At 35.6% G+C, this 40,494-nt stretch carries 34 protein-coding genes and 2 pseudogenes; 9 read left to right on the top strand and 27 right to left on the bottom strand.

Annotation, left to right across the window (positions count from 1 at the left end; translation table 11 throughout):
• Positions 1–190: 190 nt before the first annotated feature.
• From dpaL to SPD89_RS15910, 3 genes are all read right to left on the bottom strand, one after another.
• Positions 191–1,408 carry a diaminopropionate ammonia-lyase gene (gene dpaL, locus SPD89_RS15920; protein WP_336262937.1) on the bottom strand — a complete coding sequence of 406 codons (1,218 nt, stop codon included), beginning with the start codon at positions 1,406–1,408 and terminating at the stop codon, positions 191–193.
• A 68-nt stretch (positions 1,409–1,476) separates the two neighbouring features.
• Positions 1,477–2,562: a M42 family metallopeptidase gene (locus SPD89_RS15915; RefSeq protein ID WP_336262936.1), complete on the bottom strand. Its 1,086-nt coding sequence runs from the start codon at positions 2,560–2,562 to the stop codon at positions 1,477–1,479.
• Positions 2,563–2,583: 21 nt separating this feature from the next.
• Complete coding sequence (locus tag SPD89_RS15910) at positions 2,584–3,069, bottom strand: dUTP diphosphatase (RefSeq protein ID WP_336262935.1); 486 nt, start codon at positions 3,067–3,069, stop codon at positions 2,584–2,586.
• A 214-nt stretch (positions 3,070–3,283) separates the two neighbouring features.
• Here SPD89_RS15910 and SPD89_RS15905 point away from each other — a divergent pair, with 214 nt between their 5' ends.
• Together SPD89_RS15905 and SPD89_RS15900 are read left to right on the top strand one after the other, a co-directional pair.
• Positions 3,284–4,756, top strand: a complete 1,473-nt coding sequence (locus tag SPD89_RS15905) for a BCCT family transporter (protein WP_336262934.1) — start codon at positions 3,284–3,286, stop codon at positions 4,754–4,756.
• Positions 4,757–4,788: 32 nt separating this feature from the next.
• Complete coding sequence (locus SPD89_RS15900; protein WP_336262933.1) at positions 4,789–5,559, top strand: SDR family NAD(P)-dependent oxidoreductase; 771 nt, start codon at positions 4,789–4,791, stop codon at positions 5,557–5,559.
• A gap of 58 nt (positions 5,560–5,617) precedes the next feature.
• Here the strand turns inward: SPD89_RS15900 and SPD89_RS15895 are convergent, their stop codons facing one another.
• The 10 genes from SPD89_RS15895 to SPD89_RS15850 form a co-directional block, all read right to left on the bottom strand.
• Positions 5,618–6,736, bottom strand: coding sequence for a hypothetical protein (locus SPD89_RS15895; protein WP_336262932.1), 1,119 nt, complete (start codon positions 6,734–6,736; stop codon positions 5,618–5,620).
• Positions 6,737–7,287: 551 nt separating this feature from the next.
• The gene (locus SPD89_RS15890; RefSeq protein WP_336262931.1) at positions 7,288–8,007 is read right to left on the bottom strand and encodes a 3-ketoacyl-ACP reductase; all 720 of its coding nucleotides are present in this window, start codon (positions 8,005–8,007) and stop codon (positions 7,288–7,290) included.
• A 1,052-nt stretch (positions 8,008–9,059) separates the two neighbouring features.
• Positions 9,060–9,572 (bottom strand): hypothetical protein, encoded by a 513-nt coding sequence (locus tag SPD89_RS15885; RefSeq protein ID WP_336262930.1) that lies wholly within the window; start codon positions 9,570–9,572, stop codon positions 9,060–9,062.
• A 578-nt stretch (positions 9,573–10,150) separates the two neighbouring features.
• Positions 10,151–11,014 carry an aminoglycoside phosphotransferase family protein gene (locus tag SPD89_RS15880; protein WP_336262929.1) on the bottom strand — a complete coding sequence of 288 codons (864 nt, stop codon included), beginning with the start codon at positions 11,012–11,014 and terminating at the stop codon, positions 10,151–10,153.
• Positions 11,015–11,468: 454 nt separating this feature from the next.
• The gene (locus SPD89_RS15875; RefSeq protein WP_336262928.1) at positions 11,469–12,230 is read right to left on the bottom strand and encodes an alpha/beta fold hydrolase; all 762 of its coding nucleotides are present in this window, start codon (positions 12,228–12,230) and stop codon (positions 11,469–11,471) included.
• A 64-nt stretch (positions 12,231–12,294) separates the two neighbouring features.
• Entirely contained in the window at positions 12,295–12,606 is a 312-nt protein-coding gene (locus SPD89_RS15870) for a hypothetical protein (protein ID WP_336262927.1), read from the bottom strand.
• A 61-nt stretch (positions 12,607–12,667) separates the two neighbouring features.
• The gene (locus tag SPD89_RS15865; protein ID WP_336262926.1) at positions 12,668–12,808 is read right to left on the bottom strand and encodes a hypothetical protein; all 141 of its coding nucleotides are present in this window, start codon (positions 12,806–12,808) and stop codon (positions 12,668–12,670) included.
• A gap of 288 nt (positions 12,809–13,096) precedes the next feature.
• Entirely contained in the window at positions 13,097–14,515 is a 1,419-nt protein-coding gene (locus tag SPD89_RS15860) for a DHA2 family efflux MFS transporter permease subunit (protein ID WP_336262925.1), read from the bottom strand.
• Positions 14,516–14,723: 208 nt separating this feature from the next.
• Positions 14,724–15,695 (bottom strand): D-alanyl-D-alanine carboxypeptidase family protein, encoded by a 972-nt coding sequence (locus tag SPD89_RS15855; protein WP_336262924.1) that lies wholly within the window; start codon positions 15,693–15,695, stop codon positions 14,724–14,726.
• Positions 15,696–15,713: 18 nt separating this feature from the next.
• Positions 15,714–16,280 (bottom strand): histidine phosphatase family protein, encoded by a 567-nt coding sequence (locus SPD89_RS15850; protein ID WP_336262923.1) that lies wholly within the window; start codon positions 16,278–16,280, stop codon positions 15,714–15,716.
• A 1,010-nt stretch (positions 16,281–17,290) separates the two neighbouring features.
• Between SPD89_RS15850 and SPD89_RS15845 the strand changes: the two genes are divergently transcribed.
• On the top strand, positions 17,291–18,316 hold the full coding sequence (locus SPD89_RS15845) for an EmtA family 23S rRNA (guanine(2470)) methyltransferase (RefSeq protein WP_336262922.1): 1,026 nt from the start codon (positions 17,291–17,293) through the stop codon (positions 18,314–18,316).
• Positions 18,317–18,623: 307 nt separating this feature from the next.
• Positions 18,624–18,806, top strand: a pseudogene (locus SPD89_RS15840) (VOC family protein); the annotation flags it as partial.
• A gap of 175 nt (positions 18,807–18,981) precedes the next feature.
• Here the strand turns inward: SPD89_RS15840 and SPD89_RS15835 are convergent.
• The 4 genes and pseudogenes from SPD89_RS15835 to SPD89_RS15820 all read right to left on the bottom strand — a co-directional run bounded on the left by SPD89_RS15835 (position 18,982) and on the right by SPD89_RS15820 (position 21,468).
• A complete protein-coding gene (locus SPD89_RS15835) occupies positions 18,982–19,761 on the bottom strand; it encodes an acetoin reductase (RefSeq protein WP_336262921.1) in 780 nt (259 codons plus the stop codon).
• A gap of 89 nt (positions 19,762–19,850) precedes the next feature.
• Positions 19,851–19,997, bottom strand: coding sequence for a hypothetical protein (locus SPD89_RS15830; RefSeq protein WP_336262920.1), 147 nt, complete (start codon positions 19,995–19,997; stop codon positions 19,851–19,853).
• 17 nt (positions 19,998–20,014) lie between these two features.
• Positions 20,015–20,615, bottom strand: a pseudogene (locus tag SPD89_RS15825) (FMN-binding negative transcriptional regulator).
• 277 nt (positions 20,616–20,892) lie between these two features.
• Complete coding sequence (locus tag SPD89_RS15820) at positions 20,893–21,468, bottom strand: GNAT family N-acetyltransferase (protein WP_336262919.1); 576 nt, start codon at positions 21,466–21,468, stop codon at positions 20,893–20,895.
• A gap of 235 nt (positions 21,469–21,703) precedes the next feature.
• Between SPD89_RS15820 and SPD89_RS15815 the strand changes: the two genes are divergently transcribed.
• Complete coding sequence (locus tag SPD89_RS15815) at positions 21,704–22,963, top strand: erythromycin esterase family protein (protein WP_336262918.1); 1,260 nt, start codon at positions 21,704–21,706, stop codon at positions 22,961–22,963.
• An 89-nt stretch (positions 22,964–23,052) separates the two neighbouring features.
• On the opposite strand, the gene SPD89_RS15810 is transcribed toward SPD89_RS15815, so the two are convergent.
• From SPD89_RS15810 to SPD89_RS15795, 4 genes are all read right to left on the bottom strand, one after another.
• The gene (locus SPD89_RS15810) at positions 23,053–23,349 is read right to left on the bottom strand and encodes a DUF3784 domain-containing protein (protein WP_336262938.1); all 297 of its coding nucleotides are present in this window, start codon (positions 23,347–23,349) and stop codon (positions 23,053–23,055) included.
• A gap of 1,366 nt (positions 23,350–24,715) precedes the next feature.
• On the bottom strand, positions 24,716–25,081 hold the full coding sequence (locus SPD89_RS15805) for an MmcQ/YjbR family DNA-binding protein (protein WP_336262917.1): 366 nt from the start codon (positions 25,079–25,081) through the stop codon (positions 24,716–24,718).
• Between the two features lie 489 nt (positions 25,082–25,570).
• Positions 25,571–26,515 (bottom strand): STM3941 family protein, encoded by a 945-nt coding sequence (locus SPD89_RS15800; protein WP_336262916.1) that lies wholly within the window; start codon positions 26,513–26,515, stop codon positions 25,571–25,573.
• A 622-nt stretch (positions 26,516–27,137) separates the two neighbouring features.
• The gene (locus SPD89_RS15795) at positions 27,138–28,334 is read right to left on the bottom strand and encodes a DUF4317 domain-containing protein (RefSeq protein WP_336262915.1); all 1,197 of its coding nucleotides are present in this window, start codon (positions 28,332–28,334) and stop codon (positions 27,138–27,140) included.
• A gap of 191 nt (positions 28,335–28,525) precedes the next feature.
• Here SPD89_RS15795 and SPD89_RS15790 point away from each other — a divergent pair, with 191 nt between their 5' ends.
• Positions 28,526–28,783, top strand: coding sequence for a DMT family transporter (locus SPD89_RS15790; protein ID WP_336262914.1), 258 nt, complete (start codon positions 28,526–28,528; stop codon positions 28,781–28,783).
• Between the two features lie 21 nt (positions 28,784–28,804).
• On the opposite strand, the gene SPD89_RS15785 is transcribed toward SPD89_RS15790, so the two are convergent.
• The 3 genes from SPD89_RS15785 to SPD89_RS15775 form a co-directional block, all read right to left on the bottom strand.
• Positions 28,805–29,170 (bottom strand): DoxX family protein, encoded by a 366-nt coding sequence (locus SPD89_RS15785; protein ID WP_336262913.1) that lies wholly within the window; start codon positions 29,168–29,170, stop codon positions 28,805–28,807.
• A gap of 331 nt (positions 29,171–29,501) precedes the next feature.
• Positions 29,502–30,965, bottom strand: coding sequence for a protein adenylyltransferase SelO (locus SPD89_RS15780; protein ID WP_336262912.1), 1,464 nt, complete (start codon positions 30,963–30,965; stop codon positions 29,502–29,504).
• Between the two features lie 449 nt (positions 30,966–31,414).
• Positions 31,415–33,754: a bifunctional metallophosphatase/5'-nucleotidase gene (locus tag SPD89_RS15775; RefSeq protein ID WP_336262911.1), complete on the bottom strand. Its 2,340-nt coding sequence runs from the start codon at positions 33,752–33,754 to the stop codon at positions 31,415–31,417.
• A 465-nt stretch (positions 33,755–34,219) separates the two neighbouring features.
• On the opposite strand from SPD89_RS15775, the gene SPD89_RS15770 reads away from it, so the two are divergent.
• Positions 34,220–34,372 carry a hypothetical protein gene (locus SPD89_RS15770; protein WP_336262910.1) on the top strand — a complete coding sequence of 51 codons (153 nt, stop codon included), beginning with the start codon at positions 34,220–34,222 and terminating at the stop codon, positions 34,370–34,372.
• A gap of 1,410 nt (positions 34,373–35,782) precedes the next feature.
• On the opposite strand, the gene SPD89_RS15765 is transcribed toward SPD89_RS15770, so the two are convergent.
• The gene (locus tag SPD89_RS15765) at positions 35,783–36,244 is read right to left on the bottom strand and encodes a hypothetical protein (RefSeq protein ID WP_336262909.1); all 462 of its coding nucleotides are present in this window, start codon (positions 36,242–36,244) and stop codon (positions 35,783–35,785) included.
• A gap of 142 nt (positions 36,245–36,386) precedes the next feature.
• Here SPD89_RS15765 and SPD89_RS15760 point away from each other — a divergent pair, with 142 nt between their 5' ends.
• Positions 36,387–37,826 carry a sodium/proline symporter gene (locus SPD89_RS15760; RefSeq protein ID WP_336262908.1) on the top strand — a complete coding sequence of 480 codons (1,440 nt, stop codon included), beginning with the start codon at positions 36,387–36,389 and terminating at the stop codon, positions 37,824–37,826.
• Positions 37,827–38,385: 559 nt separating this feature from the next.
• Here the strand turns inward: SPD89_RS15760 and SPD89_RS15755 are convergent.
• Complete coding sequence (locus SPD89_RS15755) at positions 38,386–38,814, bottom strand: VanZ family protein (protein WP_336262907.1); 429 nt, start codon at positions 38,812–38,814, stop codon at positions 38,386–38,388.
• Between the two features lie 432 nt (positions 38,815–39,246).
• Between SPD89_RS15755 and SPD89_RS15750 the strand changes: the two genes are divergently transcribed.
• A complete protein-coding gene (locus SPD89_RS15750; RefSeq protein WP_336262906.1) occupies positions 39,247–39,681 on the top strand; it encodes a universal stress protein in 435 nt (144 codons plus the stop codon).
• 168 nt (positions 39,682–39,849) lie between these two features.
• Here the strand turns inward: SPD89_RS15750 and SPD89_RS15745 are convergent, their stop codons facing one another.
• Complete coding sequence (locus tag SPD89_RS15745; protein ID WP_336262905.1) at positions 39,850–40,044, bottom strand: hypothetical protein; 195 nt, start codon at positions 40,042–40,044, stop codon at positions 39,850–39,852.
• Between the last annotated feature and the right edge of the window lie 450 nt (positions 40,045–40,494).

Below are 40,494 nucleotides of genomic sequence, written 5' to 3'. Positions count from 1 at the left end.
TTGGAAATCGACTCGACATCTTGGAAATCGACTCGACATCTTGGATGTCGAGTCATTCTTTCCAGTAATAATTAAATAGTTACGTCACAGTTTGCATCAACTATACACTAAGATCCAACCCTTAAAAATTCATTCTAATCTTCCTGTCCTATAATCATTCGTCTTTCAGGAAAATTTCAGCCTCAGCTTATTATAGTGAATATTTACCACCCCAGACAATGTCTCGGTAATGTATTTCGTCTGTATCTCCTTCTGTATTTATACATAAAACTCTTGATGATTCATCTAAACCAAGATCTTTCTTCACCTGTTTTATATCGTTTTTTTGTAAATAATAAAGCAGACCGGTTGCAACCGCAGCACCTGATTCTCCTGAGACAATTTTCGGATCATCTTGTAACGGATTACCTAGTACTCTCATTCCTAAGGCAGCAATTCGGTCACTTAGTGATACAGATGCGCTAGCATATTGGGACAAAATACGAAACGCTCTCGTATTAGGAGCACCACAACATAGACCTGCCATAATCGAATCGAGATCACCTGTAACGATCTCCATTGCACCTGTTTGATTAGAAAACGATCTGTAATAACAATTTGCCTGATGAGGTTCAACAACAATTATTTTTGGAGCATTCCCTCGATAAAATTGTGTAAAATAACCAGCTATCCCCGCCGCAAATGAACCTACTCCTGCTTGTAAGAAAATATGGGTTGGAGCATCTTCTTCCGTTTCTATTAATTCATCAATTATTTCTTTTGCGATTGTCGCATACCCTTGCATAATCCAGAGCGGGATTTCATCATACCCATCCCACGCTGTATCTTGAACCATGACCCAGCCATTTTCATTAGCTAGTTTTGCACATAATTGTACCGTTTCGTCGTAATTAACATCCGTTACTTTCGCCTCCGCACCTTCATTTTCGATGGCTTGTAGTCTCGTTTCGGCAGACCCTTTCGGTAAATATATAATAGCCTTCTGTCCTAATTCACGAGCTGCCCATGCAACACCTTTTCCATGATTTCCATCTGTTGCAGAAATAAACGTTAATTGTCCAACTTGCTTTTGCACTTCTTCAGATTTTAACTCTTGAAATGATAGTTCGGCTATATCTTTTCCTAGTTGTTTTGCTAGATACTTTCCAATCGCATACATCCCACCAAGAACTTTAAAAGCATTTAAATCGAACCGGTAAGATTCATCTTTTATTGTTAAGTCGGAAATATTTAAGTAGTCCGCTAATCTAGGCAGCGTAACTAATGGCGTTTTTGTATACGCTGGATGAGACTTTTGAAAACTAATTATTTTAGTAATTTCTTCATCCATGAAAAATTTAAGTTCTTCGTCATTATTCGCTGGTAAATATGATTTATTTATAGCTAAAGCTACCTGACTAGTTTCCATTTTTGATTTCCCCTCATTAAAAAACATCGCTCATTTAACTTTCATTAAACAGACGATGTTTAAACATTTTATGCTAAACGAATTTTCTCTAACTTTTTGTCATCCAATTTTTTAATAACCTCGACGATGAGCTTTACAGCATTTTCAAAATCATCCCGATGTAACATCGCCGCATGGGAGTGAATATAGCGAGTTGCGATTGTTATGGAAAGAGCTGGAACACCATCATGCGTTAAATGAATGGCTCCAGAATCTGTTCCGCCTCCTGGCATGGATGAGTATTGGAAAGGAATTTCCTTTTCTTCGGCTGTTTCGATAACGAGATCCCGTAATCCTTTATGAGAGATCATGGAGGCATCATAAAGAATAATTTGAGGGCCTTTTCCTAATTTACTGTCCGCATCTTTATCAGAAACACCTGGCGTATCTCCGGCAATTCCGACGTCTACACCAAAAGCGATGTCTGGCTTAATTAAATGAGCAGATGTTTTTGCTCCTCTGAGACCGACTTCTTCCTGGATTGTCCCCACTCCGTAAACGGTATTAGGGTGTTCTTCATTTTGCAGCTGTTTTAACACATCGATAGCAATCGCACAGCCAATTCGGTTGTCCCAAGCTTTTGCGAGTAACATTTTTTCATTCTTCATTTGCGTAAATTCAAAATAAGGAACGACTGAATCTCCAGGTCGAACACCGAATTTTTCCGCCTCCTCTTTACTTGAAGCGCCGATATCGATAAACATATCTTTAATTTCAATTGGTTTTTTTCTTTGTTCTGCCGTTAAAATATGTGGTGGTTTTGAACCAATGACGCCAGTAATATTCCCTTCTTTTGTCATGATCGTAACGCGTTGGGCGAGCATTACTTGATTCCACCAACCACCTATAGTTTGAAAATACAAAAATCCATTTTTATCAATTCGAGTAATCATAAAACCAACTTCATCGAGATGACCTGCCACCATTATTTTAGGTCCTTTTTCTTCTCCAACTTTTTTAGCAATTAAACTTCCTAAATGATCAGTAAAAACTTCATCAGCATATGGCTTTACGTATTTTTCCATGACGTCACGTGCTTCTTTTTCGTGGCCGGAAATTGCGTTTGCGTCTGTTAATTCTTTTAACATCGTTAAGGTTGGATCTAAATTTGACATATGTATAATATCCTCCTTCTATTAGTATCCTTTTTCTTGTCTTTCATAGTTTACTTCATTTTTCTTATGGTATGCTTCTTGAATTTCTATTTCGGAAAACCCTAATAAATTTGCTAACTGTAAATAATCCTTAAACATTTTTGAATAATTTTCTTCTGTCTGATCATTATAGAATTGGATGCAGCTTTTGAAAACATGGTTAAATTGTTTAGTTTCATTTGAATGTGTAATTGAGAATTCAATTTGAGAGAATTCATATCCTTTATATAAGCCAATAGATAATAGAAAATGAATATTATCCACGTATTCTTCTAAAATGACAGATGTATCCGATTTATCTTTCATACTCCAAAATTTAAAACATCTCGTTTCATTTGCTAACTCACCTAACTCTACCAATAAGGCTAAAAATCTTTCCTCAAAGAGATCTTGTCCATTTAGGTTATGGTTTTGTGCAATATAATTGTCCAAGTCTTGTTGCATAGAAAAAAGCGTCTTCCAATCCACCCGTAATTCCCCCTGTTCTTTCTTTATTGTAACATTAATTGAAACCAAATTATATTAAATTATCAGTTATTCCATTTAAGCGTAAAGTATTACTGTCAATATGTGAAAATTATACTTATACATAGCACGAATAATCTGTTAAATTCACAATTTACATGTTTTGTATCACTTTTCTAAAATTGTTCATACTAACACTACGGTATGGGGTGGTAGTGTGCATATTTCTAAAGTGTTCTGGTATGCGGTAGTAATTTGCGCCGCAATTGTCATATGGGGAGCGATCTTCCCCGACAATTTAAATGATATCACATCGGTTGCTACTGAGTTCATTTATGACCAGTTTGGCTGGTATTATATGGTTATTATTATGGCGATGATTATTCTTTGTATATTTTTAATGTTTTCTCGGTTCGGAAAAATTAAATTAGGTAAAGAAGTCGATGAACCAGATTTTAGCTATCTTGCTTGGTTTGCGATGCTTTTTAGTGCCGGAATGGGAATCGGACTGGTTTTTTTTACGACGGCGGAAACAATTTCTCATGCCTTTATTAACACGCCAAACGCAGAACCTGGCTCCGAGCAGGCGATCGTTGATGCTCTGCAATACACCGCGTTTCATTGGGGCTTTCATGGTTGGGGATTATACGCAATTGTGGCATTAATCCTCGCTTATTTTAAATTTCACATCGGTGCTCCTGGCTTAATTAGCGCAACATTAGAGCCATTATTTGGTGAAAAAATAATGCGCGGAACGACCGGAACAATTGTCGATACACTTGCCATCTTAGCGACTGTCGTTGGGGTTGCATCTACACTAGGGTTTGGGTCGGCTCAAATTAACAGTGGGTTGAATTTTTTATTCAATGTGCCAACAACATTTTGGATTCAGCTCATTATTTTAGTCATTGCTACTTCGTTATTTATCTTATCCGCTTGGTCTGGATTAGGGCGCGGAATCAAGTATTTAAGTTCCGTTAATATGTGGGTAGCAGCTGTACTTGTTTTAGCCTTATTTATCGTTGGTCCTTCCATGTATATTTTAAATATGTTTACAACAACGATCGGAAAATATGCTAGTAATTTTATCGAAATGAGCTTTGAATTAAGACCAGTGAATGCTGAAAAACGTCAGTGGATCAATGATTGGACAATCTTTTACTGGGCATGGTGGATCTCCTGGGCACCTTTTGTTGGCATGTTTATTGCTCGAGTTTCCAAAGGACGGACAATAAGAGAATTTATTGCAGGTGTATTACTTGCACCTACATTGGTCACAATGATCTTTTTTGCCGTCTTCGGTGTGTCAGCGATAAACATAGAACAAAATGGCATTGCTAAAATCTCAGAATTAGCAACGGAAACAACGACATTCGGGATGTTTGAGCATTACCCACTCGGTAACATCTTGTCATTTTTCACTATTTTTGTCATTGCCATATTTTTTATAACGTCTGCCGACTCAGCAACATTCGTCCTCGGCATGTTCAGTACGAAAGGACGACTTAACCCTGCCAACCCAGTAAAAATTGTTTGGGGTCTTGTGTTAGCCGGAATGGCCGCGATCGTATTGTATTCTGGTGGTATCCAAGGCTTTCAGAATATGCTGATCATCGCCGCACTTCCTTTTTCCGTGATCATCATTATGATGGCGATCGCCTTTTTAAAAACCGCAAAGAATGAAATTTAAAGGATAAAATAAATAAAGGAGTTGTCGTAAACGTGCAATTTAAAGACAAAGTAGTACTTATCACCGGTGCAGCAGGTGGAATTGGAATCGCAGCTGCAAAAGCATTTGCAAAAGAAGGTGCAAAGTTAGCATTAGTCGATTTAAATAATGAAGCAATTACTAAAGCAGCGGAATCCATCAACAGTAAAGAAATATTATTACTTACAGCAAATGTCGCCAAAGAAGAAGAAGTAGAAAATTACGTAAAGAAAACAAAGGAACAATACGGACGAATTGATGTATTTATTAATAACGCAGGCATCAATGGTGAATTTAAAAATATTACCGAACAAACAGTAGAAAACTTTCAACATGTGATGGACGTTAACGTGAAGGGTGTCTTTTTAGGATTAAAATATGTACTACAAGTGATGCAAAAACAAACAAGTGGCGCTGTTGTCAATACGGCATCCAATGGCGGTCTACTCGGTGCACCTGGGATGAGTCATTACGTCGCCTCTAAGCACGCGGTGATCGGACTTAATAAGTCAGCTGCCTTGGAAATGGCACCATACGGGGTTCGAGTAAATGCAGTTTGTCCATCTGGTGTCAATACGGAAATGATGCGTAGAATTGAGCGAAACGCGATGGGCGATCAAGCAGAAGTAGCCAGAAAACAATTTGAAGCATCTGTACCGATGAACCGTTACGCAACAGCTGAAGAAATCGCTGATTTAATGGTATTCTTATCATCCGAACAAGCTTCCTTCATTAGCGGATCGTATTACAGAATCGATGGTGGACAAGGAGCTACTTCCGTATAAGTTTTCATCATGAAAAATTACTCTCTACTCCATGTGAGAGAGAGTAATTTTTATTAGTTTATTTGTTAAGATATTTCTCCAATTTCTTTTCTGGTTTACCTAATTTTGGATGAACATTCGTTGCTTTAAACACTTCTTTATTCTCAAATACTCGTTCATCCTCCATCGCGGAATCAATAATTGCAAGAATATCTGCTGAATTAACTAAACTTTTATCCTGCTTCCAGAAATCAAGCTCATAAAAATAAGTACCATCTGTCCATTTGTAAATTTCATTATCTCGATCGTCTTCTTCGTAGATCGTAACTTTTACACCATTTTCAGTCTCTACGTCACCTATTGATGTATAGTAATCAGACATTGTTTCTTCTTTTTCCAAAATTGAATATCTAATTGTATCATACCCACCGATTAGATAAGTGACATCCAGCGACAATTTATCATCATACCCAAAATAAATAATTGACAACGCGCTAAGTTCCGAATAATCATTATTTAATTTAGGGAATTTAATTTTATCTATATCTATAGAAAATATACTATACAGAGGATCGTAAGCACCTTCTGCTTCTGTTTTTAATGTTTGACTAATCATTTCAACTAATTTTTCATTCGTTTCGTCGTTTTCCTTCGCTACTCCAATATTGTACACATTTCCCTTGTATTGACCCCACATATCATACGTTTGGTAAGAGTCACCCATCAAACCGTACATACCATCAATTTTATCATGATCCAATTTCTTTTTATTTTGGAACTCACTGTATCGGTCTTCAAGTACTTTTTCGTTAAAATTTATCATTCCTTTATAAAAAATCATTGGGACATTTTGGTTCCCTTCATAATAAGCAGAATAATTTAATATACCGTCTAAAGGGATATAGTCTAATTGCAAATCGATCACATTTTTTTCATTTTTTATAAAGCCCGGTTTTAACAATTCTCGTTGCTTTTCCATTAAATTTTCAATTGCTTCACGTTCATTCAAAAAATTTTCATCATCAATTAAATTGTTATTTCTTTCCATATCCGAATCATCGTCATTTTCTATCTCTTCTTCCGATACTTGTTTCGTAACTCGTTCACCATCTGCAAACTTATAGAGGATATCATCCATAAGCTGGCTGCACCCTGTCAAAACCATTATTGAAAAAATAATAATAAAGAACTTTCTCATGTTCATCTACTCCCTGTTTTTTTTCCAAAAAAGCCCCATACTATCATAGTAAATCAATGCGCCAACAATTTCTCAAGAGGATAAAGACGTAGGAATTTAGCACTTGTTTCACCTTTATATGCTTTAAAAAAGTTCAGTATCTTCAGACCTATTGTCACTGAACTAACTCTTTATTTGGAAATGATCGATCATTCCCATTCCTTAGCCTCTTCCACTTCTAATTGATTATCATCAAAACGAATCGTACCTTCTGCCTGCTTCTATCTCCTTTCCGGATGCAATGGTGTAGATCTGTTCAGCAAAAATTTTCATCTTTTTCAAGGCTGTAATAATAAACATCATATAAGCAAGACTACCACAAAGGTAGAAATATATAGATAAATGTTATGGTGAAATTATCCATTTATTTAGTTCAATATGTCTTCGTAAAATAAAAAAGTAATCGTTCCCCTAAATAATGCGAAACGATTACTTCTGATCACTCCTCAATGTCAATCTCACACTTTTGTGTTTATCAATCTCTACCTTCCCAACAAATCTATATGAGAAAATTAAGGATTTGTCGTCCAAAGTCCTGCAGATTTCACAAATACTCGTCTATTTAATTTCAGCTGTGCCACGATAAGTTCAGCTAAGTCCTCTGCCTGAAGTACGTTTTCCTCATCGCCTTTCACTAATCCCTGGTTAATTGCCAAGTCAGTCACTACCGTACTTGGCGTAAGTGCAGTAACACGAATATTAGATTTTCGCGCTTCCATTGCAAGTGATTCTGTTAGGCCTAATACGCCAAACTTTGATGCACTGTATGCACTCGTTACCGGACCGCCGCGCTCCCCTGCAGTTGATGAAATATTAATGATGTCTCCTGACTTTTGCTCAATCATCGTCGGTAATACCGCTCGTGTCACATAATACATGCCGAGTAAATTTACTTGAATAATTCTTTCCCACTCTTCAACATCAAGTTCAAGGAATCCACCAAACTTTGCAATTCCAGCATTATTGATTAAAATATCTACGGTTTTAAATTCAGAAATTAATTTTTCGATTGCAGCTGTAACCTCTTCATTTGATCCCACATCCGCAGTCACAATGGAAACATTTACACCTTTACTTTTGGCTTCGTCCGCTACCTTTTGTAAATCCGCCTCTGTTCGTGCAATCAGACCAAGCGAAACCCCTTCTTCTGCAAGTGCTAAAGCTGTTGCTCGTCCAATCCCTTTCCCTGCACCTGTAATGATTGCTTTTTTTCCTTCTAATGATATAGCCATTTTTAAACATCCCTTTCATATGTAATAGTTTTTTTGGTGGTATTCTAATTTTCAACTCAGAATTTACCCGTATGAAATCTTATTTTATCCGTAATACGCTGATAAATTTATACAAACCTTGCGAAAACATCCGCAAAAATCATTCTATCATAAAATTCTCTAAGATAAATAATTGAGGATTTATAGAAATTAGTGTTACTTTAAAAATAAATGTGGTAGACCGTTTTAAACAAGGGATGATAGTGAGCTCAGACAAAGTATAGCTACTGCTACCTTAATTGACAGAATAAATCCTATACTTAATTTATAGTCAAGCAAAAGACGCTAAACCTTCCTCGTTTATTGAAAACTGGGCATTGTATAAGATTCAGATAGCCCAATCATGTTATGGGTAAAACAATAGGTGCCGTCAAGAAAAAGACGCTAGAAACACATAGAACGAAAAGCTGTACTCTGGTAACAGTAGTATAGTCATATCTGCTTTATGCACTGGAGATGGTGGGGTAATGGGATACCCCAATCTTGAGGGATGTTCAAAACAGAAATGGATTAAAGAACGCTTATTCATTCAAAGAATCCCACTGGCGATAGCGAGTTGTCCGTTAACGGGTGGGAGTCTCAAATAAGTTCATCTTTCTTCTTCATCACTTGTCGAAGTCTTTCTTCTAACATATGAAACGAATAATAGTGGTCAGGTACATCCAGATAAGAAACAGCAAGAAAAATAAAAGTGCAAGAACCGAATCATTTTTTAAAATACTCTCAAGTAACTGATAACCGGCGCCATTATAGTTAGACAATTTTTCAATGATCGATAGACTGGATAAAATATAAAGCATTACCATTTCTCGCTACTTTATCAACCCGAACTGTCAAACTTGTATGAATTTAAGTCCGGATTTTTTACTACATTTCTTTCAACTCATTAGAAAACTTGGCTTTATGTTGAAAACTAAAATTGTGATTATGCGAGTCAAAAAAGGATTTATACTTATCTACTAAAAAAAGTAATCGCTACAATTAACGATTACTTTTTTGTCTTAGTGGATGGTTCATTCAACATCCGTTTCATAACGTTCATATTCAATATCAAATTCATCCGCTAGTTCTTCTATTGAGTTATGATATTTTTCCAAAGCCGTGTCATACCCAGAAAATGCTTCATCTAACTCCTCTTCTATCGTAAGATCATTCGTTTCGATCAATTTCAAGTAAATATGGAGTACATTAGTGTACGAATCTAATCCTTCTTTTAAAAACGCATAAGGTTCCTCTAGTTCTTCTATCGGTACATCAATATTTTCAACAATATCTACTGCTTTTTCTGCCTCCGGAATAACCTCATTTTTGATCCGGTCTACCATAACATCTTCTTCTATTTCAGGATCCATTAACAATTCATTAAATAAAAGTGCAGAATTTTCCTGATGCTGACTTGCTTCTTCCACGTCATCATTAATAAATTTTAAAATCGCATCTTGCTGTTTACCTGTGCCAATGCCTAATGCAGAACATCCGACTAAAAAAACGGATATGACACTGACTAGCACCATCTTGTAGTTCATTAAAATACCTCCAATAAAAATTTTACCATCAACGAAACATTATACGTTTCATTTATGAATGACGAAAGAGCCGAAACTCACATTTATTATGACCGACATGAGTCATTAGGAGTAGTATACGAGAAAAAAGTACAAGGTTCCATTTTATTTTTTACTGGAGATCAAAGATCTAATGGAGTGACGCATTACCCTTCTCAACCTTTTAGACGTCGACGAGGCAGAAATCAATTCTAGAGAAAAATAGGTAATGAATATCTGAGTTTATAATATAACAAAAAAATTCAGCTACAATTGTCATAAAACTAAAATATGCGCAATTTCAAGATTTAGCCCTTATTAGTACGTGTTCAAAGGAGGATAAAAAGAACCGAGAAGTTGGAGGCGACGTAGCTCCTGGCAGCGGAATGTATGCTTTTAAATACATGAGCAAAGATCTGGCACGCAGGAAAAGTGATCTTCTTTTCCAAGGAAACGCTTCTAGCACGCAGAAAAAGTGCTTTCCTTTTTCAAGGAGCGAAAAAGCAAGCATTCGTGCGAAATTCGCAGTGTCATTTTTAACGGACTTTTTGAACATGCACTTATAGTAACGCTTTTTTTAGGATTGAAAGATTTTCGTCAAGAAATGAAGCGTTTTTTTCAATTCCGCGACGTTTACACCAGCCAATACTATTAAAAGCATCTGTAAATTGATAAAATGGCAACACAACTTCTAAATCAATTAATGGCCTTATGGAGTTATAACCTTCTTGATAGGACTGATATAAGTTAAAATCGAAACTTAAAAAATCACGATACAGTTTGGTGAAATCGATTTCTGTTGAACCAAACCGTACACTCTCAAAATCTATCATTCCTGAGACTTTATCTTCATCAACAATTATATTTGCTGGACGAAAATCCATATGTATAAAGCTTGGGCCATCTGAAGGAGGTAGCTGTAGTTTCATATTTTCAAATTTTTCAATGGCCTGTCTATATAAATTTTCATCCAAAACTTCCTTTACATCCTCGGCAAAACTATAAAATTGACGTTCGACAAAATTAGACCATTCCGAAAATTCATTTTGTATGCCTGTTAACTTCATCGTAGTAGGTGGCTGAATTTGATGCATTGAGGCATGAAGGATCCCAACTTGAAACGCTACTGTTGGGATAGCCTTATTAGTTAGCGGCTTCCCTTTTAATTCAGATAATAAAAATGCACCGGGAGACACCTCGTCACCAGACCAATAATCCAACATTTTAGGAATGGAAACTCTATCTTTTAAGATTTCATAGGCTTCCAGCTCGCGCTGATATTTCAATTTTGTGTATGGTATTTTCAAATAAACATTTTTCCTGTTTCGTAATTTGCATTTATAAACTGTTGAACTATGGGAATCTTCAACCCCGTTAATTGATAACACATTCAATTCGAACTGTTGAATGACTCGATTTAACATCCAGCTCCTCCTTTTTCTTTAACCTATATTAAAATTTTTAATCCTTTCTTCAACACCTCTGACTTTACATATTATTTAAAAGTTCTATTTTTTTCACAATCAGTTACTCCACATCTAGCACATATCGGTATAAGATTCCTGTTAAGAAAAAGCGCCCTTTTCTAGAACGATTATAATCCATTCGTTTACAATGTCTTTATTGGCCTATCAAGATATCGTTTGAGTGATTCTTTCAATTCCGGGTATGATTCGATTTCCTGTGCTACTTTATTGTCTCTAAAAAACATATAAGAGGATGTTCAAAAAGTCCGGTAATAATGACACTGCGAATTTCGCACGAATGCTTGTTTCTGCGCCGCCTCGAACTTCTTGGTCCTTTTTGCTCCTTTTTGAACACGAACTATATTGGAATTTTTTCCTATTAAGGATAAGCACCCGTTTGTGGAAAAAATAATTATTCAAATTTCTCCATAAAATCCTTTATGACATTTATAAATCTCTCATAATTTGGAATCCAAAGCTGATGTCCTGAATCTTTAAATTCAACGATTTCAAGATTGCTTAACCGATCTTTATATTCCTTCAAAAATTTAGTTTTTAACATTGCATCTTCTTTTAACCCTCGAATAACTAATACCGGACACTTTATATGATCTAGTTGATTCGTTAAATCCGTTTCTTTTAGTTCTTGCTGAAGGGCAGGAATAAAATATTTTTTAGACTTTTCCACTACGGAGTTTGATAAAACTTTTTGTACCCAATCTTTTGGAAGCTGTGGCATACGGGGAGGATAGTCACATATAATTAACCCTTTTATTTTATCAGGTTGTTTTAATGCCGCATTTATTGCATATGGAACCCCCATAGAATAAGCCATCAAATAAAATTCACTTAAACCACAATTATTAATAACAGCTTCCACATCAGAAAAGTGGTCATCAAATGAATAGCCGGTTAATGGTACACTACTTTTCCCACATCCTCTTAAACTCATAGAGACGCATTTTCTTGGCTTAAATTCATTCATTTCATCCAGAAATTGTTCTGCAAATCCTAACATACCAGGTATATATACCAATGGAGATTTATGATTGATTTCAGATTCAGACATAGACTCTAAGTAATGAATAATAACTCCATTGTTATTGACCTGGTGATCAACAAATTTCACTAAACTCATCTCCCCTTGTCTGTCAGTATTTTTATCTTTCTTCAACCATTTGCGCTATTACAGCGCATAATTATTCTATTCTCGTGACCGTCGTTTGTGGAATCTGACATTATCCCCACCACATAGCTAAAACAAACAAAGACCACCACGAAACGAAGAAACCAATTACGACATTTGTCATCAATAAAACAATAAATACTTTTGGCTTTAAATTTTGCCTTGCCAATAGGATAATTTCTATTATGAGTGTAAGTAAAAATAAACTAACACTCGTCACAGTTACAATAATTAATGTTTTAAAGGGGGATTCATAAAATAAATGATCTTCAAAGTAATAAGCTATATCTTGACCGTATAAGCCTAAAAAGGCTGCAAGTAAGGTCATACTAAGTAGAATGATGGATAAAACTATTCGTTTCATAACAATAACTCTCCATTTCATTCACGACCTGGCTCTATTTCTCAAGTTTGGACGCTGAGCCTTATTCCAGATTAGCGCCTGTTTTTTCGAAAATATCCTCATTTCCAAGGAACTGCCTATCATATGCGATTAATTTATATTCTGGATTAGAATTCATTATTTCTTCTTCGATTTCCATCAATTTAATATCGTTTTTTACCAAAGTAAATACATTTATCCCCTCCCTTTACACCATCTGGCTGTTGTTTGAATAGACATTTAAAAATAATTTAAATAAAGTGTACCATAAATGTATTTTATAATCCGATTAAAATTTATGAAGAAAATCGATGAATTTACAATAAATCTAAATCGTACTTACATATTATCCAGTTGCCTTAATATGATATATTGACTTGCAACTACCTATTTTAAAAATTAATGTAAAAAAAGTTCAATTAAGAGCACAATTTGATATTTTGTACTCTTGATCTGAACTACTCATACATTTTCATGCCTGCTTTTTTAATGGCGCTGATGATTGTTTTGATTTTTTTATATAAAAAGATAATATCAATCCGAGAACCGAAATCACCCCTGCAACTATGAAGGAAACATTGACACCGTGGATTAGCCCTTCAACTCCTGCTTCCGGGATTGCACTTGTTGCCATAATCGTTACAAGCATCGCCGTTCCAACTGCCCCCGACACTTGGCGGAACGTATTGTTCATTGCTGATCCATGTGGAATTAAGTGAGGAGGCAACTCATTTAATCCTGCTGTCGTAACTGGCATCATCACCATCGCAATCGCCAACATCCTAAAAGCATTCATTACCGCTAAGAAAGGGAACGAGGTTTCCGTGGTCAAATTCGTAAACATAAATGTAGTAATCACTAATATGAAAAATCCAGAAATCGAAAGTCCTCTCGCTCCAAATCGATCAAAAAGGCGTCCAGTAATTGGGTTCATTAATCCCATTATAATCGCTCCTGGAAACAATACCAATCCCGAATCAAACGCTGTAAATCCGAGCATGTTTTGCATATATAAAGGCAGAATGACCGCTGTCCCGATCATTGACATAAACACTATCATTCCCAGCCCTGTCGTCAGGGAAAACATTTTGTATGAAAATACCCTAAATTCCAAAATAGGATGCTCCAATTTCAGTTGCCTTAAAATAAAAATAAAAAGCGAAATTGCACCTACGATAATGGAAATGACAAATTGTGCACTGACCCAGCCGACACTTCCGGCAATACTAAATCCATACAACAATCCACCAAATCCAAAAGTTGATAGAATGATTGACAAGATATCTACTTTTGGATTCGTTTGTTCCGTTACATTTTTCAGTAAAAAATAGGCCGCAACAATATTAATAATGGCAATTGGCAACACTACATAAAAAACGCTTCGCCACGGAAAATGATCGACAAGCCAACCGGATAAACTCGGACCAATCGCCGGCGCAAAAGCGATGACAAGTCCGAACATTCCCATCGCAGTTCCTCTTCGTTCAACTGGAAAAATTAAAAACATAATTGTTTGCATTAATGGCATCATAATCCCCGCTCCAGCCGCTTGGAAAATTCGTCCAATTAAAAGTAACGAAAAGCCGGGAGCAACCGCTGCGACAAGTGTACCAAAAGCAAATAAACTCATCGCCGTTAAAAACAGCTTTCTCGTCGTAAACCGTTCAATTAAAAAAGCCGTAACTGGAATCATAATCCCATTTACAAGCATAAAAATCGACTGCAGCCATTGCACTGTACTTTCATTTAAATTTAAATCTTCCATAATCGGTGGAAGTGCTGTACCTAAAAGCGTCTGATTTAAAATCGTAATAAACGCTCCTGATAGTAATACTAAAATTAAAGGAAGATTTTTTCTTATATAGTTTTCATGTGATTGATTTTCAACCAAAATATAACCCACTTTCCAGCAACTATGTATCGTTTTTGTACAATCATCCAATTAATTTTAACATACGCTAAATTATACAGAAAGAATAAGAGCATTTTAAAAAAGAAATAATCGTCCGTCATTAATGATTTTTTTCTTTTACCAAGCCAAAAATTCCAGCTGTATCAGAATTAGCCGTAATAACTTTAAAATGTGAAATCATTTTGTTCTACATTTGCTCTTCTACAGCTTCGTATAACATAATCGTTTCCAAAAAACGATCCTCGATCTCCTCGGTTCCGATAATTACCGAAATTACCCGTACGTCACCCATTTGAACTGTCCCTGTGAATCCATATCCGGCCTCTTCTGTAAAACCCGTTTTTAACCCGTCCACTCCGTCATACGTTACATCGACGTCTATAAAATCTACCTCTGTGCCTGTTAGCATCCAGTTCGAGTTAGTATACGTCTCTCCTTGAAAATCAAATTCTTTAAGCTTGGTCACCTCTAACAGATCAGGAAATCGATCGATAATATACTTGGTAAGTGTAGCCAAATCATTTGCCGACATCATATTTTTATCATCAAGTAAACCAGTTGAATGAAATCCTTGCAGATCATCATTCGTTAACCCGGTACTATTAACGAAATGCGTGTCCTCTAGTCCCAGTTCACGCGCCCTCTCGTTCATGAGCGCCACAAACTCTTTTTCACTTCCACTCATTGCTTCTGCTAATGCAATCGTGGCTCCGTTTGCAGACCGAATCGCCATCGCATGAAATAACTCTTCCATTGTATAGGTTTGATCCTGCTCTAAAAGAACCGAAGAAAACCCGGGATGATTGGAAATGGTATATGCATAATCACTGATTTTAGTAGTATCCTCCCAGCGAAGCACCTCTTCTTCAATTGCTTCTAAAATTAACAACTCTGTCATTATTTTTGACATGCTTGCAACAGCTAGAGATGTAGAACTATTTTTCTCAAAAACTACTTCACCCGTTACTGCATTGATCAAGATAGCTGCTTCTGCCTGAATATCCAAATCAGAAATCGGATCAACAACATACCTCTGGGGCATGTTTTTTCGCTCAAGCTGAAGTACCCTTTCCGGAGAGTGTATTTTATCTTCTTCAGATGCATTACTATTACACGCCGTCAATAATATTAGAATGATTAATAGTTTGATTCGCTTCATCATTTCCTCCAAACTCGTCTATAAATGAGTAATTTGATTATAATTTTTGATCATCCACTTATCTTGGTCATAATATATATTACTTATACAAGCATGGCTTAAACTCGTCTTCCCTGAACCGATATCGCCATTCGAGATGGTTGCAAGGATCGCATTAATCACTCCACCATGTGCAACAAGCAGCACCTTTCCACCAGGATACGTATCATGAAGTTTCTGAATGCCTCCCATCACACGAGTCGTCAAAGATTCTCGCGACTCCTGATTTGGGAATTCCCGATCCGGAAACATCGCTTCCCGTTCTTCTCTCGTCATCCCTTCTGCATCCCCATAGTCTCTCTCTTTAAAAGCAGCCATCTCGATAATCGGTAGTTGTAATTTCTTATTAATAATTAGTGAAGTCTCCTTAGCACGGGTGAGTGGACTAGAAATGATAACGTCCCAATTAGATTGAGCCAGGAACGTGGCACATTTTTCCGCTTGTTCCTTTCCCGTTGGATTCATTGGAATATCGGCTATTCCCTGCATCCGTCCCTCTCTATTCCAATCTGTCTCGCCATGCCTTATTATACAAATCGTAGTCATATGCAAACTCCTTTCTAATAAGGCAGATTTTTTTCTGTATTGATAGAGATTATAACACGTTATTCAGGTCACTTTCACTAAACGAATTACTGAAATCCCACTAAAACCTCACTAAAACTACTACCTACTTCAGTTTAAGAATGTAATCATAGACTAGTACATTTTTTGTTTATAATTATGGGAAATTAGATTTCTTTAATTGGAAATCACTTGCTGTTTCCATTTGTATGGCCCCGTAATCCTTACAAAAAAAGAACAATATAAGGAAACAACCAATTAAATATCTGGCTATTAATCGACGCCGATTTTTATGGCGAAATGCAATATCAGTTTTTGCAGTGTTAAATAACAACACTCTTATAGGATGTAGTTATTTTTTTAAAAAATTTTGGAATATATATTTATAAAAAGTGGGTATTCGGATTATCGTGTGGAAAAAACTAATAGTTAATTGTTGTATATACAACCATAAATCGGATAATTGTGTAGAAAATTATTTTTTCAACCTTATGATAAGTAACTAAACACTATACTCCACATTCTATTTCTGTACTTAACATGTATGGTTCATTTAAAATAATTGTATAAGTTAAATTCTATATCCCTTCAAAAAGCATGTTGGTTTGCGTTATCGAGAAGAAAAAGAAATACGATAAATTGTTGATTTTTTAAATCCGATGTTTTAAGATAATGGTAATATAAATGGGTGGAGGTATTCTAATCATGATGATGGCAGTGTTCTTGACAGTTATTCGATAATCACAAATTGAATAACAATGATACTTGAAAAAACCCCTTGATAGACGGGGTTAATTTGTCGTGTAGTTTTCAAGTATCAGCAGTCAATGAACTGAGGTCTATCATAATGCCGTTAAATAATACTGTCTAACACTCTCGTGTAAAACAGTTTATAGTTAAAGTTTACAAGAAGTCGTGATGAATCTTAAGGTAGTTCATTCACGGCTTTTTTGTGTTCTTAAAACGGCGTTCAAAAAATTGGAGGCGTTAGTATGACTCTTTATTTTGCGAGCGTATTGCCTGGATTAGAATACGTTTTATCAAATGAGATTAACAACAAGGTGAGTGATTCTGAAATAATTCAAATAAATAGAGGGAAGGTATTCTTTACCACAGCTGAGACTTTTACATGTTTAAGTTCTTTAAGATCGGCAGATAACTTGTTTCAACTGATTGATCAATTTCAAATTGGACCACATAAAAAGCATTTATTTCAGGTAAGTGAGCCAATTTCCCAGTTGGACTTGGATTTTATTGATAATAAACAGTTATTTTGGGTAAATGCAAGCCGTAAAGGAAAACAATCCTATAGTCGTTTTGAAGTAGCAAAAAAAGCAATGGAGGGTATTCATAAGCATTACCCCGACTGGAATATTGGAACGTCTCAAAATCATCAGCTAGAATTCAGACTCGACATGGAACATCATCATGTGATTTTTTCACTTCGGCTAACAGATGCTACGTTTCGTTTTCGCAATCAGAAACGACGGTTCTCTCGTGCATCATTACTTCCTACCGTAGCTCATGCGATGGTGTGGTTGTCAGATCCTAAATCAACAGATATTTTCGTAGACCCTTGTTGTGGTTCAGGCACAATTTTGTCTGAACGAGCCACATACCCCGCAAACCAGATACTTGGTGGAGACATATCTGGTGTAGTCACAAAGGTTGCTAAGAGTAATCTTGATGATTTGAAGGTGCAAATTAATGTTTGGGATGCACGGCAATTGCCTTTTTCTACTGGTTATGTCGATAAAATTGTAACGAATCTTCCATTTGGGAGACAGATTTCACCTGACGAGGATTTAGAATCGTTCAATCACCATATGATGAATGAAATATGTAGAGTCTTGAAGCCAAGTGGGAGAGCCGTTATTTTGTCTGAAAGCGCAAATCAATTGTTTTGGGAAGCAAAACGATTAGGCCTTTCTTGTCTGGAATCTTATCCTTTGAGTTTGAAGGGTTTGAATCCTACCTTGTTTGTGTTTGAAAAACAAGATGAACATAGAAAGAAGTAGCAGAAAGATTTATTCCATGTAGAAAAAGATGTTTTTCAAGTAGAGAATATAGTCAATCATATATTTCATGATAATATTTCGAAAGTTGTGTGCAAAATGGTCTTTAATATGGTTATCGTTTTAAAGGTAATCTCAGAAAGAGATTTATTATAAATACTGAAAGGAAGTTATCATGTTAACCAATATGCTTAACCTCTCAAATTTTAAAATTATCGATATGTAAAATAGTGATGATGATTACCGTTTTTTTGGTAGAGTCTGGAACTCCACCTCCTACCTACTAGCCAAAATATGATTCTGTTCCAAACCTGAATCCGAACAATGCGGCTGGTTGAAAGATAAATTCGGAATTTCCTGGAAAATTGTACCAAGAGAAATGGATGAGATGATGGCGAGTGGAACACAGGAGCAAATTAATCGTGTCAATCAAGCAGTTCTTAAAATGAAAAAACTTGATATTAAAGAGATGCGGAAAGCATACGAAGGATAAATGGCAGAAAAGTCTAGGTTCATCGATACTGTATAAAAATTATATTGATTTTTTTACATAACAATAAGTATATCCGATTCAGCTTGGATTTTGGCAAAATAGTCAAAGCCTAATTTCTCGATTAAAATTAGGCTTTAAGCTTTTTCGTGACACTCTACTACAGATATTCAAGTTTTTATCGGTATACCATACCACCGTCCGTGAGAATGTTTTGTCCAGTGATATAATCTGCATTCGGTGAAGCTAAAAAGGATACAAGATTAGCTACATCTTCTGGGGTTTGAGTACGACCAAGTGCGATTCCCTCGGCAAATTTTTCGAATGCTTCTCCTTTTTTCGTCCCCATAAATGTCATCATTTTTTCATCAATCCGTTCCCACATCGACGTTCCTACAATTCCAGGACAATACGAATTGACGGTAATTTTATGACTCGCGAGTTCTTTCGCTGCTGCATGTGTTAATCCTTTTACAGCAAATTTTGTTGCCGAATATGTGCTCAACATTTCAAAACCTTCATGTCCTGCGATACTACATGCATTAATAATTTTCCCGCCTTTTCCTTGTTCAATCATTTGTCTCGCTGCCGCCCGAATACCATAGATAACCCCTTTCACGTTAATTTCCATAATGAGATCCACTGCTTTTGGTGTAACTTCCGTAACCGGAGCTACCTCGCCTTCAATTCCGGCATTATTGATAAAAACATCTAAGCTACCAAATGTATCTACCGCATGTTTGACAAGGACATTTTGATCGTCAAGCCTGGAAACATCTCCAACAAATGAAGCAACTTCAAACCCATTATTTTTAAACTCTTGTTCTGCCCCACGCAACGTTTCTTCATTAATATCACTTAATACAATGGAAAAGCCATCATTTACTAAACGATTCGCTAATTCATTACCTATTCCTTGACCTGAACCTGTAATCACTGCAACTTTTTGTGTACTCATTCTCTCTACCTCCCTTTTGACACATATTCGTTATTATCATGTGTCATTTATATTTTTTATTAGGAAGTTTTTTACTTACGTTACAAAAATTATAGGCTAAAACGATCCAAAGATGTCTGTATTGATTTAGGAAGGGCTTGATAAAATAACCCTTTACATTTAATATCAGCTAATCCAGCAATAAAAAGAATAATACCGAAATATAAAACAGGTTTCTTCCTCTTTTTAAAATCCATGAATCAAATTCTCCTTATTATCTATTTTTCTTCATCACTTCTGCCAACTGGTGAGAATTAATCTCTTCTTCCTCATAAAGGTTATCAATGATATTTTGATAGTCTGCTTCCGTACGATTTTGGCTTAATTTATAAGTAGCTTCTACTTCTTTAACGTTTACTCTAAATCCAACAATGCCTTTTATTTGCTTTTTAGTCCCGGCAGATAAATTTTCCCATAAAGCTGCATTTTTGCGATTACGTTCCAATGTTTTAAGCAATCTGATAAGGTCATCTTCTAACTCTTGTTCGTTTAATAACCTTGACGATCCATACAGGTGAACAGATTGATAATTCCAAGTCGGTACATCTTCCTGTTTATACCATGAAAAAGAGATGTAAGCATGTGGCCCTTGGAACATAATGATTATTATCCTTCAAAGTTTTCCATTGCGGATTTGCATGCGCCATATGGCCAGTGATAAAGATATCATCACCTTCTGTATATAGCTGCAAAGGCAAATGGCTTGCGATCGGTTTACCATTTTTTGTTGTTACAATCGTTCCAAAAACATTTTTCTCAATAAAATCTATTATTTCCTGCTTATTTGTTTCTTGGTAACGTTTAGGGATATACATATGGGTGCTCTTTCTATATTACCAGTTCGTACAAAAATATAGGTTAAATATATTAAAAATATGGACAAAAGGATACGCTCCTGTAGCACTCAAAATGAAACACACTGCAAACGCTAAAATAAATTCAGTGTTCTGAATTTTTGCATGAATCGCTGAAACCCATAGCAAAGAATTCGCTGTATTATCCCAAGTACATGTTTAAGATGCCATGTGAATTTCCTGCTTTTAAATAAAAACAATCTCCTTGAAATTAAGAGATTGCCCTTTATCATTATCGTCATCTCCCCCCTAACATATCTTTTTTATCCGTCCCCTCATCAAACGTCAGCACCTCATCAACAGGTTCATACGCCTCCCCGTATATTTGTTCATCCTTATATGTATGAATTTCTTCATATATCTTTTTCATTTGCTCATAAATCTCTTCCTCAGACTCTTTTTTCGGCGACCAATACAAAATTTCAAGTGGTGCATTTTCTTTCGTTGCTAGCGACTGGGGCGTATACCCGATGGACTTCGCATGGGAAAATCCTTCCCGTTTATAGAAACGAAGCCTTTTTTCCGTATCCGAATCATCATAGTCTACAGGCTCCACCTCTAAAATAATCGGCTTGTTTTTCTCCTTCATCTTCTCAAGTAATTTACGCCCGATCCCTTTTCCCCTCGTTTCCAGAGACACCCACAAGTAATCAATAAAAATAAACGCATCAAATTCCGCATACATCATCACGTGTTCCGGACTCTCATCTTTATAATATACATCATCCTTCTCCTTCAACAACATCTCCATATGCTCTTTCGACTTCATTTCCTCCACCGGAAAATATTTACTCAATTTCTCATACCAATTCATCACAACCACTCCTTTATCTTTTGGTTTCCTACATGGAGTATTTGTCAAGTATATCAATTTATCCAAGTTAGCACATCTTTTTTTAAAAAAGATTCGCACGAACGTAGCATACATCCTCATAGTATTATTCACGATAATCACGTAAGACTTTATTCCGCCACTTTTATAAAATATTAATAAACTTTCATTTTTTATTTCATCCTCCTGTTAAAATACGTAGCAAGGAGGAAATAATATGAGTTTTTCAAGGCAAACTTTCGTTTTCAGTATAATGTTCTTTCTTTTTACTTTTATGTCAGCTTGCGGAAAAGGAACACTAGATGATGCAAATGACCTTATCTCACCAATTGATCAAATAACCATCCCTGACGATGTACAAGTCATCGGACTTGGTGAAGCAACACATGGAAACATTGAATTTCAGAAACTTAAAAAAGACGTATTTCAAGCATTGATGGAACATGCAAATGTCCGCGTTTTTGTACTTGAGGGCGACTTTGGAGGCGGGCAACAAATTAATGACTTTATTTTAAATGGAAATGGTTCAGCAAAAGATGCGGTAGAAGCGCTTGACTATGGGATCTACCGAACAAAAGAAATGATTGATCTTATCCAGTGGATGCATGATTATAATGAAACAGCAAATGAAGAGGAGAAGATTTATTTTTATGGAAATGATATGCAACGTTATGATTATAATAAAGCAGGCCTGTTAGACTATTATTCAATTGTAAATGAAGAGGCGGCAGAAAGTTTTTCCCTGAAATTAGAACATGTCACAAACGAATCTATGCATGATTTTACAGAAGACGAACTAAAGGAAATTGACAAAATAGTCGATTCCATTATTGCGGATTTACAAGCAAATGAAGATTCCTATGTCGAACATTCATCACAGGAAGAATTCATATTCGCCTTACAATACGCAGAAATTATGAAACAGCGGACAGACCTACTTATGAATGAAGATTCGTACGCTAGAATACGTGATAAATATTTAGCAGAAAATTTAGAATGGATTGTTGAGTTTGAAACGGCACGGGGACACAATAAACTATTTGTTTCCGCTCATAATGGGCATATTGAAAAAACCTCCGCGGCATTCGGTTACGAATCAATGGGAGATTATTTAGATGATATTTACGGTGAACGGTATTTTGCCATAGGAACCGACTTTTTGGAAAGTACTTTCCAAGCTTATAACAGTGGTAAAAATGAACGAAAAATTTACACAGTAAAAAACCGTAATAAATTAGTCCGTGCATTTGAGGACTTCGATCCCAATATATTTTACATAGACTTCAAAAAGGCAGATGAATCAGAAGACTTGCGAGAAATAATCACTTCTAAACAAAGAATGCCAAATATCGGCGACGACTTCCGCGCATGGTACAAATTTATAAAGTTTTTCTACACGATTAAAATGACACCAGATGAAGCATACGATGGAATTATTATCGTCAAAGAAGCAACACCGACTTCTGTCTTAAACTAAATGAATACGACTATTTTCCAAAAATGACCCCCTTTTTAAAAAGAGAGGGGTTTATTTCAGTTTTCCACTCTTGAATAATGAAGCTACAATCAATCATTACCTTTTTTAAATCGATTACCTGTATTAACATATATTAGAGTAAATACAATAATCCCTAAAAATAAAATAAGACCAACAAAAAATAGCCACTCTATATCATATGCTCCACTAAACACCCATAAAACCATACTCAATGATAATCCGAACATTACTTTTCCCATGAACTTACTTAAGGCAACGGCATCATATTTTTCTTTTTCTTCTACAGGCATTATATTAAATCCTGTGATTAATGAAGAACCTTTTCCAAAAGAAAAGTTAATTCCAAATAATACAAACAAGACAATAATAACAATTATACCAACAATTTTTCATCCCACCAATCGTCAATTTCTTTTTTGGTTCAAACGCTTTGCTTGCTTCAGAAATAATAGTTTCAATTATACAAAAATTAGGGTATACTATAAATAGATAGTCATAATCTAATTAAAGACCGTCCATGCTGTAACATGGAACGGTCTGGCGTAATAGCCCTTCAAGGGGGCGACTCGCGAATACAGATGAAAATAATCACCCAATCGCTTGTCAGGCTCAAGGGTGGTTATTTTCGTTCTGACAGAATAGCCACGATTAATGCTCCAAACGTGAGCATTATAATCATTGACTCAAAAACTGTCATAGGCATCACCTCCCTCCTTTGAAAAGGAAAGAAAGCGAGCCACCACCCATGAAAGCCCTATCACGCTTACTTTTAGTATAGCATAAATCTCCAATTCTTGAACCTTAGTACCAACTTCATATCCCCCTACTATAACTCTCGTTTCATAAATCAGTGTTTCAATCTTTACAACTTTTTCTTATACATTCCACCTCAAAAGAGACATTAAGGATTTTTAAAAAAATGTTGTTTAAATAAAAGCGAAATTAAGGTATACTATAAATAGATAATCATAATCTAATAAAGACCGCTCCATGCTAGTAACATGAAACGGTCCAGCGTAACAGCCCTTCAAGGGGCGACTCGCGAAAGAGTAAAAATAATCACCCTATTTGCTGGTCAGGCGCAAGGGTGGTTATTTTCGTTCTGACAGAATGGACACGATTAATACTCCAAACGTGAGCATTATAATCATTGACTCAAAAACTGTCATAGGCATCACCTCCCTCCCTTAGGAAAGAAAGCGAGCCACCACCCATGAAAGCCCTATCACACTTGCTTTAAGTATAACATAAAAACATTAGTTCGTTATTATGAAATGAAAGAAATTACATACTTAACAACGCCACAGGTACATTGGAAAAATTGACATAACAAGTACAAAAAACATATTAGGGAGCAAGTTGAATGACCTGTTACCGTCAAATGGGAGATATATAAATACCTGTCATAAGCGATATAAATCCGACAAAAAACATCTCTAGGTTTTTTATCCTTTTCTTTGAGTCCAATAAATACAGTTTTTATTAAAACATAGATTATATGGAGTATCGCAATTGCCGTAATAAGTTTAAAAATCGGATTATCATATAGGATTTACCACTTCTCGAAAAAGCTTTTCAGCTAAGCTACATACACTCTGAAAACGTTTGGATATAATCCAGACGTTTTATATTTTTTAACGGATACTAACCTGTTTAACAATTGCGCCCGATTCTGCAATACAGGGCGCAGTTCTTTATCCAAGATTGACGCCGTTTTTATAGAGGAGTAATTTACGATTTTTTGGTTAAATTAAAGCTTTGCTCAATTAGGTTATAAATTTCTTCTAAATTTGGATCGATACGTTTTAAAATAAGTATTATCCAATGTTCTTTATCCATATGATATGCAGGTAAAATATATCGTCCATTCCTAAAACTGCCGATTAATTCGGGAGGGCATTTTAGATTGAGTATATCTACTTTTTCATTTCCATCTAATCCTAATTGCTTTAGAAGAACATTCATGAGAAGACCATACCATTTTCCGTTAGACTTATGCCTCAAGACAGCATAATTCGGAAATTTTTTAAATGGATAATCAGGTACAGTGTCGTAATTTTCTTTGACGTGCTTAAATATATCCTCTCTTGTTAACATGTTAAATTGCCCCTTGTACATAGTTAATGTAATACAAGATTTCTTCGACAATCTTGGCCCTATTGTGGAATACTGCTTTCCATAAGTACACCCTTTGGACACATCATATCCAAAGGGGTAAAACGGTTCAACTTTTCTACGTCGAACCTTTTTATAAACGGTTACTTTATTTTAAAGCCACAGTAATTTTCCTTGCTTTGTTAAGTTACGGTATTTAACACAACACTTAATTGTTTCAATAAATTTAAATTTATTCGTTTCTGATTTAACTTTATGACTAGATTACAATTTTTTACGCTCACCTAGTGACATAAATTCCATTAGTCCGGAAGGTTTACCATCTAAGAATGATCGTAATATCCCAAATTCATTATTACGTAAACATGTAATATAAATATTTTGATATTTATAATTGATTACTTTAACCGTGGAATTACTTCATTTTCCAATTTCATCTATGGATAGTTAATTTTCAACCATCTAACCTTATTACCGCTTTATCCGAATTACGATAAAACGTATCAATAAGAATAATATTCCAATAGGAGCAATAAATAAACTAACATGGAATAAAAATAAGTCGAACATAAATGCTAATTGTTCAAAATAATAAGTAAAACCTTTTTGCTTATCTAGTCTATGTCTTAACTTAAACCCGAACAACCAATCGATTAACACTTTCGCAAAAGGATATAAAATGAAGCTTACTATAATATAAGATAAATAATTATCATTTTTACTAATAAGTAAATAGAAAAATATAAACGAGAGAGCAAATATGATAAAGCTGTACCGATAAGATTTTAAAAAGTATGAACGATTGATGGATCGATTGATCTGCGGGGGTGGATCATATTTTTCCATAAAGTCCGTTTCTTTACTTTGTTTTTGTGCAATTTCAATGATTGGAGCTTCGTTGTTTAATTTTTGTTGAATAATGAAATCTAACGTCTTTAGAAATGCAGATCTTTCTTGTTTTCGAATGGCTTTTGCGCTCATCGTAAATAAAGAAAATCCAGTTACTCGATTCATAAATAATCTCATTTTATTATGAAAGGACAATTGAGCAAAATATTCATCTTCGTCATATAAAACAATCTCAAAGATTTTTTGAAATGAAACTTCAGATACCTTTATGTAGTCAATATCCGTAAAATAAATTGTTACTTCACTTTTCGTAAACGGATCTAATTGAAGATATTCATTCGTTATCGTAATATAAGGATAAATTCGGATCATTTTCAATATATTCGCAACGCCTAAGAAACAAAATAAAATAATAATAAACAACGCCAAAGCCATAATTAGTATCGATTTTTCCATATATGCAATATACACTAATAAAGTGCCTAAAGCGACAAGTAGTAATGAAAAAATGCTTGCGAGAAAAAGCCTCCCTTTTGAATGATAAAACTCTATTTTATTTTCTATCAAATTAAAAACTCCTTACAATTAGAAAAACTATTTTGTCATTAATATACCTTTTATTCAATATAATGATGTCTTCTTCCATCTTATGAACTTACTATTCATAAAAAGAAAGGCCTAGTCAACATGGAAGTTCCGGCAGTTATTTTTGATATAAGGGGGATCTAGAGATCGATTTAAAAAATCACAGTTTAATTTTGAACTTTTAATACAAAATCCATGATCAAGCCTAATTAATCTTAAATAAAGGTAAAATATATGTTTAAATAAAAGGAAAATTAAGGTATACTATAAGTGGATAATCATAACCTAATTAGACCGTCCATGCGGTAACATGGAACGATCCAGCGTAATAGCCCTTCAAGGGGCGACTCGCTACTAGAGTAAAAATAATCACCCTATTCGCTTGTGGGCTCAAGGGTGGTTATTTTCGTTCTGACAGAATCGTCACGATTAATGCTCCAAACGTGAGCATAATAATCAGTGACCCAAAAACTGTCATAGGCATCACCTCCCCTCCTTATTACAAAAGTAAGGAAAGAAAGCGAGCCACCACCCATGAAAACCCTATCACGCTACTGTTAGTATAACTGAAAGGACAGGAAATTTTCATATATTTCCTTTTTTCTTATTTCACAGCTTCTTCTGTTTCTCTATCCCTTTCAAATAACGCCTCAGGAATCATTTCAAACCCTTCAATGACCGTGTTTTCTTCCACCTCAATCATCAAACAAAGTTTTCCGTCCACATTAACTTGACGCACATATTTCAAGTCTTGGGGGCTCACCTTAATATCCGCCACTTTCGTCTTGATATTAATCGATTTTGACGTATATTTCGGGAGAATATTACTCGCTTTTAGCTCATAAGTCTTGTCATCAATTACGGTTTCAAAAGCAGCTTCAACCTGCTCTCTTTCCACCTTTTCCACGCCACTTACTTTTAACACGTTTTCAACATCTTTATAGTCTAGTGTCGGAACTTCTTCCTCTTCATTTTCCTCTACCACTTGATGAATTTTTTCATATACATTCGACAGTGTCTCTGTATTCATCTGTTCACCGGCTACTTTTTTGACAATCTCTTCAAATACAATTTTATCCTCAGCAGCCGTCATCGTATCTTCTGCATTCAACACTTCCTCGATAAAATGATAATCCAGTTCATACGCTTTCCCCGCCGAATAAAGCACGTGGTTCACATCAGACGCATTATCGGTAAAACACGGAAATAAAAATCCAGATGTAGGAGCCTTTAAATTAATCACAGGATCAACGACAACATTGTACTTAAATTCTTTCTCAACATAATCAAACAGTAATTCATTTTTCGGATCTTGTGTTTTATTCATACTACATAAAATAAAAGAATGCGCATAAACGGTATCCCGTTCATGCTCATCTGACTCTTCACTTTGGCGCTTCATTGACCGTTGATATTCCCCCCGAATAAACGTCACCACCATATCCATTTCATACTGCTTGTCCTTCAGCATCTTTTCCACAAGCTCTAACATATGCTCTTTCCATTCCTCTTTATCACTTAATAGACCTTTATGAAGAATGAGCTGACTGCTATCTTCCACATCACGCTGGAACTTTAATTCAAATAATTTTTGATCCAACTGCCCGGAAAGAACTTTTTTAAAATTCTCCATAAATAACTCCTTCTGCTCTTCTTCCAACAGGTCGAACGGCATACTTTGCTGATGATAAATTTCACTTGATTCCTTCATGATATATACATTAAAAATTTCTCTAATCGTTAACAGATCATTATTTAGTTTCAGCTGTCTACGAAAATGAGCGATGTCTTTTTTATTCAATAGTATTCCACTCCTACAACCAATTCTATTAAACACATTCTCTCATTTTATCATAAATTCGAGTTGCTTCAATCAACTAATGGTCGGTTTCCAAAATATTAATTCAGCGAAAAATAAGTTATAATTTAGCAAGTTCGGCTTAAGCTTAGCGATTTCGGGAAAAATTCAGAACCTATTAGAGAAACGTTTCTATGAAAACAAATCGACAAAACTTGCAAATGAAAAACCAATGTCTATTCGTTGATATAATAAAATTGTTCCCAATATTACTCGCTTATTCAATGAACACACTTCCTATGGGAACAGCTTATGCAGTGTGGACTGGAATTGGAGCGTCTGGTGGAGCAATAGTCGGAATGGTTTTATTTGGTGAATCGAAAGACTGGAAAAAAATTATTTTTATCGCAATGGTTTTAGAGTCGGTAATTGGGTTAAAGCTCACCTTGTAACACAATAATGTTCAACCGCTTCTATACCTCTTCATGGTGACGCCATAAAAAAATAAGCAGGATGAGCATTACAATATCGAGTCTTGATTCAAAAACAAATGATAAAATACCTTCCGATAATAAAAGAGGCAGTTTTGCAATATAAAGTGCTCCTATCATAATTGCAGTGAGTAGAAGCGCTGCATATTTTACATACATTCTCGCTATTATAAATGCACCACAAGCTATTTCGATAATTGCCACTAGAAACAGAGTAGTGGTTGGAAATGGAAGCCCGAAACTTAAAAAAACACCTTTAAAATCTGGAACTAATAACTTCACAATACCCGAGGATATAAAAACATATCCAATTGCATAGCGAAACCATTTTAATAATTGCTGTTGCAATATATAAGCACCTCCACCAAATTGACAGTTCTCTATAGTACATGCTATGCAATAACGGGGACAAACTTGCTATTCTTTTTAATCTGTCGCCCCATCAGTCAAATAATCATTCAGCGAATCTTAAGCAAAATACAGCGCATTCAATCAATAATTCAGCTATTTCGAAAAAAATTCAGCGTTATTAATCGATCATGCAGCGATTACAGCAAAAATTCAGCGAAGCTAAATATAAAAGCAACGGTGACCTTTTCTATTAAAATAAAAATGAAGTAACCGCTCCATGAATATTAGCGATTACTTCTTTTAACGTTTAAAATTATCCTTCAACTATTCACGTCCCACAAAATGTTTGGTAAGGTGTCGTTGGAACAGGCAGTTTCGCATATTCAGCCTGCTTTTTCGTATGTGCAAACGGTTCGGAAAGATCAGCCAATAAATTTTCCAATACAGAGTAGTCGTCACTTTCAACTGCCGCTTCCAGTGCCTCTTCCACTAGGTGATTTCTCGGAATGATTGCTGGATTACTTTTTTTCATCAACTCAAACACATCGTCTTCCGTCTTTTCCTGCTGCTCTAGTCTCTTTGTCCACTGTTTATGCCAATTTTTAAATTCTTCCGAGTGAAATAATGTCATACCTTCCAGCCTATTAAAAGTCAATGCTAAGAATGTATTTGTAAAATCTGCTTCATATTTTCCCATTGCCTGAAGAAGATCTTGGCACAATTCCTGATCTCCTGGCTCTTCAGTAAACATTCCAAGTTTCCTACGCATCCCGTCAAGCCAAAAAGCGTTGAACAAACGCGGAAACTCATCGAGGGCATCTTCTGCCAGCTTGATCGCATGTTTTTCATCTTCATCCAAAAGTGGGAGTAAGGTTTCCGCAAAACGCGTAAGATTCCAGTGTGCAATCGGAGGTTGATTCCCATATTTATAACGACCTCCTGTATCAATCGAACTGAAAACCGTATTGGAATCAAATGTATTCATAAATGCACATGGACCGTAATCAATCGTCTCCCCACTAATTGTCATGTTATCCGTATTCATCACCCCATGAATGAATCCGACAAACTGCCATTTAGCTACTAACGAAGCCTGCCGCCTGATCACTTTCTTTAGTAAAGCAAGATACGGATGTTCAGCCTGCGTAACCTTAGGAAAATGACGTTTTATCGTATAATCAGCAAGTGCCCGGAGGTCTTCCACTTCACCCCAAGCTGCAGCATATTGAAATGTGCCAACACGTAGATGACTAGATGCAACACGCATTAAAATAGCACCAGGAAGTTTAGTTTCCCGAAAAATTGCTTCCCCCGTTGTCACGACAGCAAGGCTTCGGGTTGTTGGAATATCTAACGCATGCATCGCCTCGCTAATAAGATACTCCCTAAGCATCGGCCCCAATGCCGCACGCCCATCTCCGCCTCGCGAATACTTCGTTCTACCCGAGCCCTTTAGCTGAATATCAACACGCTCCCCCTTTGGTGTTATCTGTTCACCTAACAGAATCACTCGCCCATCCCCTAACATCGTAAAACCGCCAAACTGATGACCGGCATACGCCTGTGCAAGTGGAATGGATCCTTCAGGCAACTTATTTCCAGCAAATATTTGAGTAGCATCTTCCGTTTTCACTAAATCCTCATCTAGTCCAAGAGAAGATGCTAATACTTTATTAAACCTAACTAATTTTGGTTCCTGAACTGGTGTTGGTCTTGTTTTTGTGTAAAAAATTGGAGGTAATTCCATATAACTATTTTCTAAATTCCAACCAAGCTCATATTTGTTCTCCATATGCTCACCCCATTTTGTTATATTGTATGTTCTTCATACTTGCTTACGATAAAATTTAACAGACATAACACTTATTCTCTTTGTTTAGGATACGTATTCAACTTTAATTTATCATATTCTTTTATTCAAATCTTACTCTAATCTCATAATGGAGCAATTAGCCAATTTTTCATAAATAACCGGTTGACTCCAATTGGGTTCCTAAGCACATGTCCATTTCTAATAATTCCTTCTAATACTGAAATATAGCGTTTAAATTTATCCTAAAAGTAAGCATCATGATCATTGACTTAAAAACAAACTGTTGCCGGGATCACCCCCCGTTCTTGGAAAATTGCTCTTAATATGACAAAAATATGAGAAAGCAAATCATTCGAAAATCAAATAATGAAAAAAACCTGCAAATAAGATAGTCTTATCTGCAGGTCCACATACAATGTAACAGAAATTTAGTTAGCTTGACGACGTTTTAAGATATAAATTATTGTCCCTATTAATAGCAACAGAGCCCCTATCAATAGCGTAGTATAAATGGTTGTAGCTGTAGTTGGTAAGGTTTTCCCTTTTTTATCATCATTTTTATCAACAGTTCCATCATCTCCAGGTTTCCCGTTTGAATCATCTCCTGGATCTTCTAGGTCCTTACCTGACTTTTTTGGATCCTCACCCGGATCTTTTGGTTCTTTACCAGGCTTGTCCGTATCCTCACTTGGATCTTTTGGTTCTTTACCAGGCTTGTCCGGGTCCTCACCCGGATCTTTTGGTTCTTCACCATTCGGGTCCTCCAGGTCGCCAGGTACTTCGTCGCGAGTGATATCAATAATCCGTCCTTCACGTACTGGATCAACTTTACCATTTAAATAGTCTTCTTCAACCATATAATTACGCAGTTGTTCCCAATCAATTTCACCGATATTTGTCACTCGGCCCTCAGCGTAAATTTTGGCAAATGTTTCAAAGCCATCACCGCCCTGCGCAGTAAACTGGTTCGTTGTAATCATATATTCTTCATCCAGCTCAATTTCTACAAAGTTTCCGTCGTCCTGTTTGACCTCCATCTTCATAACACGATTTCCAGGATCCTCACTACTATCGTATAAGAATCTCATTCCGGAAACATGTAAAAATCCACCGTTTTCTTTAGGCGCTAACCGTACACTATGTTCCAATATTTCTTTTAACTCTGCCCCTGTTATTGTTGCAACAACTGGATCATTTCCAAATGGAAGTACAGCAATAATTTCACCAACTGTAATTGGACCTTTATCTATTGGAGCTCGTATTCCACCACCATTTTGAAGGGCAATTACTGTTTCAGGAAATTTCTCTTTTGCTTTTGCTAGCATTGCATCTGTTACTAGATTTCCAAGTTCTGTTTCATTCGCACGCACACTATCGTCACTATCTTCTCCCAGTCGTGGATTAGGAAGATCTTTTAATGCCTCTGCTCCACTCGGTTCATTCATCACACTATCAATTTGATCTTTATATTTTTTCAAAACTCCATTAGCTTCAGAGTCCTCTTCATAGTTCTCAACTTCGATTAATTTTCCAGCATGTTCCGTAATAACACCATTTTCATCAAAAGTGACATCTAATGTTCCAAGATTCTCTGCATACTGACCAGCTTGAACAATAACAGTAGGATCTTTTTCATTTCCATTTGCATCTGCCGTTACCACGGTAGGTTCTGGTAGTGCTGTATGCGAATGGCCACCAACAATCACGTCGATGCCATCCACTTTTCCAAGTAATAAATCATTCCCTACTGCTGGATTACTGTCATAACCTAAATGAGTCACCGCAATTATTTTATTGATACCTGCCTCTTCAAACAACGTGACTGCTTCTTTTGCAGTTTCCATATAATTGTTAAATTTTACATTCATTGGGCTCGCTATATCAATTGTATCTTCAGTTGTTAAACCAAAAATCCCTACTTTTTCACCATCAATATTTTTCACAATACTATGATACGATTTACCACCAGGAGCATTTTCGACTAATGTATTTCCAGCCACGAGACCCGCCATAAATTTATCACCAGAAAAATCGATGTTCGTTCCAAGTAGAGGGAAATTTGCTCCTTGTACAAATTTTGACAGAGACTCTTGTCCTCCTTCATTGAAACCAAGATCAAACTCATGATTGCCATACACCATTGCATCAAATCCCATCAGGTTCATTAAAGCTAGGTCAGCTTGTCCTTTAAATTCATTAAAATATAATGTCCCAGAAAAAACATCACCACCATGTAGTAGTAAATTATTTTCTTTGTTTGCACGCACTTCTTTTATAGCTGAATACATTTTTGGCATTGTATCTAAATGTGCATGCGTATCATTCATATGCATAATCGTAACATTAAATTCGTCCGCCTCTTCTTCTGATTCTTTGGAAGTGTCATCCTCTTCAATTAATTCAACCTCTTGTTCCGATTCATCCGTTTCTTCTTCTAAATCAGCGGATTCTTTTTGATCTTGAACTGCTTCTGTTTCATCAGCTTCTGACGATTTTTCAATTTTTTCGGTTTTTTCGGCCTTTTCAGTATCTCCAGTTTCTTCATCTTCATTTGTTTCAGAACCTAACTGGGACTCTTCTTCCGTATTAGTCTGCTCCCTTGTCTCGTCCTCTCCATCTACTACCTCTCCAGTAGACTCATCTGACTCAATTACATCATCAGGTTGAATTTCAACCTCTGCGTTTAATTGAATCGGTGAAAACGAGAACACTAATAACAAGAATAACATCACTTTTACCATCATTTTTTGAAACAGATTGTTATTCACTACTCATATTCCTCCCCATTTTCGATAATAAATTCCTTCCTTACTTAACATAGCAAGCAATTGTTAATATAAGGTCAAGATTAGGTAAAATTTCACTATCATTTTTGTAAATTTAATAATAATTAAGAGCATCGACATTTTTTTAGTTTTTTGAAATCGAAATAATTTTCTCTCAATCTATCTATATATGTTATTTCAACATTATCCATCCTGTTTCCTGCATAAAATTACAAAAACCTTCAATTTTTTTATATAAATCACTGTCAATGGATTTTTATTGTGTCGTTTTACCAGATAATGAAAAGCATGAAAGAGGTAAAATAAGATTTTAGAAAGTAGTGCTCACACGTTATCCTAAATCAAAATGCTTATGTTAAAAAATAACAGATTTCTTTGCTCATGTTAATTTTAAAGTAGACAAGAAAGAGTAAGTTTAAGAATCTATTCTAAAAGAGTCAGCATGTGGTGAGAGCTGATGGATATTTCTTATTTGAAAATCATCTCCGAGGCGCAAGGTTGAAAAGAGTAAGTTTTGACGGTTTTCCACCTTTATCAGGGTACACGTATGATGGTACGGTTACTGAGAGCCGGATTGTTTCTTTTTACGAAACAGAGTAATATGGGTGGTAACGCAAGCATAGACTCGTTCCAATTTAGGGGCGAGTTTTTTGTGTTTGTGTACGTTCGAAACATTTAACCTTAGTCAGTAAATCAGGTGATTGAGACAAACAATAAAAGCCATAACCAACAGAAATTAAGACAGTCACCGTCCATTTAAATGCCACCCCAAAAAACACCAACTTCGGCTGTTTAAATACATAACGAAAACTGGACGACGGAATAGTTAATCCCATTAAAAATAAAATAAGTTCCAGCATAAACCCTGTCCAATCTGTCAGCGGTAAAAAAGGAGTAGGAACATAAAAGCAAAGACTATAATCCATAGCGGGATAAATTTTGTCATTGCTATATTGATAATATTAAGTCTTTTCAATATTTTCTCTCCCTTCAAAATATAGATACATGTTAATATAGATTAGTAGCATATTATTTGGCGAATTCAATGCAATATTCGACTTACTCCGATTTAACCACGAACGAAACTGGTATCCAGCTAATTTTCTTTTTAACTACGGGAAGTTCAAAATAACCACGCAAGTTACCATTTATCCACGAACGAAACTGGTATCCAGCTAATTTTCTATTTAACCACGGGAAGTTCAAAATAACCACGCAGTTTCCAATTTAACCACGAACGAAACTGGTATCCAGCTAATTTACCTTTTAACCACGGGAAGTTCAAAATAACCACGCAGTTTCCAATTTATCCACGAACAAATCTGGTATCCAGCTAATTTTCTATTTAACCACAGGAAATTTAAAATAACCACGCAGTTTCCAATTTATCCACGAACGAAACTGGTATCCAGCTAATTTACCTTTTAACCACGGGAAGTTCAAAATAACCACGCAAGTTACTATTTAACCACGAACGAAACTGGTATCCAGCCAATTTTCTATTTAACCACGGAAAATTCAAAATAACCACGCAGTTTCCAATTTATCCACGAACGAATCTGGTATCCAGCTAATTTTCTATTTAACCACGGGAAGTTCAAAATAACCACGCAAGTTACCATTTATCCACGAACGAATCTGGTATCCAGCCAATTTTCTATTTAACCACGGGAAATTCAAAATAACCACGCAGTTTCCTATTTATCCACGAACGAAACTGGTATCCAGCCAATTTACTATTTAACCACGGGAAATTCAAAATAACCACGCAGTTTCCTATTTAACCACGAACGAATCTGGTATCCAGCTAATTTTCTATTTAACCACAGGAAATTTAAAATAACCACGCAGTTTCCTATTTAACCACGAACGAATCTGGTATCCAGCTAATTTCCTATTTAACCACGGGAAGTTCAAAATAACCACGCAATTTCCAATTTATCCACGAACGAAACTGGTATCCAGCTAATTTTCTATTTAACCACGGGAAGTTCAAAATAACCACGCAAGTTATCCAACAAAAAACTGAGCTTTTACAAGATTCATAGAAATAGCTGGATTTTTTTGTTTGATTATTTTTTCAAAAAGATACCTTTCCTTTTTCGGGATAACGTTGACTGGTAGTGCCCAAAGTAAGGTAGTCTTATTATCCTCCGTTTTCACATAAACAAAATAATTAAATTCAACAGAAACTCCGTATGCACCAAATATCCTTCTTTCCGCTAAAAATATTCGCTTTACTTCTTGCAGTGGTATAGATCTTGTACGAAACAAAGTTCGATAAACGAGTTGTTCCTCTTTTATATATACACACATTCGCAAATCCTTTATAAACACGAATAGCTGAACAAGTAGAAATAAACGCATCAATCCATAGTCAAGGAAATAATAGACGCTCATGAAAATTAATGCCGTCACACCATGTTTAATAAAAAAAGGTGCTCTACGTTTTCGAAAATTCTTTTGCTCCATTTTCTCACTCCAATAGCGTTCTTTCATTAAAGTTTAGCAAATTAATATTTAAATTACAGTTTACATAGAATGATAGTATAACGATCACATCAGAAGGTGAACGTTTACGCTTATACTACCAATTTTTTGAGGAGGGAAAAACATGAGTACAATTATTTTGGTGGAATTCATTCTTTATTTTATTGGTATTATTGTTATTGCTTACTTAACAAGTCGAACAAAGATGAGTCATTCGGTGTTTATTTTAGGGGGAAAGAAACTGCCTGGTTGGGCACTCGCTTTTTCAGAACGGGCAACTGGCGAATCGGCTTGGCTACTCCTTGGATTTACTGGATTCGTTTTTGCCACTGGACTATCCGGAGTTTGGGTTGCAATTGGTATCGCTGTTGGAATTATTTTTGCTTGGTTAGTGTTAGCACGTAAGTTCCGATCTGAAGCAGATAAATACAATGTTCTCACCTTACCAGATTATTTAGCTGTAAAATTCCAGGCAAAAGCAAATATTATTAGATGGTTAGTTACAGTACTTATCGCTAGCTTTTTTATGTTCTATGTTGGTGCACAGCTCGCTGGAGCAGGAAAATTGTTTCTCACGACATTTAATATGAATGAAACTACTGGAATTATCATTGCAACCATCGTTATTATGGCAACAGCTTATTTTGGAGGATTTTTATCTGTTGTTTGGACGGATATGATTCAAAGTATCATGATGCTCCTTACCCTCGTTGTCTTGCCAATTGTCGCCCTTATTTATATTGGTACAAACGATTTATCTATCTCTACTTCTCTTGCTAATGCTGGGGAAGGCTTTGACTCCTGGATGGGAGGAGTGACTGGATTTGCTATTGGTGTCCTGTTTTTTAATAATTTCTCTTGGTTCTTCGGATATCTAGGAGGTCAGCCGCAGTTAAGTGCACGGTTTATGGCGTTAAAAAACGACCGTGAAGCAAAACAAGGGATCACTGTAGCAATAATTTGGACCATTCTCGCCTATACTGGTGCATTTTTAATCGGACTTGCTGCAATTGCTATGTATCAACAAGGAAGTTTTGCCGATGTAGAAACAGTTCTTCCCCATATGATTCTTAATCTTACGCCATCTTGGATTGCAGGGATTTTATTAGCCGGAATCATGGCAGCTATTATCACAACTGCAAATTCCCAACTTATGGTTGTCACCAGTTCAGTAAGTGAAGATATTATTCATAAAACATTAGGTATGAAACTGACCGATAAACAGTTAGTAACTATTTCACGAATTGTCATTTTAGCTGTAGGAATGATCAGCATGATTATTGCGCTAACCTCTGAATCTTTACTCTACCTAGTCGTAAGTTGGGCGTGGGCCGGGGTTGGAGGCACATTATCCCCGGCAATTCTAATGACTTTCTTTTGGAAACGATATTCAAGCACTGGACTAATCGCAACCGTCCTATCTGGATTTATTTTCACTGTTTTATGGATCAGTACACCACTTGATGGCATTATTACATCTAGGTTCTCAACGTTTTTCATTGCTGCGATTTTTGGAATTGTCTTTAGTTTAATGTTTCCAGACAAAGAAGAAAAAAATATATAAAAAAAAACGCTTCTTCTCGCAAAAAAATAAGGGAAGAAGTGTTTTTTGTGATCAATTATGAAGAAAGACCAGTTATTTAGAACTACTTTTTTCGACTTCATGAAAAGATGAGATAAAGAGAGGAATTGTATGATTTCAAGAGTAAAAGCGCGATGATACTCGCTTTCATTTTCATTGTTCTCGTTTTCATGGAAGAATATGCAATTTGCCTGTTTGTGAAAAATTGAGCATAATATAAGTAGCATATAAATGAAAGGGGTATTTCTAGATGAAAGCAATTGTTTCTAGTCTTATCACCATTTATAACAATTACGTAGAAGCCAAAACAGACAGAATTCTGAACCGATAATTCATCTTAGATTTCACAGAAGATTCTTATAAAAAGGTTAAGACATAAATAGTATGAAATCGCATGAAATGAAGATTTTGATAATCTGATTATGCGGTTTTTTTATTTTTATAAACTTATGAAATTTCATGTATAACATTCAAATTACCCCAAAAAAAATTGTCTCCCCACGATGCGCTTAGATGTACAATGGGGACAGCTCCTTCCCTATCACCTGCTTCGCCTCGCAGAAAAAATAAAAGTGACAATGTAGCCGATCCAAATCCCAAGCATATTCAATAAAACATCATCAACATCAATGGATCTTGTCCTATAATCAGCAAAATGAAGCAAAAGTTGCACAATTTCAATAAAAACAGGAATATAAATAGACAAAAACAAGATATTTCCTAATCCTATTTGGCGAAGATATGTAAAAAACAGAATACCTATCGGGATGAAAAGCACAATGTTGCCGATGAGATTGCCAATAATTATATAAATTGGTGCATATCCATGAAAAAATGCTGTTACATATAATTGAATTGTTTTTAACGGAACTAAATTTATTTCGGGATTAGGTTTTATGTCACCTGGTATAATCCAAACGATATAGAGTAAAATAGCCAAATACATACAATAAATAAAACGTTTTACCATGCAATTCACCCATTCTCTTATAATAGTACGGTAATAATGATGTCTATTACAGGCTAGAAGCAATCATGACAAAATATATATTAGAGGATGTTCAAAAAGTCCGGTAAAAATGACACTGCGAATTTCGCACGAATGCTTGTTTCTCCGCTCCTTGAAAAAGGAAAGCACTTTTTCTGCGTGCTAGAAGCGTTCGCTCATGTATCTAAATGCATACATTCCACTGCTCGAAACTGCGCCACCTCGAACTTCTTGGTTCTTTTTATCCTCCTTTTTGAACACGCACTAATAGCTAATTATTTCTACTTGTAAAATTAGTTACTCTTAGCACAAAATATCGACACCCTTGACAGCTTCAGAAGATTCATAAAACGTTCATTCCTTTTCTGTTTATTTCTACCAATATATATTACTATTGTAATGGGAGGGATTATCATGGAAAATAGATATAAAAATATTCTTGTGGCAATAGACGGTTCAAAAGGGTCAAAAATTGCTCTAAATAAAGCAATCGACATAACAAAACGAGATGGGGCAACAATTCATCTTGTACACATTATGGAACACTATAATTTCCCTGGTGATACAGGATCAATTAAGAAAACACAGGAAAAATTGGGTAACGAAGTTCTAGAGAATAATCGCAATCTTGTTCTTAATAATGGGATAACAGAAGTGAACACGAAGCTTGAATTTGGGAATCCAAAGTCGTTGATTCCTAAGAAAATCGCCAAAGAAATTAATGCCGATTTAATAGTTTGCGGGGCCACTGGATTGAATGCTTTTGAACGGATACTTGGAAGTGTTTCAGAAAATATCGCTCGTTACGCTGCTTGTGATGTACTTATCGTTAGAAATTCTGAAGATTAATAGAAACAAAATTGTAATAGTATAAGGCACTTTATTTCATAAATTATACTATCAAAAATAAAAGACTAAGGCCTTTCACCAAAATGGTATAAGCCTAAGTCTTTTATTTTACCATTATCTACTTGTCAGTTCATGTTTTAATTTATGTTAATCATATTAGGTTCGACTTTAACAAGCCAGTAATTGTATCAACGTTTCCTTAATTTTGTCCCATTTTCCTCGAAGGTCTATTGTCATTATTTCCATCGTCCTCCGATCATCCCAACGATAATCCTCTTGAAATTCATGTCCATTGTATAAATATATTAAAACCCCTCTTACCTTCTCTAATTCCTGCTGTTGATGTTGTAAATAAGCAAACATTGATACATATTTCCACTATGAAAAGAAGTCTTATCATGGTTTATTTGAAACATATTTTTATACTTTTTCGATGGGTTAAAGAAACATCCGTTAACATGCTCGGAAGAGTCTTGTTCCCTTCCAAATCCCACTCCATTCTGTCACTCTCAACCCGATAACATGTCTGATCCTGTTGATAAAAATGAAACAAAAACTTCTCAAAGATCGTATTAAGTGCATGATCATCAATATCAGCACTAAACAGGCTCCAATCCCCACTTTTATGTGTTAACAACTTTAATTTGTGCAATAAAAACGCGATTGGCATCATTCGTTTATAGTGCATATTATACCGGTGAAAATGTACCCTAAAAATAGTTCTTTGGTTAAGAGTTTGCTTGGTATACTTTTATTTGTTTAGGTCTTTTTACTTAATAGAAACATTGGAACTCAAACGTTATTTTAATTCAT

It is taken from the genome of Pseudogracilibacillus sp. SO30301A, assembly GCF_037072025.1.
GTDB lineage: Bacteria > Bacillota > Bacilli > Bacillales > Amphibacillaceae > Pseudogracilibacillus.
Note: the sequence above shows the minus strand (reverse complement) of the source record. Positions and strands in the feature narration are given on the sequence as shown.

What these genes read in the sequence shown, in the direction of transcription:
- dpaL (WP_336262937.1), bottom strand. Translation starts at nt 1,408, where the DNA reads ATGGAAACTAGTCAGGTAGCTTTAGCTATAAATAAATCATATTTACCA.
- SPD89_RS15915 (WP_336262936.1), bottom strand. Translation starts at nt 2,562, where the DNA reads ATGTCAAATTTAGATCCAACCTTAACGATGTTAAAAGAATTAACAGAC.
- SPD89_RS15895 (WP_336262932.1), bottom strand. Translation starts at nt 6,736, where the DNA reads ATGAGAAAGTTCTTTATTATTATTTTTTCAATAATGGTTTTGACAGGG.
- SPD89_RS15890 (WP_336262931.1), bottom strand. Translation starts at nt 8,007, where the DNA reads ATGGCTATATCATTAGAAGGAAAAAAAGCAATCATTACAGGTGCAGGG.
- SPD89_RS15885 (WP_336262930.1), bottom strand. Translation starts at nt 9,572, where the DNA reads ATGAACTACAAGATGGTGCTAGTCAGTGTCATATCCGTTTTTTTAGTC.
- SPD89_RS15880 (WP_336262929.1), bottom strand. Translation starts at nt 11,014, where the DNA reads ATGTTAAATCGAGTCATTCAACAGTTCGAATTGAATGTGTTATCAATT.
- SPD89_RS15870 (WP_336262927.1), bottom strand. Translation starts at nt 12,606, where the DNA reads ATGAAACGAATAGTTTTATCCATCATTCTACTTAGTATGACCTTACTT.
- SPD89_RS15855 (WP_336262924.1), bottom strand. Translation starts at nt 15,695, where the DNA reads ATGAAGCGAATCAAACTATTAATCATTCTAATATTATTGACGGCGTGT.
- SPD89_RS15850 (WP_336262923.1), bottom strand. Translation starts at nt 16,280, where the DNA reads ATGACTACGATTTGTATAATAAGGCATGGCGAGACAGATTGGAATAGA.
- SPD89_RS15845 (WP_336262922.1), top strand. Translation starts at nt 17,291, where the DNA reads ATGACTCTTTATTTTGCGAGCGTATTGCCTGGATTAGAATACGTTTTA.
- SPD89_RS15835 (WP_336262921.1), bottom strand. Translation starts at nt 19,761, where the DNA reads ATGAGTACACAAAAAGTTGCAGTGATTACAGGTTCAGGTCAAGGAATA.
- SPD89_RS15830 (WP_336262920.1), bottom strand. Translation starts at nt 19,997, where the DNA reads ATGGATTTTAAAAAGAGGAAGAAACCTGTTTTATATTTCGGTATTATT.
- SPD89_RS15820 (WP_336262919.1), bottom strand. Translation starts at nt 21,468, where the DNA reads ATGAATTGGTATGAGAAATTGAGTAAATATTTTCCGGTGGAGGAAATG.
- SPD89_RS15815 (WP_336262918.1), top strand. Translation starts at nt 21,704, where the DNA reads ATGAGTTTTTCAAGGCAAACTTTCGTTTTCAGTATAATGTTCTTTCTT.
- SPD89_RS15805 (WP_336262917.1), bottom strand. Translation starts at nt 25,081, where the DNA reads ATGTTAACAAGAGAGGATATATTTAAGCACGTCAAAGAAAATTACGAC.
- SPD89_RS15790 (WP_336262914.1), top strand. Translation starts at nt 28,526, where the DNA reads ATGAAAACAAATCGACAAAACTTGCAAATGAAAAACCAATGTCTATTC.
- SPD89_RS15780 (WP_336262912.1), bottom strand. Translation starts at nt 30,965, where the DNA reads ATGGAGAACAAATATGAGCTTGGTTGGAATTTAGAAAATAGTTATATG.
- SPD89_RS15765 (WP_336262909.1), bottom strand. Translation starts at nt 36,244, where the DNA reads ATGGAGCAAAAGAATTTTCGAAAACGTAGAGCACCTTTTTTTATTAAA.
- SPD89_RS15760 (WP_336262908.1), top strand. Translation starts at nt 36,387, where the DNA reads ATGAGTACAATTATTTTGGTGGAATTCATTCTTTATTTTATTGGTATT.
- SPD89_RS15755 (WP_336262907.1), bottom strand. Translation starts at nt 38,814, where the DNA reads ATGGTAAAACGTTTTATTTATTGTATGTATTTGGCTATTTTACTCTAT.
- SPD89_RS15750 (WP_336262906.1), top strand. Translation starts at nt 39,247, where the DNA reads ATGGAAAATAGATATAAAAATATTCTTGTGGCAATAGACGGTTCAAAA.
- SPD89_RS15745 (WP_336262905.1), bottom strand. Translation starts at nt 40,044, where the DNA reads ATGTTTGCTTATTTACAACATCAACAGCAGGAATTAGAGAAGGTAAGA.